This window comes from Enterovibrio paralichthyis, from assembly GCF_019209835.1.
Taxonomy (GTDB): domain Bacteria; phylum Pseudomonadota; class Gammaproteobacteria; order Enterobacterales; family Vibrionaceae; genus Enterovibrio; species Enterovibrio paralichthyis.
Genome location: NZ_JAHUTS010000002.1, coordinates 1 through 57,671, shown reverse-complemented (window position 1 = coordinate 57,671; position 57,671 = coordinate 1). Strand labels below are relative to the sequence as shown.

54 protein-coding genes (1 of these 54 running past the window's edge) are annotated in these 57,671 nt (G+C 47.9%); 31 read left to right on the top strand and 23 right to left on the bottom strand.

Features of this window, described 5'->3' with window-relative positions; all coding sequences use genetic code 11:
- The 3 genes in view from KU854_RS02580 to KU854_RS02570 are tightly spaced (at most 48 nt apart) and all read left to right on the top strand, a layout consistent with a single transcriptional unit that may run on beyond the window.
- Positions 1 to 145: the final stretch of a CbbQ/NirQ/NorQ/GpvN family protein gene (locus KU854_RS02580; RefSeq protein WP_218356928.1), read on the top strand. The gene continues 677 nt to the left of window position 1, outside the view; 145 of the gene's 822 nt are visible here — the last part of the coding sequence; its start codon lies off the left edge, out of view; it ends in the stop codon at positions 143 to 145.
- Positions 146 to 161: 16 nt separating this feature from the next.
- Positions 162 to 2,510 carry a nitric oxide reductase activation protein NorD gene (locus KU854_RS02575; RefSeq protein WP_255555367.1) on the top strand — a complete coding sequence of 783 codons (2,349 nt, stop codon included), beginning with the start codon at positions 162 to 164 and terminating at the stop codon, positions 2,508 to 2,510.
- Between the two features lie 48 nt (positions 2,511 to 2,558).
- Positions 2,559 to 3,479 carry a LysR family transcriptional regulator gene (locus KU854_RS02570; protein ID WP_218356927.1) on the top strand — a complete coding sequence of 307 codons (921 nt, stop codon included), beginning with the start codon at positions 2,559 to 2,561 and terminating at the stop codon, positions 3,477 to 3,479.
- 177 nt (positions 3,480 to 3,656) lie between these two features.
- Here the strand turns inward: KU854_RS02570 and KU854_RS02565 are convergent, their stop codons facing one another.
- Both KU854_RS02565 and KU854_RS02560 read right to left on the bottom strand, forming a co-directional pair.
- Complete coding sequence (locus tag KU854_RS02565) at positions 3,657 to 5,738, bottom strand: PAS domain-containing hybrid sensor histidine kinase/response regulator (protein ID WP_218356926.1); 2,082 nt, start codon at positions 5,736 to 5,738, stop codon at positions 3,657 to 3,659.
- Positions 5,735 to 6,928: an FIST signal transduction protein gene (locus KU854_RS02560; protein ID WP_218356925.1), complete on the bottom strand. Its 1,194-nt coding sequence runs from the start codon at positions 6,926 to 6,928 to the stop codon at positions 5,735 to 5,737. The genes KU854_RS02565 and KU854_RS02560 overlap by 4 nt, the downstream gene beginning before the upstream one ends.
- 159 nt (positions 6,929 to 7,087) lie before the next feature.
- On the opposite strand from KU854_RS02560, the gene KU854_RS02555 reads away from it, so the two are divergent.
- Positions 7,088 to 7,705 carry a hypothetical protein gene (locus tag KU854_RS02555; RefSeq protein WP_218356924.1) on the top strand — a complete coding sequence of 206 codons (618 nt, stop codon included), beginning with the start codon at positions 7,088 to 7,090 and terminating at the stop codon, positions 7,703 to 7,705.
- A 118-nt stretch (positions 7,706 to 7,823) separates the two neighbouring features.
- Here the strand turns inward: KU854_RS02555 and KU854_RS02550 are convergent, their stop codons facing one another.
- Positions 7,824 to 8,234, bottom strand: coding sequence for a hypothetical protein (locus KU854_RS02550; RefSeq protein ID WP_218357267.1), 411 nt, complete (start codon positions 8,232 to 8,234; stop codon positions 7,824 to 7,826).
- A gap of 275 nt (positions 8,235 to 8,509) precedes the next feature.
- Here KU854_RS02550 and ccoN point away from each other — a divergent pair, with 275 nt between their 5' ends.
- The 10 genes from ccoN (at position 8,510) to uspE (ending at position 17,442) form a co-directional block, all read left to right on the top strand.
- Entirely contained in the window at positions 8,510 to 9,937 is a 1,428-nt protein-coding gene (ccoN, locus tag KU854_RS02545; protein ID WP_218356923.1) for a cytochrome-c oxidase, cbb3-type subunit I, read from the top strand.
- 12 nt (positions 9,938 to 9,949) lie between these two features.
- Entirely contained in the window at positions 9,950 to 10,561 is a 612-nt protein-coding gene (gene ccoO, locus KU854_RS02540) for a cytochrome-c oxidase, cbb3-type subunit II (RefSeq protein ID WP_218356922.1), read from the top strand.
- An 11-nt stretch (positions 10,562 to 10,572) separates the two neighbouring features.
- Positions 10,573 to 10,749 carry a cbb3-type cytochrome oxidase subunit 3 gene (locus tag KU854_RS02535; protein ID WP_218356921.1) on the top strand — a complete coding sequence of 59 codons (177 nt, stop codon included), beginning with the start codon at positions 10,573 to 10,575 and terminating at the stop codon, positions 10,747 to 10,749.
- Complete coding sequence (ccoP, locus tag KU854_RS02530) at positions 10,746 to 11,717, top strand: cytochrome-c oxidase, cbb3-type subunit III (protein ID WP_218356920.1); 972 nt, start codon at positions 10,746 to 10,748, stop codon at positions 11,715 to 11,717. The genes KU854_RS02535 and ccoP overlap by 4 nt, the downstream gene beginning before the upstream one ends.
- Before the next feature lie 71 nt (positions 11,718 to 11,788).
- On the top strand, positions 11,789 to 12,280 hold the full coding sequence (locus tag KU854_RS02525) for a FixH family protein (RefSeq protein ID WP_218356919.1): 492 nt from the start codon (positions 11,789 to 11,791) through the stop codon (positions 12,278 to 12,280).
- Positions 12,277 to 14,670: a heavy metal translocating P-type ATPase gene (locus KU854_RS02520; RefSeq protein ID WP_218356918.1), complete on the top strand. Its 2,394-nt coding sequence runs from the start codon at positions 12,277 to 12,279 to the stop codon at positions 14,668 to 14,670. Before KU854_RS02525 ends, KU854_RS02520 begins: the two co-directional genes overlap by 4 nt.
- A 1-nt stretch (position 14,671) precedes the next feature.
- Complete coding sequence (gene ccoS, locus KU854_RS02515; RefSeq protein ID WP_218356917.1) at positions 14,672 to 14,866, top strand: cbb3-type cytochrome oxidase assembly protein CcoS; 195 nt, start codon at positions 14,672 to 14,674, stop codon at positions 14,864 to 14,866.
- Positions 14,866 to 15,537 (top strand): sulfite exporter TauE/SafE family protein, encoded by a 672-nt coding sequence (locus KU854_RS02510; protein WP_218356916.1) that lies wholly within the window; start codon positions 14,866 to 14,868, stop codon positions 15,535 to 15,537. Before ccoS ends, KU854_RS02510 begins: the two co-directional genes overlap by 1 nt.
- Positions 15,538 to 15,603: 66 nt before the next feature.
- On the top strand, positions 15,604 to 16,347 hold the full coding sequence (locus tag KU854_RS02505; protein ID WP_054778358.1) for an FNR family transcription factor: 744 nt from the start codon (positions 15,604 to 15,606) through the stop codon (positions 16,345 to 16,347).
- A 141-nt stretch (positions 16,348 to 16,488) separates the two neighbouring features.
- A complete protein-coding gene (gene uspE, locus KU854_RS02500; protein WP_218356915.1) occupies positions 16,489 to 17,442 on the top strand; it encodes a universal stress protein UspE in 954 nt (317 codons plus the stop codon).
- Positions 17,443 to 17,614: 172 nt separating this feature from the next.
- Here uspE and KU854_RS02495 read toward each other — a convergent pair whose 3' ends face one another.
- The 6 genes from KU854_RS02495 to KU854_RS02470 all read right to left on the bottom strand — a co-directional run bounded on the left by KU854_RS02495 (position 17,615) and on the right by KU854_RS02470 (position 22,943).
- Positions 17,615 to 18,847, bottom strand: coding sequence for a hypothetical protein (locus KU854_RS02495; RefSeq protein ID WP_218356914.1), 1,233 nt, complete (start codon positions 18,845 to 18,847; stop codon positions 17,615 to 17,617).
- A gap of 2 nt (positions 18,848 to 18,849) precedes the next feature.
- Complete coding sequence (locus KU854_RS02490; RefSeq protein WP_218356913.1) at positions 18,850 to 19,068, bottom strand: hypothetical protein; 219 nt, start codon at positions 19,066 to 19,068, stop codon at positions 18,850 to 18,852.
- 552 nt (positions 19,069 to 19,620) lie between these two features.
- Positions 19,621 to 20,514 (bottom strand): tRNA 2-thiocytidine(32) synthetase TtcA, encoded by an 894-nt coding sequence (gene ttcA / locus KU854_RS02485; protein WP_218356912.1) that lies wholly within the window; start codon positions 20,512 to 20,514, stop codon positions 19,621 to 19,623.
- Positions 20,515 to 20,716: 202 nt separating this feature from the next.
- Positions 20,717 to 21,361 carry a DUF2987 domain-containing protein gene (locus KU854_RS02480; protein WP_054778357.1) on the bottom strand — a complete coding sequence of 215 codons (645 nt, stop codon included), beginning with the start codon at positions 21,359 to 21,361 and terminating at the stop codon, positions 20,717 to 20,719.
- Complete coding sequence (locus KU854_RS02475; RefSeq protein WP_218356911.1) at positions 21,358 to 22,134, bottom strand: glucosaminidase domain-containing protein; 777 nt, start codon at positions 22,132 to 22,134, stop codon at positions 21,358 to 21,360. The genes KU854_RS02480 and KU854_RS02475 overlap by 4 nt, the downstream gene beginning before the upstream one ends.
- Positions 22,134 to 22,943 (bottom strand): DUF2189 domain-containing protein, encoded by an 810-nt coding sequence (locus tag KU854_RS02470; RefSeq protein WP_218356910.1) that lies wholly within the window; start codon positions 22,941 to 22,943, stop codon positions 22,134 to 22,136. Before KU854_RS02470 ends, KU854_RS02475 begins: the two co-directional genes overlap by 1 nt.
- Positions 22,944 to 23,284: 341 nt before the next feature.
- On the opposite strand from KU854_RS02470, the gene potA reads away from it, so the two are divergent.
- The 4 genes from potA to KU854_RS02450 all read left to right on the top strand — a co-directional run bounded on the left by potA (position 23,285) and on the right by KU854_RS02450 (position 27,177).
- Positions 23,285 to 24,400 carry a spermidine/putrescine ABC transporter ATP-binding protein PotA gene (gene potA, locus KU854_RS02465; RefSeq protein WP_218356909.1) on the top strand — a complete coding sequence of 372 codons (1,116 nt, stop codon included), beginning with the start codon at positions 23,285 to 23,287 and terminating at the stop codon, positions 24,398 to 24,400.
- On the top strand, positions 24,387 to 25,241 hold the full coding sequence (gene potB / locus KU854_RS02460; protein WP_054778355.1) for a spermidine/putrescine ABC transporter permease PotB: 855 nt from the start codon (positions 24,387 to 24,389) through the stop codon (positions 25,239 to 25,241). Before potA ends, potB begins: the two co-directional genes overlap by 14 nt.
- On the top strand, positions 25,238 to 26,008 hold the full coding sequence (gene potC / locus KU854_RS02455) for a spermidine/putrescine ABC transporter permease PotC (protein ID WP_054778354.1): 771 nt from the start codon (positions 25,238 to 25,240) through the stop codon (positions 26,006 to 26,008). The genes potB and potC overlap by 4 nt, the downstream gene beginning before the upstream one ends.
- Positions 26,009 to 26,133: 125 nt before the next feature.
- The gene (locus KU854_RS02450; RefSeq protein WP_218356908.1) at positions 26,134 to 27,177 is read left to right on the top strand and encodes an extracellular solute-binding protein; all 1,044 of its coding nucleotides are present in this window, start codon (positions 26,134 to 26,136) and stop codon (positions 27,175 to 27,177) included.
- Between the two features lie 54 nt (positions 27,178 to 27,231).
- Here the strand turns inward: KU854_RS02450 and cobB are convergent, their stop codons facing one another.
- Positions 27,232 to 27,951: a Sir2 family NAD+-dependent deacetylase gene (gene cobB / locus KU854_RS02445; protein ID WP_218356907.1), complete on the bottom strand. Its 720-nt coding sequence runs from the start codon at positions 27,949 to 27,951 to the stop codon at positions 27,232 to 27,234.
- Between the two features lie 170 nt (positions 27,952 to 28,121).
- On the opposite strand from cobB, the gene KU854_RS02440 reads away from it, so the two are divergent.
- The 10 genes from KU854_RS02440 to KU854_RS02395 all read left to right on the top strand — a co-directional run bounded on the left by KU854_RS02440 (position 28,122) and on the right by KU854_RS02395 (position 39,771).
- Positions 28,122 to 29,381: a porin gene (locus KU854_RS02440; RefSeq protein WP_218356906.1), complete on the top strand. Its 1,260-nt coding sequence runs from the start codon at positions 28,122 to 28,124 to the stop codon at positions 29,379 to 29,381.
- 76 nt (positions 29,382 to 29,457) lie between these two features.
- Positions 29,458 to 29,817, top strand: a complete 360-nt coding sequence (locus KU854_RS02435) for a type 2 periplasmic-binding domain-containing protein (protein ID WP_218356905.1) — start codon at positions 29,458 to 29,460, stop codon at positions 29,815 to 29,817.
- Entirely contained in the window at positions 29,801 to 31,426 is a 1,626-nt protein-coding gene (locus tag KU854_RS02430; protein ID WP_218356904.1) for a diguanylate cyclase domain-containing protein, read from the top strand. The genes KU854_RS02435 and KU854_RS02430 overlap by 17 nt, the downstream gene beginning before the upstream one ends.
- A gap of 69 nt (positions 31,427 to 31,495) precedes the next feature.
- Complete coding sequence (locus KU854_RS02425) at positions 31,496 to 31,945, top strand: NUDIX domain-containing protein (RefSeq protein WP_218356903.1); 450 nt, start codon at positions 31,496 to 31,498, stop codon at positions 31,943 to 31,945.
- Positions 31,946 to 32,060: 115 nt separating this feature from the next.
- Positions 32,061 to 32,780 carry a DUF3581 family protein gene (locus KU854_RS02420; protein WP_218356902.1) on the top strand — a complete coding sequence of 240 codons (720 nt, stop codon included), beginning with the start codon at positions 32,061 to 32,063 and terminating at the stop codon, positions 32,778 to 32,780.
- A gap of 226 nt (positions 32,781 to 33,006) precedes the next feature.
- On the top strand, positions 33,007 to 33,831 hold the full coding sequence (locus tag KU854_RS02415; RefSeq protein ID WP_218356901.1) for an HDOD domain-containing protein: 825 nt from the start codon (positions 33,007 to 33,009) through the stop codon (positions 33,829 to 33,831).
- Between the two features lie 243 nt (positions 33,832 to 34,074).
- Entirely contained in the window at positions 34,075 to 34,848 is a 774-nt protein-coding gene (locus KU854_RS02410; protein ID WP_218356900.1) for a (Fe-S)-binding protein, read from the top strand.
- A complete protein-coding gene (locus KU854_RS02405) occupies positions 34,845 to 36,272 on the top strand; it encodes a LutB/LldF family L-lactate oxidation iron-sulfur protein (protein WP_218356899.1) in 1,428 nt (475 codons plus the stop codon). Before KU854_RS02410 ends, KU854_RS02405 begins: the two co-directional genes overlap by 4 nt.
- The gene (locus KU854_RS02400; RefSeq protein ID WP_218356898.1) at positions 36,272 to 36,946 is read left to right on the top strand and encodes a LutC/YkgG family protein; all 675 of its coding nucleotides are present in this window, start codon (positions 36,272 to 36,274) and stop codon (positions 36,944 to 36,946) included. Before KU854_RS02405 ends, KU854_RS02400 begins: the two co-directional genes overlap by 1 nt.
- A 2-nt stretch (positions 36,947 to 36,948) precedes the next feature.
- The gene (locus KU854_RS02395; RefSeq protein ID WP_218356897.1) at positions 36,949 to 39,771 is read left to right on the top strand and encodes an FAD-binding and (Fe-S)-binding domain-containing protein; all 2,823 of its coding nucleotides are present in this window, start codon (positions 36,949 to 36,951) and stop codon (positions 39,769 to 39,771) included.
- Positions 39,772 to 39,850: 79 nt separating this feature from the next.
- On the opposite strand, the gene KU854_RS02390 is transcribed toward KU854_RS02395, so the two are convergent.
- The 5 genes from KU854_RS02390 to hrpA form a co-directional block, all read right to left on the bottom strand.
- On the bottom strand, positions 39,851 to 40,858 hold the full coding sequence (locus tag KU854_RS02390; protein ID WP_218356896.1) for a substrate-binding domain-containing protein: 1,008 nt from the start codon (positions 40,856 to 40,858) through the stop codon (positions 39,851 to 39,853).
- 95 nt (positions 40,859 to 40,953) lie between these two features.
- Entirely contained in the window at positions 40,954 to 41,811 is an 858-nt protein-coding gene (locus KU854_RS02385) for a DNA ligase (RefSeq protein ID WP_218356895.1), read from the bottom strand.
- 177 nt (positions 41,812 to 41,988) lie between these two features.
- Positions 41,989 to 42,600 carry a murein L,D-transpeptidase catalytic domain family protein gene (locus KU854_RS02380; RefSeq protein ID WP_218356894.1) on the bottom strand — a complete coding sequence of 204 codons (612 nt, stop codon included), beginning with the start codon at positions 42,598 to 42,600 and terminating at the stop codon, positions 41,989 to 41,991.
- Between the two features lie 68 nt (positions 42,601 to 42,668).
- Complete coding sequence (locus KU854_RS02375; protein ID WP_218356893.1) at positions 42,669 to 42,878, bottom strand: hypothetical protein; 210 nt, start codon at positions 42,876 to 42,878, stop codon at positions 42,669 to 42,671.
- A gap of 66 nt (positions 42,879 to 42,944) precedes the next feature.
- The gene (gene hrpA, locus KU854_RS02370; RefSeq protein WP_218356892.1) at positions 42,945 to 46,847 is read right to left on the bottom strand and encodes an ATP-dependent RNA helicase HrpA; all 3,903 of its coding nucleotides are present in this window, start codon (positions 46,845 to 46,847) and stop codon (positions 42,945 to 42,947) included.
- Between the two features lie 232 nt (positions 46,848 to 47,079).
- Here hrpA and KU854_RS02365 point away from each other — a divergent pair, with 232 nt between their 5' ends.
- Positions 47,080 to 47,436, top strand: coding sequence for a YibL family ribosome-associated protein (locus KU854_RS02365; RefSeq protein WP_054778347.1), 357 nt, complete (start codon positions 47,080 to 47,082; stop codon positions 47,434 to 47,436).
- 288 nt (positions 47,437 to 47,724) lie between these two features.
- On the opposite strand, the gene KU854_RS02360 is transcribed toward KU854_RS02365, so the two are convergent.
- Positions 47,725 to 49,065, bottom strand: a complete 1,341-nt coding sequence (locus tag KU854_RS02360; protein WP_218356891.1) for an endonuclease/exonuclease/phosphatase family protein — start codon at positions 49,063 to 49,065, stop codon at positions 47,725 to 47,727.
- Positions 49,066 to 49,339: 274 nt separating this feature from the next.
- Between KU854_RS02360 and KU854_RS02355 the strand changes: the two genes are divergently transcribed.
- Together KU854_RS02355 and KU854_RS02350 are read left to right on the top strand one after the other, a co-directional pair.
- Entirely contained in the window at positions 49,340 to 50,176 is an 837-nt protein-coding gene (locus KU854_RS02355; RefSeq protein ID WP_218356890.1) for a calcium-binding protein, read from the top strand.
- Between the two features lie 365 nt (positions 50,177 to 50,541).
- Positions 50,542 to 50,991 carry a tellurite resistance TerB family protein gene (locus KU854_RS02350; RefSeq protein WP_218356889.1) on the top strand — a complete coding sequence of 150 codons (450 nt, stop codon included), beginning with the start codon at positions 50,542 to 50,544 and terminating at the stop codon, positions 50,989 to 50,991.
- Positions 50,992 to 51,104: 113 nt separating this feature from the next.
- Here the strand turns inward: KU854_RS02350 and KU854_RS02345 are convergent, their stop codons facing one another.
- The 7 genes from KU854_RS02345 to ihfA all read right to left on the bottom strand — a co-directional run bounded on the left by KU854_RS02345 (position 51,105) and on the right by ihfA (position 57,161).
- Positions 51,105 to 51,974, bottom strand: a complete 870-nt coding sequence (locus tag KU854_RS02345; protein ID WP_218356888.1) for an Ig-like domain-containing protein — start codon at positions 51,972 to 51,974, stop codon at positions 51,105 to 51,107.
- 39 nt (positions 51,975 to 52,013) lie between these two features.
- Positions 52,014 to 52,880, bottom strand: a complete 867-nt coding sequence (locus tag KU854_RS02340; protein ID WP_218356887.1) for an Ig-like domain-containing protein — start codon at positions 52,878 to 52,880, stop codon at positions 52,014 to 52,016.
- Positions 52,881 to 52,898: 18 nt separating this feature from the next.
- Positions 52,899 to 53,762 (bottom strand): Ig-like domain-containing protein, encoded by an 864-nt coding sequence (locus KU854_RS02335; protein WP_218356886.1) that lies wholly within the window; start codon positions 53,760 to 53,762, stop codon positions 52,899 to 52,901.
- Between the two features lie 88 nt (positions 53,763 to 53,850).
- Positions 53,851 to 54,606, bottom strand: a complete 756-nt coding sequence (btuD, locus tag KU854_RS02330; RefSeq protein ID WP_218356885.1) for a vitamin B12 ABC transporter ATP-binding protein BtuD — start codon at positions 54,604 to 54,606, stop codon at positions 53,851 to 53,853.
- A complete protein-coding gene (btuC, locus tag KU854_RS02325) occupies positions 54,603 to 55,589 on the bottom strand; it encodes a vitamin B12 ABC transporter permease BtuC (protein ID WP_218356884.1) in 987 nt (328 codons plus the stop codon). The genes btuD and btuC overlap by 4 nt, the downstream gene beginning before the upstream one ends.
- A 62-nt stretch (positions 55,590 to 55,651) precedes the next feature.
- Entirely contained in the window at positions 55,652 to 56,701 is a 1,050-nt protein-coding gene (locus tag KU854_RS02320; protein WP_218356883.1) for a succinylglutamate desuccinylase, read from the bottom strand.
- Between the two features lie 163 nt (positions 56,702 to 56,864).
- Positions 56,865 to 57,161, bottom strand: coding sequence for an integration host factor subunit alpha (ihfA, locus tag KU854_RS02315; RefSeq protein ID WP_054778342.1), 297 nt, complete (start codon positions 57,159 to 57,161; stop codon positions 56,865 to 56,867).
- Between the last annotated feature and the right edge of the window lie 510 nt (positions 57,162 to 57,671).

Below are 57,671 nucleotides of genomic sequence, written 5' to 3'. Positions count from 1 at the left end.
TACCCGACTTCTTGTTTACACCGCACAACTTATCGTTCAGGGAATCGCCCCTATTGCAGCCTGCCAAATGGCGTTGGTAAGGCCACTCAGTGATGACGCCGACATACGCGAAACGCTGGATGCCACCATTCAGGCCTGCTTCTAGACAAGGGACAACCGCGATGATTGCCAGATTAGAACCACTGTTAAGAGATATTGAAGCCCAACTTCATTCAGAATCGGAACTCGCTCTGTTTCGGGAGTTGTCGACGTTAACGCGGGAGACTGTTCCCCATCTTGGCGAAAGCGAGGCGGCGGATTACCTAGAAATGGTGGAAAATGCGTTTCAGGACACGCGCCGGTTTGATGTAAATATCGTCTTGCTCCGCATCATTCCAGAGCTTTATCGCGTTTTAGGTGACAACGTCACTAAGCAGACCTTCAATTCTGTGGTGAACCTCAAAAGCTGGCTTTCAAATCAGAGGCTTATACAATTTTTGGAAGTGCTGCCCTTGACCGCTCAGAAGCTTCAAAGCCTCAGTGCATTTCAACGCTATCTGTCGTTGAGTGAAGATCTTGCGGCTTTGTCTCCCCGTTGTATTCAGCCTTTTCTTTCTGTTTCCAGTACCATGTTGAACAAGGTCAATATCAGCGGGTTGCGTCATTGGGCAATGGTGGGGGCAAAATCCCACACCCATAATGAAGAAGCGCTGGTGGCGTATTTTTCGCTTCAATCAGCGGATAGCCAGGCGATGTTCCAACAACAACGGCGCGGTTGTTTGTTTATCGATATCCAGCGCCAACTCGGATTTTTGCTCCGCGCTGTCTGGGAGCAGACCTTCTTTCTCCGCCCTCAAATAGCAGAGCTGGAAGATGATTCACGCGCCACTTTTATACCGCCCAACATTCAACAAGGCGTGATTCATCTTCCCGATGCGTTGGAAACGATTTACTTCAACGGCAAATCGATAGCGCCCAAATCGCTATACCGCGCGATGGCGACACATTGCGGTGCGCACCTGATCTATGGATGCGCAAGAAATGCGCAGCGCTACAACCCATTGCAACAACAGTGTATTGGCTTGTTTGAAGATGCCTATGTTGAAGCTCTGGCAATGGAAGACCATCCGCTGCTTCGTGCGATTTGGCAACCGTTCCATCAACCGGGTAGTCACCAAAATCCGCTATTGGAATTGGTTCACGCGATCTTCTTGAATCAAAGCACTTCTCTCACTGAACCATTCGACAAACTCGCTGCAATATTTAAAGAAATAGTGAATTTTAACGGCACAATTCAGGCAAAAGCCGACATGATTTCAGCATTAGGCATAAGGCTCGCTGAGCTACTGGAGAAAGAATCCAACGCAGAGCGTTGGCTAAAAGAAGCCGCCTTACCCTACCGGGATGATAACCACAACCTCTGGCGCGAACAGGATGAAACCTACATTTTCATAGAACCCGAGCAGATCAGCCGCACCGTAAATGTCATGGAAATGGTGAACGAGATCGACTGTGAGCTGGCTGACGATGATGCGCAGGAAATCTGGCATCTGGAAACGCCGTTTTATCGCGATGGTGATCCTGAAAATGTCAGCCTGAATGAACTGGAAGGCAAACAACAAAAGTCTGAGCCCTTTCTTTATCCCGAATGGGACTACACCTCCCGGACTTTGCGTCCTGATTGGGTGACGCTGACAGAATACTCACCGGTAAAAGGCGACCCCGATTTCATCGATCAGTTGCTTAGTGAACGGAAACAACTGGTGGGCAAAATAAAATGGCTGGTTGAAGCAATGCAGCCTAAAGGGTTGCTTCGCATGCGCAAACAACGCGAAGGTGACGATCTCGATTTGGATGCCGCGATTGAAGCAATGAAAGAAATCCGCCGCGGCGCCCTGCCGGACATGAACATTGACATCCGGCTCAAACGACAAGAGCGTGATCTTGCCGTATTGGTGCTGGTCGATCTATCACATTCTGTTACGGAACCGCTCCCGGATTCTGATGTAACCATTCTGGATATAGAAAAAGAAGCGACGGTTATGCTTGCCAGTGCCATTGAAGGCATTGGCGATCCCTTTGCGATTCATGCCTTTTCTTCTGATGGACGCAGCGATGTGCAATATCAAAAAGTGAAAGACTTCGATGAATCGTTTGATGAGAAAGCCAAAGCACGCTTAGCAGGCATGAAGGCTGGGTTATCAACCCGCATGGGCGCTGCGTTGCGCCACGCCAAAACATTTTTGTCTCAACAACCTGCGCGCAAAAAACTACTGTTAATGATCAGTGATGGCATGCCATCCGATATTGATGTGCGCGACCCTGTCTATCTTCAGGCCGATACCAAGCAGGCAATTGATGAAATCAGCCTGCAAGGGATCACACCATTTTGCCTGACCATAGATCCGAATGCAGACAACTATATCGAGCAAATATTCGGTTTTGGCCGTTTTTCTGTGTTGGATGACGCAAAACGCCTGCCCGATATTTTGCCCACATTATTTGCTTCGATCACGCGCCACGCTACATAAACCCTCCGTCAAGAGAGGTGTATTTCAGACAGCACAGAGGACGTGATGATGCACCTGACTTTACGCCAGCTAAACATTTTCCAGGCGGTAGCAAACCATGCCAGCTTTACGCGGGCGGCAGAAGAATTGCACCTCACTCAACCTGCAGTTTCCATGCAAATCAAACAGTTGGAAGACAATGTCGGCTTGCCACTTTTCGAGCACTTGGGGAAATCACTGTTTTTAACCGATGCCGGTGAGGAGTTGCTGGGGTATTGCCAGCGAATTTCGCAACAAATCCGTGAAGCGGAAGATGCCTTCGCCAGCATGAAATCACTTTCCACCGGCAAACTGAAAATTACGGTTGCCAGCACGGCCAACTATTTTGCAGCGACCCTTCTTGCCGCCTTTTCACGGGAACACCCGGATATCGGCATCAGTTTGAAAGTCACCAACCGGGAACAGCTTTTAAAAGACCTTAAATGCAATGACTGTGATTTAGTGATCATGGGAAAACCGCCAGCAGAACTCGACGTAACGTCCACCGTGTTTATGGAAAACCCTCTTGTGGTGATAGCCCCAATTAACCATCCTTTCTGCAGCCAGAAAAAAATCCCACTTAATGCCATCGCCAAAGAACCCATGGTCGTTCGCGAAAAGGGCTCGGGAACCCGTTTTGCTATCGAACGTTTCTTTGACAGCCATAAACTCACATTGAATGTCGCTGCCGAAATGAGCGCCAGCGAAGCCATTAAGCAAGCGGTCTCAGCGGGGTTAAGCCTCGGAATTGTCTCCAAACACACAATTGAGTTGGAACTTGAAGCAAAAAGATTGTGCGTATTGGACGTGGAAAACATGCCAATTATCCGCAATTGGTATTTAGTTCACCGAAATGACAAGCGGCTCTCTCCCATTGCATTAGCATTTCAGGAATACCTGCTCAATTATGGCCAATCTGCTGAAAATAACACCAAATACGTTACCGCGTAACACTTTAAAAGTTACGGTAAATCAGGGTGATATGTGTGATTGGAAATGAAAAAGCCCGCAGAAATTTCCGCGGGCTTTCTGTTTTAATTGTCGAAGTAATTGTGCGTTAGGTGCTATACATAAACGACCTGAATATTCTCGCTGAATCCTGCATCTTCAGGTTGTTTGGGTACAAGTTTACTCTTGCCCACCTGAGTGACGATGCAGTGTCTTCTTCAACACAACGGCTCGAATCGGTTTAGTCACAAAGTCATCCATTCCCGACGCAAGGCACGTTTCCTTATCTTCGTTCATCGCGTTTGCCGTCAGCGCAATGATTGGCAAGGTGTAACCGAGTTGACGAAGGTGTTTTGTCGCTTCAATACCACAAAGCACCGGCATCGACATATCCATTAAGATGATGTCGAAAGGTGTCGTCGTTGTTTTCACTGCATCGATAGCTTCAAGGCCATTGTTTGCAACAACCACATGGTGCCCTGCTTTCTCCAGCATCAGCTTAACCACCATTTGGTTAGCTTTGCTGTCTTCGGCGACCAAGACATTAAGTTGACGGATCTCTTCGAAATCCAGTTTCTCCGTCGTTGAATTGTCTATTTCAGACGCTTCCGCTAGCGGGATGTTGATGAAAAAGGTTGAGCCCTCTTCAGGTTGACTGACAAAGTCGATACTGCCGTTCATTGTCGATACCAATCTTTTACAAATGGAGAGACCGAGCCCGGTTCCGCCATATTTACGGGTGATACTACCATCCGCTTGGGTAAACGGCTGGAAGATATTTTTTCTGTTTTCTTGGCTGATCCCTATGCCTGTATCTTCCACTGCAATTTTCAGTACGTTGTCTTCACAATTCATGGAGACGTGCACACGCCCCTGCTCTGTGAACTTGATAGCGTTGCCAACCAAGTTAAGCAGGATTTGGGTAAAACGGTTTTCATCCTGATAGATCGAACTCGGCACGTTATCTGCGATGTTCACGGCCAGATCGAGCTGTTTCCGTGCAGCTTCATCCTTGAGCTGGTTTATTACAATTGTGACACTGTCACGTGGATTAATAAAATCGGGTGACAAGGAAAAACGCTCGGACTCAATCCGTGAAAGATCAAGGACATCATTGATGATGATAAGCAACAATTGCGCTGACTTATCCATCTGCGAAATCCAGGTTTGCTGCTCTTCGTTCAGTGATGATTGTTGCAACATGTCGAGCAATCCCATCACCGCATTCAACGGTGTGCGGATCTCATGGCTCATCATTGCCAAAAACTGCGACTTGGCGGCATTGGCGGATTCTGCCTGTTGTCTTGCCTGTTGAAGTTCCTGCAAACGCTTTTTGCGCGCGGTAATGTCTTTCGCTGTTCCGCGAAAACCCATGCAGTTTCCGCGCTTGTCATAATAAGGGCGGCCGGAAAGGCTAACCCACTCTTCCTCTCCGTTCAGAATGACATTCCATTCTACATCCGAGAACGGTTGTTCAACCTGAATCAAATCCAGCAGTTTGTTTTTTACTTCTGGCTGGCGGTTGAGTTGATTCATGATCGCCTGGGGGTCTGCAGCCAAGGTTTCGTTCGAGGGTGCGGATAAATAGGTAAATTGAAGTTGGTTATTCAATTCCCAAAACCAGTCACCTGCCGTTTTCGCAAAATCTCGGAAGCGTTGACGACTTGCAGTCAGCTCCTGTGTTTTAACAGACACCAGACACTGCAATCGCTCACGGTAGTCGATATCGATAATAGTACGTTCAATCAAGGGCCTGAAACGCTGGATTACCTGCTGAGCTTTGACATCGAATCCACCAAACTTAGAAGAAAAAAGGATGAGGATGGATTCGCTGGCATTCACAGACACGCCGGTGATCAATGCAGAGCGGCAGGTGTCGAAATCTTCCGGATAAAGCAGGGAGAATTCATGCACCCTTTCCGGCGCATAAAGGATAACGGTTTGTCCATTCACGCAGCGTGAGAATGTGTCGCCATCACACCACTGGAAATTCTCGACATGTGCAGAGGTAGAAACTAAGCAGGAATAGACGTCTTCCGTTTCCTTGTTGCGAGTAAGTACCAAGGCATTATCAAAAGAGACGTACCGTTCAATGACTTTCAATAGTGTGTTGAATACTTCTATCTTGTTACTTGCGCCAGACATAGCAGAAATCGCGGAGAGAATAGCACTGTTCTCTTCCTTAAATTTTTGCTCGCGCTCTTCAACGCGGTTCAGTTCGAACAGCGTTTCCTGCAGTTTTTCAGAAATTGCGCTGGTCATAGCTCGTCCTTATGGAACAAAACTGTGGAGATCATTAGATTGCCATGGGCAATTTCGCCGCCGAGGAACTGCCCCTGTTCGCCGAAGGTGAAAGGGCAGATAAAAGGTGCATGATGCATAGCAACACTCATGTTTGCGGCCACATCGTGCAGGGCCTCCCTTACGTGCAGCATGCAACCGGCACAATAGATCGCAATCCCTCCTATTGGGTCGTAAGTATTCCGATCATGCTCGTTGGCAGAGTCGACAACACGACCCGCCCGGGATACCAACATCTCTGTTGTGCCGGACATAAAATAGACCCGTTCCCCTTCCTGAATATTGCAGAACATCTCGATGCCGCGCGCGGAAGAGACTGTTGCCGGATGTGACAAGGTGTAATAAGGCATGCCGTGTATTTCACCGGTTTGGCGCCCCAATGGGTTGAGGGTTGATTGCGCGAACAGATCTTCGCTGTCAATGATCCGCTCTGTTGCTTCGCGGTACCAATCACTGTATACGTCAGCGGCAGGCTTGCCATCCAACTCAAGCAATGTGCGCCCTTCCACTCGTGTAGCAACAGCGCTTTCACCGGTCGCAGCATATCCGCTGTGGAATGAGTAGCTGACCCGGGCTGTTGGAAAGAACACAGCCATGGCAATACCTTGTGAGATTACCCGGGTGCCATCCAGTAACGTCCAGTTACCACAGATCTCTTCGTCAGCCGCTGTGCCGCCAATAATGGGAATATTGACGCCAAGCTCATCTCGGATAGCTCGTAAGATGGTTTCTTCATATCCGGTGGTTGCGTGTAAAGCAATAAGTGATGGCAGCTCGCCTGGACGTCCACTTTGGGCAATGGCCTGTCGAAGAACGTGTTTAGCTTTTGTGTGCACATCGCTGCCTGGCTCCACTTCGCTCATCGCTGCGCCATAGGCACCCTGTTCATCTTCTACCGCCCATACTGAAAGCGCATGGCCACCAATGTAGCCCTTTTCAGTCATGGTGCCTTTGCACGATGAGCAACCGATTATCGATGAATGGGGAAACTGCTGTTTCAGCGCCGTGTTCAGAGCATTCTCATCCTGACTTTCTGTGTAATAGGCCAGGATCAGGGAAGGCGACTGAATCGTTCGCTTGATTTCTTCGCTTGTTTCACACACTGCGTCGTGCGAATTGGGATGAATTGACGAGGACGTCGCGATTCTCATGGGCTTAGCTGTGGTCTTGATTAGCGGCAATTCTGTCAATAATAGCGTTCACCCTTCAGGAAACTCCAGCTTTAACATCGATTCTTTTTGTTTAATCACTGAATTCTCTGTAGATAGACGCTAATATTGGCGCAAATTTCCGCATATGACCTGCGAGCCATGGATAGCCAGTTATATATTGTGATAAATCCTCACCTGCCGCTTGGCCAAATCATAAGCAAACGTTTGGCTCAGAAAGGCAACACGGTTGTTTACCTTACGGAAAATGAACAGGAAGGTTACGCCATTGCAGCTGAGGAACCTCGGGTTCGTTACCGTAGTTGTAACCCTAAAAACCTCTCCATGCTCGAAGAGGAAATGGCGTGGGTTTCTCAATGTATTTCGACTATCAGCGGTGTCGTGGTGATCACTTCTGAAAAGGAGTTCAACGCGAATTATATGCCGTTGAATGAAGGATTTTTTCGCCGAACCGCAGCCCAGATTGGCATGCACAATACCACGCTTAACCTGACATACGTGATCGTCCCCGAGGAAGCGGATACATCAAGGGAAGCTTTGCGTGCCCTTCACCTTAAACTCTGCCAGCTCGCACATGAGCCAAAAACAGACAGTGATTGCGTTAACGTAAACCATGTATTGGTGTCGTCAATAACTTATGATGATGAAAGTTGCTGCGTTGATGTTGCAGCAGATACTACGGACTTGATCCACTATCTCACCTCGACCACATTCAAAACCGTCAGCCAACAGGCCTTCTATTTTGGAAATAACGCCTGATAGCAATCAATAAAAAAGCAGCTTACAGCTGCTTTTTTGTTAAATTCAGGCCATTAGCCTTCATTTGCATATCAAATGGTGAAATGTTAATTAAAATCGCATAAATATTAATTTGCGGTTAAAAGTTAATTTCAATTTGATCCTGATCAATGACCAGCAAAAGTTTTTGCGTTTGGCTAATCTCAACATCGTCCGGCAACGTATAAACGTAAGCGTTTAACACTCCATTTTCGTTATCCATTGACTCAGTTATATCGATATTAGTTTTTGGAAATATGGATGTCAGAGACACGGGTTTTTCTGGTGAATTAACCCGCAACACCACACCTCCATCCTCTTGATTAAAAAGCTTTATTTCGACCGTGCCGCCAGAGATACCGACGCTGCAAGCCCCTGAATTCAAACTGCATTGATCTTTATTTTGTGTATTGGAGTAATTGAAAGTACGCCAAGTAAATGCAGCGATTAAAAGTATCAATACGACTAATATTTGAACTAGACGTGCTGTGGTGAGTTTTTCTGCAGCCATGTGTTCTATGCGATTCCCGTGTTACAGAGCTCAAAGTTTTAGTAGAAATGTTACCTGAGGGTAAACCGACTGTGGATTGAGTCCTATATTTAACTGATTAACTGGAGTATTATCTCCGGTGAAAATGCCACTTTTACAACGAAATAGCAATGGAATGCACCAAGTGGACATAATTCGAACACTATTCGCATTGCATTGCTTCTGGGTGGCATTGTGGCCAGTTGGCCACATTGGGTATACGTGAGTGTAGTAATCAAAAAGTGGAAGCATGCAATATGAGCCAAGAAAAGCAGCTTGAACTGGAATACAACTACCGCGTTGTCCGTCAATTCACCGTAGTAACCATCCTATGGGGTATTGTCGGCATGGCAGTTGGTGTTCTAATCGCCGCTCAGCTGGTATGGCCTGCGCTAAACTTCGATATTCCTTATTTGACATACAGCCGTTTGCGCCCACTGCATACCAATGCAGTGATTTTTGCATTTGGTACCAGTGCACTGTTTGCGACGTCCTATTACGTTGTGCAACGCACCTGTCAGACAAGACTGTTCGGAGGTTGGCTGGCTGGGTTTACCTTCTGGGGATGGCAAGCAATCATCCTCGCAGCAGCAATTACGTTGCCGCTGGGTTATACCACCAGTAAAGAATACGCTGAACTGGAATGGCCAATCGATATCGCTATCGCCGTTGTGTGGGTGGCTTATGCGGTGGTGTTCTTCGGTACAATGATCAAACGGAAAACATCGCACATTTATGTTGCGAATTGGTTCTTCGGGGCATTCATTATTACCGTTGCCGTTCTTCACATTGTAAACAGCATGGCAGTTCCGGTAGCACCTATGAAGTCCTACTCCATTTATTCCGGCGCTATCGATGCAATGGTTCAATGGTGGTACGGGCATAACGCTGTAGGTTTCCTGTTAACAGCGGGCTTCCTGGGTATGATGTACTACTTCGTACCTAAGCAGGCTGGTCGTCCAGTTTATTCATACCGCCTATCCATCGTTCACTTTTGGGCGCTGGTTTCTCTCTACATCTGGGCAGGTCCTCACCACTTGCACTACACTGCGCTGCCAGACTGGACGCAGTCTCTGGGTATGGTGATGTCGCTTATTCTGTTTGCTCCATCCTGGGGCGGTATGATCAACGGTATCATGACGCTGTCCGGTGCTTGGCACAAACTGCGTTATGACCCTATCCTTCGATTCCTCATCGTTTCCCTTTCGTTCTACGGCATGTCGACGTTCGAAGGCCCAATGATGGCCATTAAGACGGTCAACGCCCTTTCGCACTACACCGACTGGACCATTGGTCACGTTCACTCTGGTGCACTGGGTTGGGTTGCGATGGTATCAATTGGTGCGGTTTATCACCTGATTCCGAAACTGTTTGATCAAGAACGTATGTACTCAATCAAACTGATCAACGTGCACTTCTGGCTCGCGACAGTCGGGACTGTTCTTTACATCGTTGCGATGTGGATATCCGGTGTAATGCAAGGCCTGATGTGGCGTGCAGTTAACACTGACGGTACGTTGACCTACAGCTTCGTAGAATCTTTGGAAGCATCGTACCCGTTCTACTTCGTTCGTTTCGTTGGTGGTGCTATCTACCTCACAGGCATGCTGCTGATGGCTTATAACGCATATAAGACCATTTCAGCACCAAAAGAAAGCCTGAAAGCGATTGAGCAACCAGCATAAGGAGACCAGCGAATGAGTTCTAGTCGTCACGAAATTGTAGAAAGGAACGTTGGACTTTTTGCAATCCTTACGGTTATTGCAATCAGCTTTGGTGCGCTTGTAGAAATCACACCTCTGTTGTTCCAGAAGCAAACCACTGAACCCGTGGACAACCTTCGTCCCTACACTGCATTAGAAATGGAAGGCCGAGACATCTATATCCGTGAAGGATGTAACGTTTGCCATAGCCAAATGATTCGACCTTTCCGTGCTGAAACCGAGCGTTATGGTCACTACTCTGTTGCAGGTGAAAGTGTTTGGGAACACCCATTCCTATGGGGTTCAAAACGAACTGGTCCTGATCTGGCGCGTGTTGGTGGTCGTTATTCTGATGAATGGCACCGAGTCCACCTGATTGATCCACGCGCAGTGGTTCCCGAATCGAACATGCCTGGCTTCCCATGGCTTGCCGAAAATGTTCTAACCGGTGATCTTACAGCCCAAAAACTGACTGTGTTCCGCGACATGTTTGGTGTGCCTTACACCGACGAACAAATCGCGACTGCACAGCAAGATGTTCAGGGCAAAACAGAGATGGACGCACTGATTGCTTACCTGCAATCACTTGGTCATGCAATGAAGTAAGAGGGTAAGTTATGGACATAGTTTCGTTCCATAGTATCTGGACACTCGCGATTTTCGTGTGCTTCATTGTGATCGTGCTTTGGGCATACAGCGGTCGTCGTAAAAAGGAATTCGACGAAGCTGCAAACCTCGTCTTCGCTGACGAGGAAAATGCCGCACAAAAAAAGACAGGAGACGATAACAAATGACGACATTTTGGAGTCTATTTATCACTGTCATTACCCTCGGGACTATCGCCGGATGCGCAGCACTTCTTATCTGGTGTGGTAAAGACATCAAAGAAATTCCCGATGGTGAAGATATGGGCCACGAATATGACGGTATTCGCGAGCTCAACAACCCACTGCCAAAGTGGTGGTCCTACATGTTTTGGGCAACCATTGTTTTCTCACTGGTTTATCTCGCCCTTTACCCTGGTCTGGGTAACTGGCAAGGCTTCTTTAACTGGAACAGCTCCGCTCAAACAGTTAAAAACCTGGATGAATCCCGTTTGGCACTGGAAAACTCAACCGGCATTGACCAATACGCCCGTGAACTGGATAGTGCGAATGCTGTGTTCGGTGAAACATACCGCCAGCTAGCCTATAAGCCAGGCAGCGATGAACTGTTGGAGATTACCGAGATTGCTAAGAATCCAGAAGCGATCAAAGTAGGCCAGCGTCTGTTTATCCAAAACTGTGCTCAGTGCCACGCATCTGATGCGCGCGGTCAAGCGGGCTTCCCTAACCTGACTGATAACGATTGGCTGTACGGTGGTGAACCAATGACCATCAAAGCAACCATCCTGGAAGGTCGCGTTGGTAACATGCCAGCATGGTTGGATGCGCTGGGTGAAGATGGTGTGAAAGAAGTTGCCGCCTATACACTTAGCCTTTCAGGCCGTAAGGTTGATGCGCAAGAAGCAGCCGCCGGTAAAGCGCGTTTTGTTGTCTGTGCAGCATGTCACGGCACAGATGGTAAAGGTAACCCGGCATTTGGTGCACCTGACCTGACGGACAATGTCTGGCTGTTCGGTGGTTCACGTAAAGCGGTTGAAGACACAATCCGTTATGGTCGCCAAGGGGTGATGCCTGCTTGGAAAGACATTCTGGATGAAGACAAAATCCAACTGCTGTCTGCCTATGTATGGCAACTGAGCAACCCACAAAACCAATAATAAAATTTCAGTTTAAGCCCCTGACTTCAGGGGCTTTTTTACCCAAGATTTTCTTGTTACAGGAAAGCAATATGAACAAGCCATGGTATAAGCAGTTTTGGCCTTGGTTTTTGATAGCACTACCTGCGAGTGTGGTCGTAGCCAGTCTTTTTACTGTTACCCTTTTCACTAAAAACAAAGTTTCGCTTGTCGCAGAGGATTACTACAAAGAAGGTAAAGGCATCAACATTGACCTTTCCCGCCTGCGCAAAGCTGACGAGCTCGAAATATCAGCGGAACTGGCAGCCGATGACGAATCTGCCATATTCACGTTATATAAAGGTCAGCTTGACCAATTTCCTACCCTGAAAGTGACTTTCCAGCACCGAACGCTGGCAGATCGTGATATGGAATTGATGGTCAACGCGGATGCTACCGGTCGTTATCGTCTCACCCTCAACGAGCCTCTTAATGGTCCTTGGTATGTCGAAGTTAATTCTTTTGATGGTGCATGGGCACTGAATGCCCGCGCAAACTTCCCTTCATCAGTCCCAGTTAAGTTGTATGGTCAGAGCAAGGAATGACAAAAGAATGTTATCACTGTGGAGAACCGGTTCTTACCGGTGACTCCTACCAAGTTGATATCTTGGGCGACAACCGCACTATGTGCTGCCCGGGATGCCAAGCCGTCGCCTCAACCATCGTAGCCAACGGCCTCACTTCCTACTACGAATACCGCACTGCTCCGGCTGAAAAAGCCAATCTCGTCCCTGATGAACTTCAGTCGCTTAGTCTTTATGACAACGAAGATGTTCAACAAGAATTTGTGCGTCACGAAAACGGCACTGATGAAGTCGTTCTCTCAGTGGATGGCGTCTCCTGCGCCGCCTGCGCATGGCTGATTGAAAAACAACTGGGTAAACAGGAAGGTGTATCCCGCATCAGTGTGAATACCACCACCAACCGAGCGACTCTGCGCTGGGATCCGGAAAAAACCAAACTCAGTACCCTTCTGAACAAAATCCATACGTTAGGATACAAAGCTGCGCCTTTTGAGGCAGACAATCAGGAAGCCCAATACCATAAGGCGATGAAGCACTACCTCTATAAACTGGGGATTGCAGGGCTCGCCACCATGCAGGTTATGATGCTTGCAGTTGCCATGTATTTCGAAGTATTCGGTGACATGGACGAAGCCTTCCGAAACTATTTCCGTTGGGTTAGCTTGATCTTTGCCACACCGGTTCTCCTCTATTCGGCAACGCCTTTTTATCTCAATGCCTGGCGAAACCTAAAAGCACGAACGCTGGGTATGGATGTTCCCGTATCCATCGCCCTGCTGTTTGCATATTTTGCCAGCCTGTATGCAACAGTGACTGAAAAAGGCGAGGTGTTCTTTGAATCCATCGCCATGTTCACCTTCTTTCTGCTGGTTGGTCGCTTTCTCGAAATGCGTGCACGACGAACTGCAGCCGCGGCCAGCGCTAACCTTTTAAAATTGATCCCACGACTGGCGACGTTGGCTTCTGGGGAGCAAATTCCGGCGAAATCTCTGAAACTCGATAATGTAGTAAGGGTTTTGCCCGGAGAACCCTTCCCTGCTGATGGCCTCGTTGTTGAAGGCGTGACCACGGTCGACGAGTCCATGCTGACGGGTGAATCACTGCCAGAAACTCGCCAATGTGGTGATGCTGTCTATGCGGGCACCATGAATATCGACGGCAACGTCAATGTTAAAGTAACGGCTGAGAAAAAAGATTCTCTTATTGCCCACATAGTCCAGTTACAAGATGCCGCGCAATTGGCCAAGCCCCGTGTCGCAGAAATTGCCGATATCGTGGCTCGCTACTTTGTTGCAGCCATTCTGATAATCTCCGCATTTACCTGGCTATACTGGCATAGCCACAAACCGGACGACGCATTCTGGATCATGCTGTCGGTACTGGTCGCTACTTGTCCTTGCGCACTCTCGCTGGCGACACCAACCGCACTCACCTGCTCAACCTCCACCTTTGGCAAGTTGGGCATCTTGCTTCGAAGCGGACACGTGTTCGAAACGCTGACAAAGGTGAATCACCTTGTCGTGGATAAAACCGGCACGCTGACCGAAGGCAACGTTACCATTGCCGACATCCATTGCTTTGGCGACACCAGTAAAGATGAGGCATTGGCAATTGCTGCAGCACTCGAAGCCTATGCAAACCACCCTATTGCCCAAGCCTTCAATGATTACCCAACGAATGTAACGTTCTCAAAGGTAGAAAACGTCATTGGTCAGGGCTTACAGGGTTATTATCAAGACAAGTTTTGGAAGATTGGTAAACCGCAGTTTGCATTGAATGACCCAGGTACCGCTGAAAACAGCGCACATCAGGTTTGGCTTTCCTGTGCGGGGGAACCCGTAGCATCGTTCCAGCTTGTCGACCCAATCAGAAGCACAAGCCAAGCACTGATCGACAAGTTCCACGAGTCCGGGCTCAAGGTCACCATGCTTACCGGCGACAACTCGGCAACTGCACGCGCTGTCGCTGACAAACTTGGGATTGACGAGTTAGTCGCCGGCGTCACACCGGAAGGTAAACTCGCGTATCTAAACAGTCTGCCAAAAGACCAAATCACGATGATGATTGGTGACGGTGTGAACGACGCGCCGGTGCTCGCCGGAGCCCACCTTTCTGTTGCGATGGGCGGCGGCACAGACGTTGCGAAAGCATCAGCGGACATGGTGCTTTTGGGCGACGATCTGACAAAATTGCTGGATGCTCGCAGGCTCGCTTCGTTTACCCAAAAAATCATTCGCCAGAACCTTGCATGGGCACTAGGATACAACCTCGTGATTTTGCCTCTTGCTGTCATGGGTTATGTTGCGCCATATATCGCGGTTGCTGGAATGTCCGGCAGTTCGGTTATCGTTGTTACAAACTCACTGAGACTGTTTAAGAGCGACATTCTGGATAAAATTAAGGCCGCATAAAATGGAAAGCCTGTACATTCTCATCCCTATCGCGATTGTGCTTGTCTGCGTGGCTGTGGCTGTCTTTATTTGGGCTGTAAAGTCAGAGCAGTTCGAAGATCTGGAACGTCAAGGGATGAGTATTCTTCTCGACGACGAAAAAAAGCCCAAATCACCAGAGCCAGAAAACAGTGAAGACGAGGCGAAAAAGCAGTAATGCCTTTAACCGATCTAGTCGCTGCGTTTGGTGTTGGCCTGCTGGGAGCAGGCCATTGCCTTGGTATGTGCGGCGGTATCGCGGCTGCAGTTTCCTTTGGCACACCACAACAGAAAAACAAGTTTCCTTATATTGCTCTCTATAATTTCGGCAGATTGCTATCCTATGGCCTGTTTGGCGCCATTGCCGGTGGTATTGTCTCTGGCGTTATAGAAGTTACGCAGATTTCCCAAGAGTTGCTTTGGCTTCGCCTCGCTGCCGCTATCATGATGATATTACTGGCACTATACATTGGGCGATTCTGGAACGGACTGACCTACATTGAAAATGCAGGTCATGTCATTTGGAAGCATGTATCCCCCCTCACGAAGAAATTTTTACCATTGCGAACCCCGATTGCCGCCTTACCTTTTGGCTTTCTCTGGGGATGGCTACCATGCGGGTTGGTTTATTCCGCCCTGAGTTGGGCCGCTGTAGCTGGAAACGCATTGCATGGATTATTGATAATGCTCGCATTTGGGCTAGGAACCCTACCTGCAATGCTATTTGTTGGCTCGGCAGCAGAAACAGCCAAAAAGTTACTTAACAATATGATATTTCGAAGAATCTCATCATTGATACTGCTAATGTACGGAATAGTTACCGCTTATTCTGTATACAATCAGTTGTAGGAAGTCTCGATTTCTTGTCTGGAAATGGTAAAATATTGACTCAAATCAATTTGGCTAAGCAGGCTCATGATTCAAGACAAAATACCCACTAAACGTGTCCAGTCCGGCGGATGCGCTATCCATTGTCAAGACTGCAGTATCAGTCAGCTTTGTATCCCTTTTACACTGAGCGATAGTGAGCTTAATCAGCTTGACCAAATTATCGAGCGTAAAAAACCTATTCAAAAGGGACAACCGCTATTTCAGGCGGGTGATCAACTTCGCTCTCTCTATGCCATTCGCTCAGGGACCATCAAAAGCTACACCATCACCGAACAAGGTGACGAGCAAATTACAGCATTCCACCTTGCTGGTGATTTAGTCGGTTTCGATGCCATTAACCATATGATGCACCCGAGCTTTGCTCAGGCGCTGGAAACATCGATGGTTTGTGAAATTCCTTTCGAAATTCTGGATGACCTGTCAGGTAAAATGCCGAAGCTTCGCCAGCAAATCATGCGTTTGATGAGCAGCGAAATTAAGGGCGACCAGGAAATGATTCTGTTACTTTCCAAGAAAAATGCGGAAGAACGCCTGGCTGCTTTCCTACATAGTCTCTCTACCCGTTTCTCGCAGCGCGGCTTCTCTCCAAAAGAATTCCGTCTCACAATGACGCGCGGCGATATTGGTAACTATCTGGGTTTAACGGTTGAAACCATCAGCCGTCTGCTGGGTCGTTTCCAGAAAAGCGGGATGCTGAGCGTGAAAGGCAAATACATCACGATTCTTGATCATGATGAACTAAGCCGATTGGCAGGTATCTGCAAGTAAGACTGCACTGGTCTATCCCCTTCGAAATGGCGCTTTATGCGCCATTTCTCTTTTTTTATCACTTATTTGACTGAATTGATCGCAAACCTCCCGCACTATGCGTTACATTAAAGTATCGGCACTACAAAGCTGGAGGTTGTTATGAACAGATACACAAACTTGCTCGTGGCTATTGACCCTGACCACGACGAACAACCCGCCTTCTCCCGCGCGTTAGACATCGGAACCAAATCGTCTTCCTCTGTCAAAATCACCGTCATCCTCGCTATTTATGATTTCTCTTATGAAATGACCTCAATGCTTTCTTCAGAAGAGCGTCAGGCCATGAGAGCGGGTGTATTACAGCAACGAGAAGACTGGATTGACTCCGTTATTGCCAAGTACGACACAAGCCATGTAGAAGTGGTTAAACACGTTGTTTGGCATAACCGCCCTTATGAATGCATGATTGCCAAGGTGTTCGACGGCAACCATGACCTGTTGATCAAAGCGACACATCAGCACGACAAACTAGGTTCAGTAATATTCACCCCAACCGACTGGCACTTGCTGCGTAAATGTCCCTGCCCTGTACTTCTCGTTAAAGAGCGTGGATGGCCAGAAAACGGCAAAATACTCACTGCCGTTAACGTTTCTTCTGAAAACGAAACCCATATACCGCTCAACGATAAGCTGATTGAAGAAGCGCAGGCCATGAGTAAGCTTTTGTCTGCGGAAGTGAACTTGGTCAATGCCTACCCTGCTACGCCAGTCAACGTCACTATCGAACTGCCTGAGTTTGACCCAGCGTCTTATACCGATGCTGTGCGCGGTCACCACCTCCTGCAGATGAAAGCGCTGAGACAAAAACACGGCATCGATGAAGAGCAGACATTCTGTCAGGAAGGATTACCTGAGGATGTGATTCCTGCGGTTGCCAAAGAATTGGATGCTGAACTTGTTATCCTTGGCACCACGGGACGTGTGGGACTTTCTGCCATATTCATCGGGAATACTGCTGAGCACACCATCGACCAACTCAATTGCGATGTGCTGGCTATCAAACCAGATGGCTATATTAGCCCTTTAGCGCCCAACATAAATGCAGATGAATAGCGGTCTTTATACCGCTCTATTTGCACAAAAAAGGGAAGGACATATCGTCCTTCCTTTTTTTGTATAAAGACTAATCAAGATAAGAAGCAGCGAATTCTCTACCCTTACTTAACAATAAAAAGACGACCACGGGGGGATCATGACCGCCTAATATTGATTAGCCCTTTATGTATTACATAAAGCTAATCTTATTCCACTCACCACCTGAGTAGTAGAGAGTAACGTTATCGTAATCAAGCGCTTCTGTCTTACCTGAATACTGAATAGTTACTGGTTTAGTTGTTGTTTTACCAAATTCAACAAACTCACCATTTTGTACATTGTCTGGCAGTGTAACAGTTGATAGATAGCCATTATCACTTATCGTGATACCTAAGTTTCCGTATTGGTCCAGCAATGCTTTGATCTTCTCTGGACTATCTACAGTGGAAATGTCTTGAGGTTTATAAACAGAATGTTGAGGAATCAGAGACCATCCATCAATAGACCCGGAGAAAAACGCTGTTTTAGTGTTTCTTCTAGGTGTAAGTGTCAAGCCATTAGGAAATACAATATCGGTATTGTATGTGGAATTCCGATCCAAGGTAAACGTTCGGTTTTCACCTAACTCATTCGCTGCGGGCATGGTGAATGTGCGGGTCCAGTTACTGTCTGATTCCTTAATCACCAGGTTGCCGTAAATATCAATGTTTCGTTTCAAATCTGCTGGGTCACCACCCAGTTGACGAATCGTGCTGTTATCTGAAATGGTTTTGCTGCTGTAAACCCACCAAGGACCAGAACTGGTGAAAACAGTGGTTGAACCGCGTGGAGGATTAATCTCGGCAGAACCATACTTAACTTTGACCGCATAAGTTGATTGACGCTCGACAAATAGCATCGAGCCAAACAACTTGTTCAATTTCTCTACTGATAGAGTCTTTGCCCAACGACCATCCTGGAGCAGGATTTTTACGGATGTGTGTTCATCCAGTAAGTCCGCAAGCTTGGATGGGTTTGTAGCAATTTCGCTAATCTCCGCCTGAGAACTAACCACGTACTTAGGCTCGATGATCCATTTTTCACCGTCAAACACGAAATCAAGTTGGTCTTGTCGCTTAATCGGCGTGTAGCCTCTTAGCGTACCATGCTTGTAATCTACGGTCGTACCAAAGGTAGCCAGTCGCTCCACGATCAAACGCTGACCTTTCGATGCGTTCGCCGGCAGAGACAGTGTAGGAATCCAGTTGCCATCTGAAGTGATCAACTTCACCGCTTTAAATTTGCTTAGTAGGCCCTCAAGAAACGCACTATCCTGCGAAATCTTGGTAAGCGTAGTTTGGTCGTCAACTACATATGTTTCAGATACACAGAAAGCACCACCTGCCTGTCCGCGTTTAACCTCGTAGTTATGTCCCGCACCCATGATCACATTGCCGTCAGAGATATTAGTAATTTGCCATCTACCCAAATACCCAAATTGTTTCTAAAAAAGTCCATGTTATCTGCGACGTCTTCAGCAGGAAACAGCATACGACCTTTACTGCAGTTTGCTGTCCCTTCAAACGTTATATCATCATATACAGTGGCTCCGGCAGAAAAGCTTGCCATGATCAAGACCGGTAAACTCAGCTTTTTATAAAACATTAATATTTCCTTAATAAACACAAAGCTAATATTCATTTTGTATTTATCGACGCCTATCAGATTAATGACGTTTTAAACAAAGCGCCTCAAGTGCAATGAAAGCATGCTTTACAAATAAATTAATGTCTTTATATTGAGACATAAAAACATAAAACCTTTACATCGCTGAGCTTCGCCACCTAACCCTCTGTTATTAAATGACTTTAAATGTAAAATGCAAAAACTAAAACCAGTAAGAAAAAGTTATTATAATTTAACTACGTTCACATTTTTACGTTGAGAATATCAATGTCAATTTATTAGAGAAGAATGATGATAGTAAATTCAAATACAAGAAACATAATGAAAATTATATTAGAAATCGTTAACAAAATATTTAACTCTTCTCTAATAAACTCAATTATTAAATATATGCAGTATCGTGCGATGACTTTTACATTAGAAAATCAAAGCATTCGAATGTGATGATATGTATATAACGCAAGAAAGTATGTGGAAAATAACTGGAAACTATAGCCAAAAAAAAGAGCTCAAATGAGCTCTTTCTTGAATTTAGATATTCGTGACGTCAATAAACATTGACTCGTCAATGTTGGTGGACGAAACCGTTGCTTCGCTGAATTCATATTCTTCGCGGTTACCTTCACGGTCCAATGGCAGGTTCACGAAGTCGAATAGCTCGCGGTCAGCCAATTGGCTTGGGCTCACATTCTGAATCGACTTGAAGATGTTTTCTACGCGGCCTGGGGTTTTCTTGTCCCACTCAACCAGCATGGCTTTGATAGCCTGGCGCTGAAGATTTTCCTGAGAGCCACACAGGTTACACGGAATAATAGGGAACTCTCTGTGTTCCGCATATTTGATCAGGTCTTTCTCGCGGCAATAAGTCAGCGGGCGAATGACCACGTTACGGCCGTCGTCTGAACGCAGCTTCGGTGGCATAGCTTTCATGCGTGAACCGTAGAACATGTTCAGGAACATGGTTTCAACGATGTCGTCCATGTGATGGCCCAATGCCAGTTTGGTTGCACCAATCTTTTCAGCAAAAGAGTACAGAGTACCGCGACGAAGGCGCGAGCAAAGACCACAGGTAGTTTTACCCTCTGGCACTTTCTCTTTTACTACCGAATAGGTGTCTTTATCCACGATGTAGTATGGAATATCCAGGCTCTTAAAATAATCAGGCAGGATATGCTCTGGGAAGCCTGGCTGTTTCTGATCCAGGTTAACCGCTACAACATCAAATTTAATCGGTGCCGCTTTTTGAAGATTCAATAAGATATCGAGCATCGCAAATGAATCTTTGCCCCCGCTGATACATGCCATGACGACATCGTTCTCTTCAATCATGTTGTAGTCAGCAATTGCACTGCCAACATTTCTCCGGAGACGTTTCTGGAGTTTGTTGAATTCAAGTGTCTCTTTTCGCGTATCTTTCTGATTCATTACGACTTCTCAAACTGTCAGCCTCAGCCAACGGTAGATTTTGTAGGTGGATTTTAACAGGCGGTGGATTATACGGATCTTTTGATGCGGTTGGAACGTTTGTCACATAAATTAGCGTCAATTGGGTTTCATCTAAACGACTAAAAAACCAATATAACAAAGCCCGGACGAGGCCGGGCTTTGTTGGGCAACACAAAATGGATCAGCTTTGTGGTATCCAGGGTGTCACTTTCAACGGCGTTTCAGGGAAGTAGATCTGCTCGCCTTTTTCCAGTTCACTGGCTCGAATAACGGCGACTTTACCATCCACAGAAATATTGCGTCCGGCAGATGTTTTCAGCAGGGATTGTGGCTCATCGAAATGAACCATCACGCCCTGCACTTCCGGCATAAACCAAGAAGAAAACATACCGCCAAGGTCCTGCATCATTGCCGACATTTGAGGGAGCAGGTTTGCGATCTCCGATTGAGAGATTTCAGACTCAAACTGCGCTTTTGCCATCACCTGGAAAGAGATATCACATACATCATCGCCGGCCGTCTCGATAAAAACGTCCGGATTGACTTTGCGTAAGTGGTTATCAATGGGCAGTGGCAATTCCTGTGATGCTGGAATTGCCAGCTCTTCGTAGTTCTTTTTCTTGGTCATCCAAGCCTTGGTGATTTTGCACACTTCACCAGATGTGGGCGAAATCATGAAGTAACCAACTTTTACATCCGGGTGATTTTCACCGTAGTTGTGTTTTAGTTGGGTAAACAGCTTGCTGTAACTGAATTCCACCTGTGCTGCTGCAGAGGGAAATGAAATTACAGCTGCCACAATGGCAGCCGTAAGTCCTTTGATCATCCTTGGCTCCAATAGTTCTCGTTATAGCGAATCATGCCTTGTACTTCGTCGACATAAGCTTGACCGCGTTCAGAGTAACTAATTAGACCATTCGCCAACGCTTCGCCGGAAAGAGGTTGATTCGACTTTCTCAGCTTTGATCGAATATCACGCAACCCTGCGTAGGCACGGTTACGGTTTACGTTGAGGAAATAAGCGCGAATGGACTGATAAGCGTCATCGAACACGGCCACTTCGTGAGTCATACCTTCTGTGCGGGCACCGGGAACCAGGCCGCAACCCGCAGTGTAACACCACTGTCCGAAGTAGTTATTTCCTTCGCGGGCAAAGCGTGATGTGCCCCACCCTGATTCTTTTGCAGCTTGGGTAAGCACCAAATCTGCCGGGATCACATCAACACGTTTCAGCGCTTCTTTATACCAAGTTTTGTCTGGACCGTTTTCTGGAAGAGGATGATTAAAAAGTTCAGAAACACGGGATAGGAATTGCTTGTCGTCTTCGTTCATTGAACCCGACTTTTCCAAAGCGATAAGACGGTTATGTGCACTTACCAACAAGCCATTAATGTAATCCACGCCTGGTTTCATGAAACTGACGAACGCCTTTTTCTTTTCGTCTACCAACTGGAACTCACGAAAATCAGGCTTCACATCCATTGAAGGCGGAGGTGAAGCCGGTTGGAGTTGAGATACAGTCAGTGTTTCATTTGGAGCGTCGCTACACGCAGAAAGAAATAGAGCAGCCGAAGCCAATACAGCACGAGAAAGCTTCATTAAGCGTTGAAAACCTCTTTATTACCATCGCCGGAAGATGAATCATCATCGCCTTCCTGAGTGACGGTGACTTCAATACCTACACCGAACATTTCGCGATAGAGGACGCCTTTTACGTTAAACATAAACGGCAGCGCCCACACCAAAGCGAGGCCAGCTGTCGCATAAGAAAATACAAACAACACAGCGATTACGATGTAAACCAGTGTTAATGGTATCATTTTTTTTGTGATCGCTCTAAAAGAAACAATCATAGCTTGAACCGGTCGCAGGCGTTTTTCACAGATAAGCAGAATCGTCATTGAAAATGTGACACCCAGGAAAATTCCTAACAGCGGCAGTAACTGGCTACCAACGCTCTGCAACGCTGAAATAAAACTCATCGCCAACGTCACGGCGATTGCATATGCCAGTCCTTTTACGATGTGTCTGGGTTTGGTTCTGAATCCTATTGCATGACTCAGTCCCATCAGGCTTGCGCCAGCATAAAGCGGTGCACTGAATACAGTGGATAAAAAGATGGCGATTCTGGCTGACGCCAAAATATCCGGTGTCATCTCTTCGCGCCCCACGACGGCGTCAAACAGCACGTTAGGGTGGCCTTGCAAAACCGTTAACACCACGAGGAATATGGCCAGATTCGCCCCAGTCAGGATCAATGTCGCGGGCAAAAAAGGCCAAAAATTCTTCTGTGTCAGTTTCATCGCTTCCTGCACCACGCTGGAAGCGCTTAATTTGTAGTTCCCGGTCAACGCATTTTCCAGCGAGCCGCCGACATGAAGTGCATTGCTCAACTCTTGTTTGTTCATAGCTAAGTAACTTTTGTCTTCTGCCTAAGAAATCTTCCTTCTTATAAAGTTATAGGTGAAATTTTTAGAGCTCGTCTCAATCTGGTGTATTTTTAGCCACTCACTTTAAGCGCTATAATGCTCAGCTACTTGTTTTAGGTTTTCATGATGCAGTTCACAGTTTGACCGGTATCGCCGCAATTTGGTGAAATACTGAGTTTTGTCAATTGCGGGCAGATTTTTTGCCGAAAGATCACAAAAAAACGCTTTAACTTCATGGTTCGCACGTCTATCATGCGCCGTCTATTTTTAGGGGAATTTTTACTTAGCTAATCGCCCGCGGTTAAGGAGTGAGAGTAGAATTGAACGCAACACAACCAATTAAAAAACCCGTTGTCCAGCTGAAAGGACTTTGTAAGAGCTTTGATGGCAAAGAGATCATCTCTAAATTTGATCTCGAAATTAACAACGGTGAGTTTTTAACAATTCTAGGTCCGTCAGGTTGTGGCAAGACCACAGTACTTCGTTTGATTGCTGGTCTTGAAGATGCAGACGATGGCCACATCATCATCGACGAACAGGACGTAACTGCAATCCCCGCAGAACATCGTCATGTTAATACCGTCTTCCAGAGCTATGCGCTGTTCCCTCACATGACAGTGTTCGATAACGTTGCTTTTGGCCTGCGTATGCAGAAAGTGGCTGAAAGCGAAATCGAACCGCGTGTTATGGAAGCCCTGCGCATGGTTCAGCTCGATCAATTCGCGCCTCGTAAACCGCATCAGCTTTCCGGTGGTCAGCAACAACGTGTCGCTATTGCACGTGCAGTTGTTAACAAGCCTAAAGTTCTGCTGCTGGATGAGTCGCTGTCAGCGCTGGACTATAAGCTGCGTAAACAAATGCAGATCGAACTGAAACAGCTTCAACGTAAGCTGGGTATCACGTTCATCTTCGTTACGCACGATCAGGAAGAAGCCCTGTCCATGTCTGACCGCATCATCGTTATGCAATCAGGCAAAGTAGTTCAGGACGGTACACCACGCGAAATCTATGAAGAGCCCGCGAACCTGTTTGTTGCCCGCTTTATCGGTGAGATCAACGTATTCGATGCAGACGTTATTGCCCGCATCGATGAAGATCGTATCACTGCAACCATTGAAGGCCGTGAATGTCAGGTTTACTGCAAACTGGACGTTAATGCTGGCGACCGAGTGAAAGTTCTGCTTCGCCCAGAAGACCTGCGCATCGAAGAAATCGAAGCGGCAGATTCAGGCAATGGCATTATCGGTTATGTTCGTGAACGTAACTATAAAGGAATGACCCTTGATTCCGTGCTTGAGCTGGAATCTGGTATGTCTGTCATGGTCAGCGAATTCTTCAATGAAGATGATCCGGATGTAGACCACTCTCTGGACCAGAAAGTTGCGATTACCTGGGTTGAAAGCTGGGAAGTGGTACTGCCTGATGAAGAAGATTAATCTCCAGAACGCCATCATTGGCGTGATTGTAGGTTGGTTACTGCTGTTTGTGTTCATCCCTAACCTGATGATCATTATCACCAGTTTCCTGACACGCGATGACGCAAACCTGATCGAGATGACCTTCACCTTGAGCAACTATGCCAAGCTGATGGATCCTCTCTATGCGAAGGTGGTCTGGCATTCGTTCTACATGGCAGCCATTGCAACCATGCTCTGTTTGGCTATCGGTTACCCGTTTGCATACTTTATTGCACGTATGCCTGCCAAGCTGCGCCCGTTCATGCTGTTTATGGTGATTGTTCCTTTCTGGACAAACTCACTGATCCGAACCTATGGTCTGAAAATTTTCCTGGGTACACGCGGATTGTTGAACGAAGGTTTGCTGACGCTGGGGCTTATCGATAAGCCACTGCGCATTATGTACACCGAATATGCGGTAATGATTGGTCTGGTTTATATCCTGTTGCCTTTCATGATCCTGCCGCTTTATTCAAGCATTGAAAAGCTGGACAACAGCTACCTTGAAGCTGCAAAAGACCTGGGTGCAAGCAAGCTGCAAGCATTCATTAAGGTGATTTTGCCGTTGACTATGCCTGGCATTATCGCAGGCTGTGTTCTGGTACTGCTGCCTGCGCTGGGTATGTTCTACGTTTCTGATCTTCTGGGCGGTGCGAAGAACTTGCTTATCGGTAACGTTATCAAGAGTCAGATCCTGAATGTCCGTGACTGGCCATTTGGTTCGGCGGCGAGTATTTCACTCACCGTATTGATGGGTCTGATGCTGTTTGCGTACTGGCGCGTCGGTAAACTGATGAACAAGAAGGTAGAGCTGGAATGAGTAAGTTTTTCAAAACCAGCTTTATGTCGCTGGTCTATGCGTTCCTCTACATCCCTATCGTTATTCTTATCGTTAACTCGTTTAACGAAAGCAAATTCGGGATTGAGTGGAAAGGTTTTACCACCAAGTGGTATTCCCTGCTGCTAAACAACGACAGCCTGGTTCAAGCTGCGGGTAACTCCCTGACGATTGCCGTGTTTTCTGCAACTGCAGCGGCGATCATCGGTAGCCTGACCGCGGTAGCTCTGTATCGCTACCGTTTCCGTGGCAAAGGTTTCGTAAACGGTATGCTGTTTGTTGTTATGATGTCACCTGACATCGTGATGGCGATTTCACTGCTGGCACTGTTTGTATTGTTAGGCGCGCAATTGGGTTTCCTTACCCTGCTGCTGTCCCACATTACATTCTGTCTGCCGTTTGTTGTGGTAACCGTATACAGCCGCCTGAATGGCTTTGATTCACGTATGCTGGAAGCGGCGAAAGACCTTGCTGCCAGCGAGTGGGTAATCCTGACAAAAATCATCCTGCCTCTGGCGGCACCAGCCGTTGCAGCAGGTTGGCTGCTGAGCTTCACCCTGTCACTTGATGACGTGATTGTAAGCTCCTTTGTGACGGGCCCAAGCTACGAAATCTTACCGCTGAAAATCTATTCAATGGTTAAGGTTGGCGTTTCTCCAGAGGTAAATGCCCTGGCAACGCTGATGCTTATCGTCTCTCTCGTACTGGTGGTTTGCTCTCAACTGCTGGCACGCGACAAAGTGCGTTAATACCCTAAGGGGAGGTCTGTTCATACACCTCCCCTTTCGTGTTTTCGCATTTTTCAGTCATGGCTGGTTCATTCCAGCCATTATTCTAACTAACCAATACCAACGAAAAACTACAGGAGTTGTCGATGAAACCCTGGTCTAAGTTTGTGCTGGGAAGCGCATTATCCTTCTCTCTCCTTTCCAACGCTGCTGTTGCTGCTGAAGATGAACTCTACTTCTACAACTGGTCTGAATATATTCCAACTGAAGTACTTGAAGAGTTCACCGAAGAAACCGGTATCAAGGTCATTTACTCAACCTATGAGTCAAATGAAAGCATGTATGCCAAGCTGAAAACCCACCCAGAAGGTTACGATCTGGTGGTGCCGTCAACTTACTATGTGAAGAAGATGCGCGATGAAGGCATGCTGCAAAGAATCGACAAGAGCAAACTGCCACACTTCGATGGTTTGGATCCAAACAACCTGAACAAGCCTTTCGATCCAAACAACGAATACTCAGTGCCATACATCTGGGGTGCGACCGGTATTGGTGTGAACACAGATTTCATTGAGAAAGACAGTGTTCACTCGTGGGCGGATCTGTGGAGCCCTGATTACAAAGGCCAACTGCTGATGATGGATGACGCACGTGAGTTCTTCCACATAGCACTGACCAAGCTGGGCTATTCTGCAAACACCACAAATCCAGAAGAAATCAAGGCCGCGTACGAAGAGCTGAAGAAAATCATGCCTAACGTACTGGTGTTCAACTCAGACTTCCCAGCTAACCCTTACATGGCTGGTGAAGTGGCACTGGGCATGCTGTGGAACGGTTCTGCATACATCGCACGCAGTGAAGGCGCGCCAGTTGATATCGTTTGGCCTGAAGAAGGCGCGATCTTCTGGATGGACAGCCTGGCAATCCCTTCTAGCGCGAAGAACGTCGATGCAGCGCACAAGATGATCGACTTCCTGCTGCGCCCTGAAGTTGCCGCGCGCCTGGCGATTGAAATCGGTTACCCAACACCGGTTAAAGCAGCCTACCCACTTCTGCCAAAAGCATTTAAAGATGATCCAAGCATCTACCCACCACAAGACGTGATGGAAAAAGGTGAATGGCAAAGCTCTGTTGGCGAAGCAAACACGCTTTACGAAGAGTACTTCCAGAAGCTGAAAGCTGGTCAGTAACCTGACAAAAACGAGAAAAGCGGCCGAGGCCGCTTTTCTTTATTCCTTTCAGCACTAATCCTGCAACGCTAAAATCTCATCAACCAATTCCGGCACCAGAACACTCGCCCTGCCATAGCGCTTCTCGTCGAACTCGCTTTCTACAGCACTCGGTTCCAAATTCACTTCAATGGTTCTTGCGCCATGAATTGCAGCCTCATGCACAAACCCTGCTGCCGGGTAAACCGCGCCGGAGGTACCTATTGAAATAAACAGATCAGCCTCCAGCAATGCCGTATGGATTTTGTCCATTTCCAATGGCATTTCTCCGAACCAGACAACATGTGGCCTAAGTGGTGAAGGCATTTGGCAGCAGTGGCAAAGGTCACTTTCGTTAATATCTTCTTTCCATTCAATGGCCTGTTTGGACTGCCCACAACATGCTTTCAACAATTCGCCATGCATGTGAAGAATATTTTGGCTCCCCGCACGCTCATGCAGGTTATCAATATTTTGCGTCACCACAGTCACGTTGCCTTCCAACTCCGCTTCTAACCGTGCCAGCGCCAAATGCGCGGCGTTTGGTTCAATAGCTTCAGACTGGAGCTGTTTGCGACGCTCATTGTAAAACTTTTGGACAAGCGCGGGATTGCGTGCAAAACCCTCCGGCGTTGCAACATCTTCAATATGGTGTTCTTCCCAAAGACCATCCTGAGCGCGGAAAGTACGAATACCAGATTCAGCAGAAATCCCGGCTCCAGTAAGTATCACGATGTTTTTATAAGGGAAATGCATGACACGGTCCTTTGCTGTCTTGTTTAAAAACCTTTATATCATTGTTGGAAAATGCAAAACAGGGATCTGAGACTAGACCATGGTCGAAAATGATATGAATTGATGAATTTACGGGAGAAATTCGAAATATGTCTTATAGTTTAAATATGTCTTAAATATGATTCCGGACTATGTTGCCAACCCCTTTCAAATACGCACTGATTGCAACGACAATAATTGGATGCGCTCCTGCTATTGCAGCAGCGCACGATGGCGTGCATCTCAGCGGTTTTGGTAACGTCAGCGTAATCCATTCTGGTACGAAGGATTTCGGCTATATCTATGATTTGACAAAAGAGGGCGTGTTCGACACCTGGAGCTTGAAAACGGGCTCGTCTATAGGTTTGCAAATGAACACCAGCCTAACGGATAACCTCGATGCGGTGATTCAAGGTGTTGTACAGGATCGTATCAATAACGACTTGAACAAATCGATTACCTGGGCATTCCTTCGCTACAAAGCATCGCCTGACCTGACAATACGTGTTGGACGGATTGCAACGCCGCTCTACATGCTCTCAGAATACCGCGATGTCGGTTTCGCGTATCTCTGGACAAAACCTATCACAGATTTTTACTCCAACATCCCGGTCACAACACTGGATGGTGGTGATATCGCATATACCATACCATTCATGGATGGCATGCTGGAAACCCGCTTCTATGCTGGTCAGTCCGAAGTAGCAATTGACAACGTAACCAACACGACAGATGTGACATTGTCACCCCTGTTTGGTACCCGCCTGACTTATTACGTCGACCGCTGGACATTTTCTGGTTCCGCAGCGACAGTGAAAAATAAGAAAGGCGAGCCAGCAGCACAACTCTCTGCTTTATTTAGCCAAGATCCGAGCATTTTTACTGCATGGCCTTCTTTGCAGTCCACGCTGAATGATTTCCAGTTTGTTGACACCCGTTTATACTACTACTCTCTCGGCGCTCACTACGAAACTGGTGACTGGAACGTACAGTCTGAACTCAGTTATTCCGATGCAGAATGGCCCTTCTTCCCTGACCTGGCAGCAGGCTATATCAGTGTCGGTAGAACCTTTGATTCATCAACAGTCTACGGTTTTGCTTCTAAAGCCAAATCTGTTGGTGACTTGTATACCGTCGAAGCACCTCCCGCTATCTCATTGCTTGCTCCTCAAATTGCTTCCGCCTACCAGACTCTTAAAGGTGTCGTAAGTGCGCGGGCAATAAATCAGGAAACGTTGGGGTTCGGTGTACGCTACGACATAAACACACAGCTATCTCTTAAAGGACAAATTGAACGTACCTGGTTGCTGGACAGCAAATTTGGCGCGTGGTCTTACTCGCTGGAGGGGATAAATGCCCCAGTGCCCGACCACATTGATACTATCTCGATTAGCCTGAGTTTTGTGTTCTGATATGAAAAGACTTGTATTAGCACTACTCACCGTATCCTGGCTAGCATGGGGTTCACCATCCCATGCCGAGTTAGTCGTGGTTGTCAGCAAGGACAACCCTATCAGCCAACTCTCTTCACGCCAGCTGATTGATCTCTATATGGGTCGCTATAATGCCTACCCAGACGGCCGTGCTGCCTCAACAACAGACCTTCCAGAGGACAGTCCCCTTCGTGAAGCCTTTTACAAAAAACTCGTTGGCAAGTCGGTCGCTCAGGTAAACGCCTATTGGGCAAGACTGCTGTTTGCGGGTAAATCTGAGCCACCAATGACGAATGAGTCTTCACAAGACGTCATTAAATACATCATGAACAATACAAACGGTATTGGATACTTAAACGAATCGGAATTGGTCGACGGTTTAAAAGTGGTATATCGTTTTGAAGATACTCAGTAAGCGCATTCATATTCGGGTTGCCGCCGGTGTGGCCGATGGTGCGATCTTATTCTCCATACTCGCGTCCCTGGCATGGTTCTATATCTCTTACCACGAAGAGGTTGACCGCTCACGAAGCCAGATCAAGCAGATCATTACCACTGTTGAGCAAACCGCTTCTATCGCCATGTATCTGGGCAATAAAGAACTGGCAGAAGAGGTGTTACGTGGCCTCGAAGCTAATGACATTATCTCAGCGGCGCGGTTAACCAGTCAGGATGGGCTTTCAGCCTCTTTTTCGGGTTCAGAGAATCTCGCCCAATCCGAAACCGCCATCATCTTTCCCATTCCATCGCCCTTCGCCTCCAATGAAGTCGTCGGCGATCTGCTGATTTATCCGAATCAGCAATACATTGAAGACAATGCGATCTCCCTGGCGAAAATACAGGTTATCGTGCTGCTCTTTTACCTTGTTATCATCACCTTGTTGACCCTTATCATCGTCAACCGGATTCTGACCGAGCCGATGAAAAACATCGCCAACCGTTTTCACTTGATCACGCCCGGAGACACCACGCGGATTGAAGTACCTGCCGCCCACCAGCAAAACGAGATTGGCGCTTTGGTTGACGATATAAACGGCCTTCTCGACGCAGTAAACACACAAATAGACAATGAACGTGAACTACGCGCTGAAACAGAAAACCTTTCGAAGAAATTCCGTTTTATCTTCGAGCGCGCAAGTGCCGGGATCGGGCTCATCGACAGCAACAATGAACTGATTGTTGCCAACCCCGCACTGCTCAGGTTGCTCGGCCAAACATTTATTGTCGACACAGACCGCTACGACAAAACAGATTTCATCGCGTATTTTAACGACCCGGCTGAAATGAAAGAGTTCATCGATGAATTCTGGGCAAAACCCGGCAACCAGTTCAGCGCCATGGACGTGCAGTTAAAGCACAAAGTAAGGGCGGCAGACCGTTGGGTCCATTGTCTGTTTTCAAAAGTTGAGGATATCAACAATCCCGATGACAGCTTGATGGAAGTGGTGGTTTATGACATCACAGAGCGTGCTGAACGTGAACAAAATATCATCTACGAAGCCGAGCACGACCCTATTACGCAACTGCTAAACCGCCGAGCAGGGATGGCGAAACTAGAAAGCTCACTGGTTGAGTCAGAGAAGAAACAGCGCAACTTTGCCATTCTCATGATTGACCTGGATGGATTCAAACACGTCAATGATACATACGGTCACGACGCCGGGGACAAGGTGATTATCGAAGTCGCAGCCCGGATCAAACAGTTTTTCAGGGGTTCGGATGTGGTGGCGCGTTGGGGCGGTGATGAATTCCTGATTGGTTTTTCCTATAACCCCAACTATGAAACTGCCGTCTCTGATATAGCTTCAGACCTTCAGTTTCAGATTGCCCTTCCCGTAGAAATTGGACACGAACAGACAGCGACTGTGGGTTCAAGTATTGGTATCAGCTTATTCCCAGACAATGAAATCGCCGTTGCTGGCTTGATAGAGCAAGCTGACGAAGCGATGTATTTTGTCAAAAACAACGGCAAAAACTTCTTCAAGTTCTATCAACACCTTGAAAAAGAAGCGGTGCAGAAATAGCCTGTAATGGATTCCACCCTACATATTGGTTAACCTCGTAACCACCCTACTTTCAACCAGGACGTTGATATGCACCCTCTTCGCGTGTCCGTACGCGCCGTCTGCTACCGGGATGATACCCTGCTACTTGCCGAGCATAGGGACGACCGCGGGCTTTGGTATATTCTTCCCGGCGGTGGTATCCAACACAATGAAACACTGGATCAAGCCTTTAAGCGTGAAATGCTTGAAGAGACCGGTGGCGACGCACAAATGGGAGACGTGCTGTTTGTCCGTGAAGTGATCGCCGACAAATTAGATACCACATACTTACCCAAGCACCTGCACCAAATAGAGTTGTTTGTTGAAGCAAAAGACTTCCGCCAAATATCCCAGCCAAGTGACATGGATAAAGACCAGATTGGTATTGTCTGGATGCCATTGGAAAAACTGCCTGATTTGCTCTTTTTCCCAAGCACCATGATCAGCGCCTTACAAACACGCCGTTTCGACAAAATCTATCAGGGGCATATTCTCTAACGTTCCAGCTGGCGCGAATTTCAACACCCGCGTCCAACTGGCTAGACCATTATCTATTGCCCACTCAGTTACAATGCGGGCAATGTTAACAGTGGAAGTCCACCAATTAGATATCATGCAGTTAGAAAACTATTTCTCTCATAAACACGGCCAGTATGTTTTTACCCGTCAACAAGCCAGTCATTTTGCCAAAATCATCGCGGGTGATTTCAATCCAATTCACGATGAGGACGCCAAAAGATTCTGCGTACCCGGCGATTTGCTGTTTGCTGTTTTACTGGCTAAAGCGGGGATCAGCCAGAAAATGCGCGTCACCTTCGCGGGCATGATATCTGACAATCTGGGTTTGCTTTTTCGTGAAGACAGTGAAGGCAACCTGGAAGTGATCGACGCCAACGATAAGCTTTACCTCACCATGGAACGCGGCGGCGATTCTAAGCTGGATGAAACCTTGGCGGCTCAGGTGGCAGAAAACTATGTGAAATTTTCCGGCATGAACTTCCCGCACATCATGGTTCCACTGATGGAAGAGTGCGGCATGATGATCAACCCAGAGCGTCCCCTCGTGATGTATGAAAGTATGGAGCTTAACTTCAACCATCTCGACTTTACTTCCCCTAGCGTGGAATTGACCGATTCTGTCATGGAAGTATCAGGCAAGCGTGGCACTGTGACTCTGGCATTTTGCTTTAAAGAAAATGGCGAAGTTATCGGTGAAGGTAAAAAGAAAATGGTTTGTAGCGGTTTGCGTGAATTCGAACCTCAAGCTGTTGAAGCACTGGTAGATAAATTTAACCAACGCAAGTCCTCATTTTTATCCAGCATGACTGCATAGTCTGCGCATTCCATTAATGGAATGTAAACGCAAAACTCCCCAAGAGCCCAGTTATAACGGGCTCTTTTGATTTCCCCAACGCCATTTGATTTTGCTTTCCGTCATGCCGGAACATAAATCGATTTGGTGGATCCTCATTAAGGTCAATGTCTTAGTTACAATTTCGCCCCCCACTTTTGAGACCTTGTTCTATATTTAGAGAAAGGCAAAAGCAGCGGAGCGAACTATGTCTACAGAACAACTGCTAAAACACATCGACAAACTTCCAAAAGTGCCAAAAGTCGTTCAAGAACTGATGGAGCTTGTTAATAGTGAAGGCTCCGACATGAGCCAAATCTCCAACAAAATTGCGCTGGACCAAGTAATTAGCGCCCGAGTTTTAAGACTCTCCAATTCTGCCCACTTTGGCCGCAGTCGCTCTGTCGCCTCGGTTGACGAAGCGGTTATTCGATTGGGTCTTAGCCCAATCAGAACCTTGGTGACCGCGTCTGCTTTGATGAGCGCCTTCCCAGAAATTGAAGGCTTTGACCTCAACGAATTCTGGGCAACAACATTTGAAGTCGCGACGCTGTGTAAAGTGGTCGCCAAGGAAGTGAAAGCTGACCAGAACGAAGCGTTCACGGCCGGTATGCTTCACAACATTGGGGATCTTCTGATTTACAGCGCCTACCCGGATAAAGCGTCAAAAGTGGAACTGCATATGGAAACCGGCAAAACCAAGCCGGAGGCGCAACAAATCGTATTGAACACGGACAATGCAGAGCTGGGCGGTGCATTAGCACGGAGCTGGAAATTCGCAGATTCACTGGTCGATGCCATCGCCCATCAGTACCGTGCAGTCCAGGGCGACTCATTCTCACAACTGGCCGCAATCATTAACTTTTCCTCTAAAGTAGATACCCATTGGGATAATCTGGTTGACGGTGAAGCCAAACTCACCTGGCTTAACCATCAACTTGAATACAGCATGTTGGGGCTAAGTGAGAATGTTATCGATGTAATTGATGAAGCCCGTGGAACCGGACGTGACATGGCCAATTCTTTGCTCTAAGGACAAGCCAAAATCGTTCAAAGCGCCTGACACAAGGCGCTTTTTTACGTTTAGCGTGGTCAAAAAGCTTTGATCAACCCAGCATTTACATTGTTTCAATTGCGTTAAATTAGGAAACAATTAATTCATTAATTTCCATTTATCCTAATATCACATCTCTTTAAGCTGGCTATCTAACAAATAATAGAACGGTGAAAATGCCGTCATCTACCCTAAATGGATGCCATGTTGCGAGGACGAGCAATGCAACACACGCGAATTTACCCTGCGAAACCGCAAAAAGTTTACCTCTACGCTACCTGCCTTGTTGATGCTTTTGACCCAGATACAGGTATCGATGCGATTGCCCTGATTGAACAGCAAGGGATTGATGTTGAGTTTGTCCCCAAGCAAACCTGTTGTGGGCAACCGGCATACAGCTCAGGTTATACCGAAGAAGCCAGAACTGTTGCTGCGCATCAAATGTCGCTTTTCTCCGAACGCATTCCAGTTGTGATTCTTTCTGGCTCCTGTGGCGGCATGATGGTTCACCACTACCCCCGGATTTTTGATAACCACCCGCTCGAAAACGAAGCGCGAGAATTTGCTTCCCGTGTATTTGAGTTCACCGAGTTCCTGACCAATGTTTGCCGTGTTGACCTGAAGGACAATGGCGAGCCTACAACGGTTTCGGTGCACACCTCCTGCGCTGCCAGACGCGAAATGAATGTTCACGTCTACACCGAACACCTGCTCGGCCAACTTGATAACGTAGACGTAAAGCATGCCGCGTATGAAGAAGAATGCTGCGGGTTTGGCGGTACTTTTTCAGTCCGTCACCCGAACATCAGCGAAGCCATGGTAGGTGATAAATCCCACAATCTGATCAGCACTGGCGCGGCTGAATTCGTCAGTGCTGATTGGGGCTGCATGCTGAACATCAACGGTGCTCTTGAGTATCAGGGGCAAACCTTCAAGGGTAAACACATCGCCAGTTTTCTTGCCGAGCGCACAGGCATGAAAGGAAGCAACCAATGAGCCATAACACGCCAGAACATTTCCACCAGCAAGCGAAAGAAGCGCTGGCAGACAAGGAACTTCGCCAAAACTTTCGCGGTGCCATGGATTACTTGCGAGGAAAACGCCGTGATGCCTTTCCCGACCCCGCGGAAGAAAAAGCCGTCAGGGATCGCGCTGAAGCTATCCGCCAACGTTGTTTGAGCAAGTTGCCTGAATTGCTTGAAAAGCTGGAGCAAAACCTGCAACGAAATGGCATTGCGGTGCATTGGGCGCAAAACGCGGATGAAGCGAATGAGATTTTCAGCGCACTCGCCAAGCAGCATCAGGCAAAACTGATGGTGAAAGGCAAATCCATGGTGAGCGAGGAGATCGGCCTCAATCATTTCATGGAAAAGCACGGCGTACGCTGTCTGGAAAGTGATATGGGGGAATATATCGTCCAGTTGGACGGTGATACGCCATCGCACATCATCATGCCCGCCATCCACAAGAACAAGCAGCAGGTGTCAGATACCTTCGAACACAACCTTTCTGACTTCCAGCCCACAACCGACGTAGATCGACTGATCCAAACTGGCAGGAATGCACTTCGGAAAGCATATCAGGAAGCAGAAATTGGCGTGTCCGGTGTCAACTTTGCTGTGGCTGAAACCGGTACTCTCTGTCTTGTGGAAAATGAAGGCAATGGCCGCATGTGCACCACCATCCCCAAAGTGCATGTTGCCATTACCGGCATTGAAAAAGTGGTGGAATTCCTGTCAGATGTCCCACCCCTGTACAGTGCCCTAACCCGCTCTGCCACAGGTCAGAACATCACGACCTATTTCAATATGATCAGCAGCCCCCGCAAAGACGGCGAGCTTGATGGCCCTGAGGAAGTGCACCTTATCCTGCTCGATAACGGACGCACACAGGCGTATCACGACAACGAGCTGAGAAAGACACTCCAGTGCATCCGCTGTGGTGCCTGTATGAACCACTGCCCTGTTTACACCCGCATTGGCGGTCACGCTTATGGCACCGTTTACCCGGGTCCGATCGGAAAGATCATTTCACCGCATTTGATGGGCATCGACAGCACCCAAAACCTCATCACCGCATCCAGTATGTGCGGTGCCTGTGAGGAGGTCTGTCCGGTACGCATTCCCATCCCATCATTACTGCAACGGCTCAGACAGGAGTCAAAACACAATGCCGAGCCCAAGCACGACCCACTGAATGGTCAAAACGCCGCGCACAATACATTAGAAAGCGCTGCAATGAAGGGCTTTGCATTCGCTGCAACTCACCCTACCTTCTATCACGCAGGTTTAAATGCCGCCCGTAAAATGAATGGCATGATCCCCGAACATCTCGGCAGTTGGACCCAATGCAGGGTGAAACCTAAGTTAGCGAAAACATCTTTGAAAGCGAAGTTGGCAAAGCGCCAGGGAGGCAAATAATGAATTCGAAAAGCCAACAGGCGCGTGAAGCCATCTTTGCCAAATTAAAAGCAGCACCCGTGCAAACCAAACAGGAAGAATTGCCACATTGGCAAGCCTGGTCGTCCGACAAGGCTGATGAACGTGTGGCAAGGCTACTAGGATGCATGGAAGCGAGCCATACTGAAATCTTCCGCACAGACAGCAATAACCTTGAACGCGACTTGATAAATTGCATTGAGAGCAATCAATTTGGTTCTGTGTTGTTTGGGAAAATGAACCCCTACCTGGAGGCAATTCAGGCCTCGTGCCCGAATGTAGAAGCCAAGGCTTATGACCAGCCCATTGAGGGGTTTAAAACAGCACTGTTTGAAAACATCGATGCCAGTGTCAATGTGATTCAAGCCGCTATCGCGGATACGGGAACTCTGGCGGTTTTGACAGGAGAGAATGAACCGCGAGCTTTGTCACTGGTTCCACCTACGCACATTGCCATTTTGCGTGAATCTGACATTGTTCCAAATTTCAGCGAGTTAATGCAGTCGCCATTCTGGCAGCAGGGAAATTGGGGTGAACGCCCTCCAACCAATATGCTGCTGATTTCTGGACCGTCTAAAACGGCTGATATCCAGCAAACTCTGGCTTACGGCGCGCACGGCCCCAAACGGCTGATCCTGTTTCTGGTTAAGGAGTAACCATGGCAACAACACCTTCTGAAGCGACATATCAACGGTTGCTGTCGGCGCTCGAATCCCGCATTCCCAAATCGAGGTTGATAACAGATGATGTCAGGCGATTAGCCTATGGTACGGATGCCAGTTTTTACCGATTGATACCAAAGCTTGTCGTTCAGGCGGAAAGCCTTGATGAAGTCATTTATATCATCACTACATGTGGTGAATTGCTGGTGCCGTTTACCTTCCGCGCAGCGGGTACCAGCCTTTCCGGCCAGGCAGTCTCAGATTCTGTGTTGATCACTCTGACCGATGACTGGCGCAACCATGACATTCTGGATGATGGGAAGAAAATCCGTCTGCAACCTGGCGTCATTGGCGCAGATGCAAACCGCTACCTTGCCCCTTTTCAGCGCAAAATAGGCCCGGATCCCGCTTCAATCAACAGCTGTAAGATTGGCGGTATTGCAGCAAACAACGCCAGTGGTATGTGTTGTGGCACGGCACAGAACACCTACAAAACTGTCAATGCCATGAAGGTGGTATTCCACGATGGAACGTTACTCAATACAGCAGATCCTGACTCTGTCGATGCATTCCGCAAAAGCCATCAAGTGCTGCTTAACGGTATTCAATCCCTGTGTGCCGATGTTCAGAAAAATGAAGCCTTAAAACAACGAATCCAGCACAAATACCGCCTGAAAAACACTACGGGCTATGCACTCAACGCCTTGGTTGATTTCACCGATCCCATCGATATATTGATGCATCTGATGGTAGGCTCGGAAGGTACCTTGGGTTTTATTGCCGAGATTACCTATAACACCGTTATCGAACACCCTTTTAAAGCTTCAGCACTGCTGGTTTTCAACGATATTGAAACGGCCTCCAACGCCGTCACCGCCCTGTCCAAAACACCTGTGTCAGCCGTTGAAATGATGGATGGACGTGCGCTTCGCTCAGTTGCTGACAAGCCTGGCATGCCCGCCTTTTTACCAGCGCTCACCTTGGAGCACTGTGCACTGTTAGTGGAATCCCGTGCCAGTGAGGAACACACGCTAAACAGCCAGTGTGACACCATCATGTCTGCGCTCTCAGCGTTTGAGATTCCTGAGCAGGTGGCATTTACCACAGACTCAGGCACTGTCGCCACTTTGTGGGGGATCCGCAAAGGCATGTTCCCGGCAGTTGGCGCGGTGCGTGAAGCAGGAACCACGGTCATAATTGAAGACGTGGCATTTCCTGTCGAGCGCCTCGCCGCCGGTGTCCGCGAACTTCAGGCTCTCTTTACCGAATTCCAATACAACGAAGCTATCATTTTCGGCCATGCCCTCGAAGGCAATCTTCACTTTGTGTTTACACAGGGTTTTGAAAGTCAGGAAGAAGTAACCCGCTACGGCAAATTTATGGATGCAGTGGCTCAGTTAGTTGCAGTGAAATATGAAGGCTCACTGAAAGCTGAGCACGGTACCGGTCGCAACATGGCGCCCTATGTCGAGCTTGAATGGGGTGCGGATGCCTATCAATTAATGCAGCGTATTAAATCGCTGTTCGATCCCAAAGGCCTGCTCAACCCCGGCGTCATTATCAATGACAATCCAGACGCCCACATAACCCACTTAAAACCCATGCCCAAAGCGGATGACCTGGTCGATCGCTGTATCGAATGTGGCTTCTGTGAAGCGGTCTGCCCTGCGCGCACGCTGTCCCTTTCCCCAAGGCAGCGTATTGTGCTTTATCGCGAACTAAGCCGTCTGGAGCGCGAAGGCAGCACAGACAAACACGCAGAATTGCAAAAGGCATTTGATTACCTGGGTGTTGATACCTGCGCGGCAACCGGGCTTTGCGCTGAACGTTGTCCCGTGGGCATTAATACCGGCGATCTCATCAAAAAAGTGCGCACCGCCAAATACCAGCGCTTTGTGCCTATTGCCCGCTGGACAGCCAATCACTTTGATACAGTCACCGCACTGACTCGCGTTGGGTTGTCCACCAACAGCGCGATGCAATCTGTTCTCGGTGAAAAAGCCATGGGCAGCATGCTCAATGGCATCCGTAAACTCACCAAGGGCAAAACACCGGCATGGAATGAAAGCTTCCCCCGCGCCAACCCTTACAAAGTCGCACCTACTGAAACGGGCGGAACCAAACAGGTGGTTTACTTCCCTTCCTGTGCCAGTCGCAATATGGGCAACGAAGTGGGCAGCGAAGAAAAGCGCTCGCTGACTGAAGTCACGATATCGCTACTGAAACGTGCAGGATACAGCGTGATACTGCCGCAAAAACTGCCGTCACTTTGCTGCGGTATGCCTTACGACAGTAAAGGCATGAATGACATTGCCGACCAAAAGAGCCAGGAATTGCAGGCGGCACTTTGGCAGGCGAGTCAGGAAGGAAAGATCCCGGTACTGATGGACACCAGCCCCTGTTCGAAGCTGAGCAAAGAAAAGTTTGAACAATCGATGGAAATCCATGAGCCGGCCGGATTTATCCTGAAATACCTAATGGACGACTTAACCATTAAACCTGTCGACGAGACGGTTATGCTGCACATCACCTGCAGTGCGCGCCGGATGGGTCTGGCGGATACATTACTTAACGTTGCCAAAGCCTGTGCCAAAGACGTCATCGTGCCAGAACATATCGAGTGCTGTGGCTTTGCCGGGGATAAAGGCTTCTTCACGCCTGAACTGAATGAAGCGGCATTGCATCCATTGAAAGCGCAAATCCCTGCCGATTGTAAACGCGGGTTCAGTAACAGCCGCACCTGTGAAATTGGATTAACCCATCACAGCGGTATTCCTTACCATTCCATCCTTTACCTGCTGGAAGAAGTGACGGCGTAACATAGACTGCCGAGTTTTAGCCAAAAACAAAAAGCCTGATGGTTTCTCATCAGGCTTTCTTTTTGCTTTATTTGTCTGATTACTCCTGGGTTTCTGCCAGAAGGCTCGCCCCTGCATCCAGCGTAAAATCAAGCGGTTCAGCGCTGAATGCCACACCTTGCAGCTCACTGATGAGTGATCGCGCTGCATTTTCGCCGGTTTCCCTGTCTGGAGTAACCACACTGGCTAACCTCGGCATCATTGATTGCCCAATATCCAGCGCATGAATGCCAGCAATGCCTATCTCCTGCGGCACGTCCAACCCTTTATGCTGGCACTCTAACAACACCCCAGCCGCCAGTTCATCATCCGTGCAGAAAAACGCGTCTGTTTCTGGATATCGTTCCAGTACTTTCCGGGTCATCTTACGCGCCAATGAAACGGAAGATTCCGCTTTTGCCGTAAGGCTGCGTGGCGTGAATGCATTTTCTTCCATGGCATCGAGGTAACCCTGAAGTTTGTCTGGCGTCCCAATTCCCTTCTTAACGCTCAGGCACACAAGGTTACGGTATCCGCGCTCTATCATCAGCGACACCATAGAAAACGCCGCCAAGCGATTGTCGATACCGACACTGAAACTTTCCCCGTTGGTATGTTTCATGATTTCCACGAATGGAACGCCTGCCACCTTGAGCATTTTTAGCGTGCGCTCTGTGTGCCCATGCTCGGATAAGATCAGGCCATCGACGTTGAATGAGAGTAATGATTCAATACGCTGCTCTTCCAGTTTTTCGTCGTAACCGCAATGCGCCACCATGACCTGATACCCGCATTCGTCTGTCACCGCTTCAATGCCGGCGATGACTTGCTGAAATACAGGATGGTTGAAGGAAGGTAGAACAACACCGATCGTTCGGCTGGCTCGGTTGGAAAGAATGTCCGGCACACGGTTGGGAATATAACCGATGTCATCCAAAGCAATCTGGATTTGTTCCCCGGTTTTTTTAGCGACTTTTTGAGGGTTGTTGAGGTAGCGGCTGACGGTCATTTTGGTGACCCCGACCTGTTCAGCCACATCAGAAAGAGTGGGACGACGATTCTTCCCCATTGCGCAATCCTTACTAAATGCTCCTTCTTTAGTTTTTAAGCAGATACGCAATATCGCCAGTGCGGATATGCAAATTGTGACTTAGATAGGAAGCACTATTGTTTGGTTACATCCACATGCATGTAGCGGGCAAATTTCGGGATGCCATTTTTGGTGAAGCCGTTGTAGCGGTATGTCACTTTCGCGCCAATTGCGGGTGGATTTTCTCGCTGGTTGTCTGAAAATCCGGTACCGATTTTAAACTCTTTACCATCCGGCATTTTCACCAATAATGCGCCCAGTCTGCCAACATGCTTTCCTTTTCCATCAATATGGCCGATGACTTCCGCTTCGGCATCTTCAGCGACTTTCATTTTAATCACATTGTTTGAACGGCCGCCCATATAAATACCATCGCGCTTTCTCAGCATCAGCCCTTCTCCGCCTTTGCGGTTGATCGACGCCAACACCTCCCGCAACGCCATTTCACTCTCAACAGGGTAATGTGTGACATACCCAAGGTGGGGCAATTTCATGGCCTCTGTCAGCCCCTTCATTTTTTGGTAGCGCTCGTCAAAACTATCCAGGCTGGCCGGTAAATCAAACACCATAAAACGGACTTGTCGCCAGGCTTTTTCATCAGGCTTGCTGTCCATCACCGTCGCCATGGTCTCCTCAAACTGGCCGCGCCCAATCCAAAGCTCCCCTTCCAGCGCAATAGGCGGCAGGCTATCAGTAAACCAGGACGGAGCGTAAATCAGGTTACCCTGGCGGGTGAACAGGAACTTTCCGCTCCAGTAGGCGCGGATACCGTCCAGCTTTTCGCTATAGACGTAATCTTGCCAATCAATGACCATTTCATTTTCATACGGCACAGCCAATTGGGGTTTGTGGTGAAGGCAGCTGGTGGCCAGTGCGTGTTGCGATGTTGCAACACTGACACTGGCGATTAGTGCGATTTGAGTCGGTTTCATCCTGTCTCCCGGTTCGATGAGTACAGAAGTCATTTTCCTTGTGTAAATTGCCGTTGCTACTCGGGATAGTTTTTATGGGATTGGGCAAGAAATTCGGAAGATGGGATTACATCAGCAGGCAAAAAAACGGCGCATTGATCAGAATGCGCCGTTTCATCGATTCTTGGAGTTCGCATATCAACCGTATGCGTAAATGTAAGTGCCGTTCTTAATGGTGTCGATAACCTTTTTCGACAGGTAACTCGGCAATGCCGGACAGCCCCAACTGCGTCCTAACTGACCGGTTTTCGAGATCACTTTCGGGTTGGCATAGGATGCACCATGAATGACGATCGCGCGTCTGCGGGCGTTGTCATTTAATCCTTTAGAAAGCCCGTCAAGCCTCAGTGAGTACCCGTGCTTGCCATAGTAGGTTTCTGCCGCCCTGAAGATACCAATCGACGTTTTCCGTGAATTGACCACGTTGGAGAACTTTTTGGCGTATAGCGATCCACTGTTTTTTCCGTGGGAAACATAGGACGAAAACAACACCTTGCGTTTAGCAATATCAAAGACCCAAAACCGTTTTTGGGATGATGGCTTACTGTAGTCAATCAAGGTAAAGATTGGCTTGCCGGATCTGTGTGTTTTGAAGTGGTCATAGGCTTGCTCAAACTTGTCAAACGCCACCTCATGAGAGAGGTGTAGCTGACGATACATGGTTTGAGCATCAGGAAGCGTTGTTGCAAACACATTCGCTGAAAACACTAATAAAAGAAGCGCAAGTGCTGCTCTTACAGCCTTATACATAGCATTCCCCAATCGGTATTGATTAAGACATCGTGTTTCATCCGGCATTGTGCGAATCAGAATCTGTCTTAACCAAACCAAGATTTGTGCCAGCTCATAGCAGGCATAATGTTGTTATTAAAATTCAATATGTTGTGACTATCTTTGGCTTCGTACACCTTATAAATGGCGCTATTGCTGAAAGATAGCGGAGGAAAATCTGGCAGCATTTTGCCGCCTGTTGTGACCTCTTGGCGGATGTTGCCACAGGGATAAAAAAGGAAAAAGCCAGCAATCATGCTGGCTTTCTTTTTTTAGGGAATTTTGACTCCCTGCTGACACAGGGTGTAAAACATACCGATTCGCTAAACGGCGTCGATAGCGTTCTTAATCCGTTTGTCCGATATCGGATATGGCGTCCCAAGCTGCTGGGCGAAGTAGCTCACGCGAAGCTCCTCTACCATCCAACGGATTTCTTTTACCGACTCTGGCACGCGCTGTCCTTTCGGGATCTTATTCAGCAACTCTTTGTAGTCCTTTGTCACCGCTTCAATCTTCAGCATGTGCAGGCGGTCTTTATTAGGATCTATCGGCAGTTTTTCCAGACGGCGCTCTACGGCGTTGAGGTAACGCTGAATATCCGGCAGACGCTTCCAGCCACACTCGGTCGCAAAGCCTTTGAAGATCAGCCCTTCGATCTGCGCCTTGATGTCAGACAGCGCAAACGCCATGGTGAAGTCAATTTTGCCCTTGAGCTTCTTGTTGATGTTGAACGCCGTTGTCAGGATTTGTTCTACCTGCTTGGCGATGTCCACCACGGTATCGCCCAGTTCAGCACGTACATACTCTTTCAGTGCTTCAAACTCTTCCGGTTGCCATTTCAGGCCGCCTTGGGATTCAACCAGCTTATCGACGCCACAGGCGATACAGTCATCAATCAAATCCAGCACGCGACCATAAGGGTTGAAGTACAGACCCAGTTTGGATTTATTCGGCAAATTATCGTGAAGATACTTAATCGGTGACGGCACATTCAGAAGGATCAAACGGCGTTGACCTTGCTTCATCGCTTGATGTTGCTCTTCTTCTGTTTCGTACAGCTTGATACCGACGGAATCTTTGTTATCCACGATCGCCGGGAAGGCTTTTACTTCAAAGCCACCGCGTTTTTGCTGGTACATCTTCGGCAGTGTGCCAAAGCTCCAGGTCGTCAACCCCTGCTGTTCGATATCGTCGTCGGCAACCTGAGACAGCGTCTCCTGTACCTTCTCTTTCAAGCCGTCTTTCAGCTCATACAAATCGTAGCTTTCATTGAGCTTGCGGTTTTTATGGTCTACCGCGCGAAAAGTGATTTTCAGGTGCTCAGGCAACTGATCCAACTGCCAGCTTTCACGCAGCACCGTAACGCCTGTCATGCGCTTCAGCTCTTTTTCCAGTGCATCCAGTAGTGGCGCTTCCATCGGCGTTACACGCTGCAGGAAAGCCGTGGCATAGTTTGGCGCGGGCACAAAGTTACGTCGTAACGTCTTAGGTAGCGATTTGATCAATGCAACAACCAGTTCATGACGCAGACCCGGAATTTGCCAATCGAAACCTTCCGGTTCAACCTGGTTCAATACCGGCAACGGGATATGTACTGTCACTCCATCATGGTCTTCGCCCGGCTCAAACTGGTAGCTGAGTTTCAGCTTCAGGTTGCCCTGATGCCAGAAGTTAGGGTAATCCAGCTCGGTAACATGGCTCGCGTCACCCGCCAGCAGCATGGCCTTCTCGAAGTTCAGCTTTTCAGGTTCATCACGGCTGACCTTTTTCCACCAACTGTCGAAGTGACGACCGGAAACCACAGTATGGTCGATACGTTGGTCATAGAATTCATACAGGGTATCGTCGTCCACCAGAATATCGCGGCGGCGTGATTTCTTCTCAAGCTCTTCCACTTCCGCCAGCATTTTGCGGTTTTGGTGGAAGAATTTGTGTTTGGTTTCCCAATCCCCTTCCACCAGCGCGGAGCGGATAAAGATCTCACGGCTTACCACGCCATCGATGTTGCCGTAGTTCACCTTACGCTTCGGCACGATTGGAATGCCGTACAACATCACTTTTTCAAATGCGAACACCGCCGCCTGTTTTTTCTCCCAGTGCGGTTCAGAGTAGCTGCGTTTGATGAGATGTTTGGCTAAAGGCTCAACCCATTCTGGCTGGATCTTGGCGGCAACACGTCCCCAAAGTTTGGAGGTTTCCACTAGCTCAGCCACCATCACCCACTTCGGTTGCTTCTTGAAGATGCCGGATGCCGGGAAGATATTGAACCGGGCATTGCGCGCACCCTGATATTCATTCTTCTCCTGATCTTTCAGGCCGATATGGGAAAGCAGACCCGCCAGCAGAGCCATGTGTACGGATTGATAATCTGCAGGCTCTTGATTGATCTTAAAGCCCAATTCGTTGACGACCTGACGGATTTGGTAATGCACATCCTGCCATTCGCGCACACGCAGGTAGTTGAGGTAATCCTTCTTACACTGTTTGCGGAACTGGTTGCCGGAAAGTTCCTTCTGCTGCTCTTTGATGTATTCCCAAAGGTTTACATAAGCGAGGAAATCCGACTCTTTGTCGTTAAAACGGCGGTGTTTCTCATCAGACTGCTGCTGTTTGTCTGAAGGGCGTTCACGCGGATCCTGAATCGACAGTGCTGAAGCAATCACCATCACTTCATGCAAGGCGCCGAGGCGCGCAGCTTCCAGTACCATACGTGCCAGACGCGGGTCGATTGGCAGACGCGCCAATGCACGGCCAGTGTCGGTTAAGCGCTTTGGATCGTCGCGATCTTTACCCTCTTTCAGTGCACCCAACTCTTCCAGAAGACGGACACCATCAGAGATGTTGCGGCTGTCAGGTGGCTGTACAAACGGGAACGCGGAAATGTCGCCCAGACCAATCGCCGTCATTTGCAGGATAACGGACGCCAGGTTGGTACGCAGGATTTCTGGATCGGTAAATTCCGGACGCGACAGGAAATCCTCTTCCGAGTACAGGCGGATACAGATACCGTCAGAGACACGACCACAACGGCCTTTACGCTGGTTGGCACTCGCCTGAGAGACAGGCTCAATTGGCAGGCGCTGCACCTTGGTGCGGTAGCTGTAACGGGAAATACGCGCCGTACCTGGGTCAATCACGTATTTGATGCCAGGTACTGTCAGCGAGGTTTCTGCCACGTTGGTCGCCAGTACAATGCGGCGGCCACCGTGGGATTGGAATACACGGTTTTGTTCGGCAGACGACAAGCGCGCGTATAGCGGCAAGATTTCGCAATCACGCAGATTGCGTTTATTCAACGCATCTGCGGTATCACGAATTTCACGCTCACCGTTCATGAAGATCAGGATATCGCCCGGCCCTTCATCATGCAGTTCATCGACAGCATCGAAAATCGCCTGAAGCTGATCGCGGTCGGTATCTTCGCTGTCTTCCACCAACGGACGGTAACGCACTTCCACCGGGTAAGTTCGGCCAGACACTTCAATGATTGGCGCGCCACGGAAGTGGTTAGAAAAACGCTCAGGGTCGATGGTTGCTGAGGTGATGATCAACTTCAGATCAGGACGCTTCGGCAATAATTGCTTGAGGTAACCCAGAATAAAGTCGATGTTCAGGCTGCGCTCGTGCGCCTCATCGATGATGATACAGTCATATTGGTTCAGGTAGCGGTCGTGCTGGATTTCAGCCAGCAGGATACCGTCGGTCATCAGCTTGACGCGGGATTCTTCCGACACCTGATCGTTGAAACGAACTTTGTAACCGACAGTTTTACCCAGTTCAGTTTCGAGTTCTTCAGCAATGCGGGTTGCAACAGAACGTGCTGCCAGTCGGCGTGGTTGGGTATGGCCGATAACACCGGCGACGCCCAAGCCCAGTTCCATACAGATTTTTGGCAGCTGAGTGGTTTTACCTGAACCGGTTTCACCGGCAACAATGACCACTTGATTGTTGGCAATGGCCTCTGCGATGTCGTCTTTTTTCTGGCTGACAGGCAGTTGTTCCGGGAAGGTAATGGTTGGCGTACTCGCCTGACGCTGCATACGCACCTGCATCGACTTGGCGATGTCGAGTGCGATTTCATCGAAGACAGCCTGACGGGCATCGTCTTTCTTGATGCGTTGTGCGCCCTTAATGCGCTTGCTGAGACGGAATTTGTCTTTCAGCATGCAGTCATCAAGCGCCTTGAATAGCGTTTTAGCGTTATTTTGATGGATTGAAGCGGTCAAATCGTTATCCAGAGAAATGCTATTTGTGAAGAAAATCCATTCACGGTACGTTGGTCGGCGTTTTATCGCTCAGTACCGTCAGAAAAATTGCGACGATTCTACCATTCATTGGCGGTTGCCGTAATAAGAACCCGTTAAATCCCAAGTATCAGCCAGATAGAACAATGTGATTATCATCACATTGGGCTTATGCTATACTCCGCGCCCAAGTCAATCACAGTGGTCGATTACCATGAGCATGAAACAAGAACTACAACAATTGAAAAACCGTCTGAACAAAAGCCAAGTAAAACTGGATGCCGCTAAGACGCGTGGTGACGACGTGATGGTGACTAAGTTCACCGACGACATCGAAGATTTGAACAAGAAAATCAGCCAACTCAGCCACAAGCAAAACTTTGAGCTGAACAAAGAGCGCAAGAGCTTGCTTGATATGCCTTTTTCCCGCGAAATCACCAAGCAAGAACAAGCGGACATGGGTAAGCTGAAAAAATCCGTTCGTGGCCTTGTTGTTGTTCACCCACTGACCAAACTGGGTAAAGAACTGAAACTGGAAGTGGTTACCGGTTTCGCGCCAAAAGCATTCTGATCGACCGCTTTGCCCTTGCGCCATTCGCACGAATGGCGCCCGGCTTCAACCGTTAGTCCGATTCAGTCTATCTTGAATCAAACTGCCCCTCCGAGGCTGCACCTCTGTAATTTCCGTATAACACCTCTTTGCTACACGGTAACTGCTGAACCCCACTCGCTATTTTCTTCGAACGCTCTCGCCTAAACCCCGCAGACAACGCACAAGAAAGGCTATGTTGCGCCTGCTCTGCCACAGGTGATTTCAGCGCTTTCAATCTCGTCCAGCGTAAAACCGTGCAGAATTGGCTCAATACATATCTATCGTGTACCAAACGAGACGGTGATCTGAGGAAATATCTTTACCATCGCCATAGTTGCCTACCCTGTCATCGTTCATCAACAAGCGTCCCGGCTCCCCGGTTGCGGGCCAAAAAACGCCTGAAGATTCCACCTCCAGGGAAACTGAAGGAAAGGCATAGTCAACACGCAAGCCAAACGTACTGGTTACCCGCTCTGGGTATAGAACATTGTTTGCCGCTTCCAATGCGCCGTTACTGGTTGGTGTGAAGCCTCCTGTTGTTGCTGACTGGTTTACGCGGGGATTTTCCAGCAGCATTGCTATGGTTTCTCTAAACCCGTCACCCGCTTCCGGATCGGCGTTGAGATCACCCATAACGATAAAGTGCGCTTTTTTCTTCAGGCCACCCTTTTTGCCTTTATCGTCGTACAGGAATTTTCCGCCGTTAATGTAATCAATCCAGAACTGGATTTCGTCGCGATTTCTTAGCTTGTTGTTCTGGGTGACAGTGTCAAACACCGGTGGCGTAGGATGTGAAAGTAAAAGATGAACCACTTCTTTACCAAACGGCGTAGGCACAACCACAGGAACATCAACATGGTTTTTCGATGACAGACGCATTGCTTCCCATTCCACGTCTGTGTACCAGTTATCGCCGCAGTTTAAACCTGCAGGGATCGGATTATTCGCATCGTCACAGTTAGTGATTGTTGGATTGGTCGCTGTTGGCAGGTCTTTCCATTTGAAGTTTTGGAAGGTACGAACCTTGCGCGTTTTAATATCAAACCTGGACATCAGGCCAAAGGCATATTGTCCGTGATAAAAGCCAAAGCCCCACGCATCGCCCGGCAGCTGCCCAGCTATGCCGTTGTTGTCCAAATCCAATCCGCTGTTTAAGCCAGTATTAGTGGAGAAAGTTTCCATCACGGGGTAAACAATCGGTTTTTGCCAGTCACCGCCATCAATGCTGTTCAAGCTTTGTCTGTGCGACAGGTAATTGCGTTGGAACCCTCGCATTGCGGATAGATCGTCGCCATTGCCGTCATTATTGAACTCCGCCATCATCAGAATATCCGGTCTGACATGCTGAATAATCGCAGCCACGTTGCGGATTTGAATCACCTTCTCCGCTTTTTCTCTGTCTTCTGCGTCCATTGCATCCTTGTTGCCGACATAAGCTGCAACCAATGCATCCTGCTCACTGCGAGACGTCGCCATTTCATCCTGCAATTGCTCAAAACTCGGCCTGTCAAAAGAGAGATTGAATGAAGCAACGGTAATTTTTTCGTTTTGACATCCCATCAAGCCCACAGCGATAAGTAACATCAACACCCACTTGAAGCCTTTCATATATCCACCTTTTCAGACAAAAAGAGATTTCGATAATAACCGATGCGCTTGACGAACGGGTTAACCACATATTAAAGGAATAAGAACCGCCAACAATTTAGACATGTCGCCGACATGCGACTGAATTTCTTAATTTAAGAGCAACTGCTTTAGTTTCAAAGTTACATATAAAAATAAACTGATTGACACAATGTACTTCTGGCTAACTTTTACACTTATTTACCGTCATGCTCATTAAATTCTGAGCAAGGTGAAATAACATTAGGAGTTTATGATGAATACAGTAAATGGAATTCAGTTCGACAGCATCAAGTACGGCTCAGATTTGGATGAAAATCTGGCAGGAACAAACGGCGATGATTTTATTAATGGAATGGACGGTAAAGACACCATCGTTGCATTTGGTGGCGACGACCTGATCTTGGGAGATGACATTCCCCTTTCCGATTATCTGGACGTCAGCAATGAAGTTTTCCTGGACACTGCCAGCACACTTTATGAATCATTGAAAGCGCGCGATCTTACTTGGTTAACATCTGAAGATATCCAATTGGCGGCATTTAATATCCAACAATTCGTGATTAATAACCCTTCTTTCTTTAATGAAATAGCCACCATTGGTGACAATGATTTTATTGTTGGCGGCTCGGGTGCTGACACAATAATGGGTGGTGCCGGAGATGACTTTCTTGGTGGCGGTCAAGGTGACGATGTGCTGGTAGGCGTTGCTGGAAACAACGATTTGCTTGGCGGAACAGGCAGTGACATATTGATTGGTGGCATTGGCAATGACCGCTTGTTTGGCGGCGATGATAGTGACTACCTTGTCGGGACAAGTGGTGACGACTTTTATATTGGTGGTGCCGGCCAAGACTACTTTGTTTTTACTTCTCTCTTTGAAGGTGTGAGCAGTAATGATCGCATTGTCGATTTTGTACAAGAATTAGACAAAATAGTACTTTTCAATGTTGCAGACAATTTTGAACAACTGGATATACAACAAGTTGGGATCACCGTTGTGCTTACCGTATCAGAAACTCACACTATTACTTTCAACAACTCTAATATTAATGATTTTTCAGAACAGGACTTCATATTCAACAACTTCTAATTAAGAACAATCTTATTTATCTGGCGATATATTAGTAAGGAAGATTACCCTTACAATAATCGTTAAATAGTAATTTTCGCGTTAGACTTTTGGATAATGTCTTTAGTCTGGTACAGAAATTAATTTTAAATAAGGTTTAATTACCCTTGTCATTTAGACAAGTTTGACATCATCCTTTCGGTTTCTTTAACGCGGTCGTCAAAGAAACTGGTTAGCGCGCACTTGTGGCGCGCATTTCTTTTTACTGAAATCATCGAACATACGCTAACCATTTGATCTAACACTGTTCTCATTTTTAAATGTTTCATCTCTCGCCTGTTTCGCTCATACTTCAGTGCAATGAATACTGATGTGAGAACGTGTCTATGCTGTCAAAACTGGCATCCATCCTAAAAGAAGCTTTTACTGATGAAGGGGGAAGCGTTGCCGCCAACGAATTGCTCTATCACCGTGCGATGGCAGGTTTGTTGTGTGAAGTAGCAGGTGCAGATCATCAAGTTGATGCGCGGGAAGAATCAGCGAAAGTAAACATGCTGATGTCACTGCTGGAGATCGACGAGACTGAAGCTACTCAACTGGTTGATTCAGCCAAAGCCGATGCCAAGAAATCAGTGTCACTTTATGACTACACCGATAAGCTTCGCCAGCTCGATCAACCGCAACGCTATGCGCTGATTAAAGCCATGTGGCAAGTTGCCTATGCTGATGGTGTGCTAGATCCGCTTGAAGACTCCGTAATCCGGAAAACGGCAGAGCTCCTTTACCTCGACCATGCTTTGTTTATTAAAGCCAAACTGGCCGCGCAAAACGACTGAATTTTACCGGCGGAATGACTCAAAACGTGGGGAAGTGAGACTTGCATTGTTGAGTCGTTACGTCTGCTTCGGAACCGTTCCGGTAGCAACTAGTAAACTGAATTTGCTGATTTTTATCCCGACGTTGAGACGCAAGAACCATACGTTTCATAGGACGGATAAATGTCATCCGTTGCACTCCCGTTCAGGGAAACATAATCGAACTCCCCTGGTGTATTTGGCGAGGAAGTAAAATAGCGTTGGTATGTTGGCCAGCCATAACCTGTAAACATGTTCCCCAAATCGGAAAACAGCCCTGAAATCTGGGTTAGGTCTGGCATTGTCCAGTCGCTGCGACCTGCAAATTCAATGTCACGTAAGGTTTTGCACAGGCTCTCTATCTGAAACCAGTTAAGGCGCACAAAAACCCCCGTCGGCCCATTTGTCCCTGACTCGTAGTAAATAGCCAGGATGGGTTTTACATTCAGTGCCTCCGCTGCGGCCTTACTCGGCGCACTGGTATACCAATTCCCAAACGAGTCCTGTGCTACCTTCAGGCACGCTCCCGTAGCATTTGTGGCGTCGACATCATTGACTGCTGTCGAGTAAGCATCGCCATAGGCGTGCCCACAAACAACGGAAGATACAACGGTCATTGCGGCAGTATTGCTCTCTACGCCATTCAATATTGCGCTAACGGCGACGCTACCAGCACCGTTTAATGTCGCTAACCCTGAACTATTGATATCTGCTACCGCGACATCAGAGCTTTGCCACTCAACTTCATCCGTCACATCATCTTCAGAGCCATCACTAAAACGCGCCACCGCAGTAAACGGCTGGTTTTTATAGGCAGTCACGGTTTGTGGTGACACCTGCACACTTATCAGTGAAACTGGAGCGCTGTTGTCAACTGCTGGTGCGGTTGTGAAGGTAGTTTTGTCGAAGTGGCACCCACCCAAACTCACTAAAAGCAAGATTAACGTTGGGATTCTGTACTGCATGCTTCACACTCCACTACTCTGTTTTTGTATGTTTAAGCGCTAACTTGATGTCGAAGTCGAAACGCATGAACCATAGGCTGGGAAGTTTGGGTAAGGTGTATTGGTTGAACCGTCCCTCAATGACACATCCACAAACGTTCCGGCACCACCTGATGTAGACGAAAAATAGTAGGCATAAACAGGCCAGCCATACCCAGTGAACAAATTACCCAATTCGCTGAAAAGGCCAGACAACTGTGTTTGCGATGGCATTGTCCAATCCGAACGTCCTGCAAACCCAAGGGTGTTTAAGCGTTGACACCAGAGATCAATCTCCCCCCAAGTGAACCGCATAAAAAAACCTGTTGGGCCGGAAACACCAGACTCGTAGTGGTTTGAAGTCAGTGGTTGGAACCCCAGGTAAGCTGCGGCATCGGCACTGGGTGCACTGGTAAACCAATTGCCACTACTATCCTTTATCAGCTTTATACAGGCTCCAGCAGCATTTGATGGGTCTGCATCACCCACAGCTGTCGAGAACGCATTACCAATAATGTGTCCACAAACAGCGGAATCCACAACGGTCAACGTCACAGCACGGCTTTGTACCCCGTCTTTGGAAGCAACTACGCTAATGTTCCCGGTTGTGTAAGGCTCCACCGTTCCTGATGCATTTACATCTGCAACCGTGTTGTCAGAAACACGCCAATTGACGCTATCGGTTAAATCCGCTTCAGAACTGTCATCAAATCGACCAGTGGCTTTCAGTTGTACAGGGGCGTATATCGTAGAATCAGAAGGCGTGATTTCCAAAAATGTCAGCACTTTTGCCGGTGCTTTTGCTGGACTCACAATGATGGTTTCGTCGCGGCAGGCATTGACCAAAAAGATGACTAGGCAGACCACAAGACGTTTCGCGTTTATCATCACATTCCCTCCTAAACGCTAAGCCGGCGGTGAAATACAGGAAATGTAATTGTCTTGATTGAGAGTAAAGTCAAAACTGGTGCCATCGTACAGCGCAACGCCTTTGATATTGCCGCCTGTCACCGAGTTTGAATTGTAGTAATAAAAGCTTGGCCATCCATAGTTGGTATAGAGATCTCCTAAGTCTGAGTAGAGTCCTGTTAACTCAGCCGATGTGGGAATTGCCCAGTCATCGCGACCGGCAAATTCAATTTCCTGAAGGCGTGAACACCAATCTTTGGATTCAAACCAATTGAACCTGAAAAAAAAGCCTGGTGGCCCCCATGAACCGTTTTCGTAGCCGCCTCCGTCCGGATAGTAATAGCTGAGTGCATGCATAACAGAAAAGCTGGGAGAGCTGGTAAACCAGTTGCCATTGGCGTCTTGCGCCAATTTGATACAGGCACCACCGGCGACAGTCATATCATTGTTGTTTAGAGCCGTGGTATAAGCTGAACCAAAAGTGTGGCCACACACAATGGATCCAACAACACTCAGGGTTGCCCCTTCGCTCGTCACGCCGCCCAATGAAGCTTGAATGGAAACTTCACCGGCACTTTTTAACTGGGCGTTTCCGGTATTGTCCACAGTCACAATAGTGTCGTCTGACGATACCCAGGCAACTAGCGACGTAATATCACTTTCAGAGCCGTCACTATAACGACCAGTTGCCTTAAAGGTTTGTCCTGTGTATGTCGTTGATACACTTGGAGAGATGCTGATGAAAGTGAGTTGGGGGGTGTTTTGTGCAGGATCGGCTGATAAATATTGGGTTGTTGTTTCATTACAACCTGACATAACAACGGCTGATGTGAGAGGTATCCAGGAGAGGTACCACTGCATAAAGACTTATCCCTATGTCATTCTTCTAATAATTCATACCTTTATTAATTATTAGGATATAAGGATATAAAATGCGAATTAGAACTCGTTACTGTGTCAATATCAGCGTATGACCTTCGATCTCAACCTTGCGCAGTTGTGCGCCGTACACTTTTTCAAGCGTAACGACATCCATAATATCTTTTGGCTTACCTTGGGATACACAATGACCGTTTTTGAGCAAAATAACCTTGTCGGCATCTGACAACGTGCGGTTGAGGTCGTGATTAGACATGACCACGGCAATTCCTCTATCAGCCAGCATCCGAACCATCTTGTACATCGCGCTTTGCTGAGCAATATCCAGGGCTGTTGCAGGTTCATCGAGGATAAGTAACCGTCCATCTGGATTGATATCTGGCCAAATCTGCAAACACACGCCCGCAAGACGGACACGTTGCCACTCTCCACCGGACAACTGATCAGTATTACGGTTCAGCTTGTCAGCGATCGCCAACGTGTCACAGACTGTAGCGACCGCATTCTCAACGGCAGCAAGGTCTGCACCTTTCAGCGCAGAGAGACTCAATGAAAGATATTGATATACGCCAATAGCAAATGCCGGTTTTTGCTGCTGACTGAGATACGCGCGTTGGCGAGCCAAAGACTGGCTATCGATATTTTGGATATCTTCCCCATCGATACACACCCTTCCCTGCCCTTCCACTAGCCCTGAAAGCAATTCCAGCAATGTGCTCTTTCCGCTGCCATTCGGCCCAAGCAGGTGCACAATTTCGCCAGCGCTTACTTCAAAGCTCATTGGCAACAGGCGCGTCCCCAACGCAATATTTTTCGCCGTGATCATACGCGCCTCATCAACATCCAGATAAACAAAGGTGCGCCGATAGTTGTCGTCACTGCACCAACAGGAAGCTCGGCGGCATCAATAGCCAGGCGGCCAATCGTATCAGCAAGTAGCAAAAGTACTGCGCCGGCGATAGCTGAAAGCGGGATCAGGTATCGGTTATCAGTCCCAAGCCACAACCTCAGGAAGTGAGGTACAACCAGGCCAACAAACCCAATCACGCCAGACATAGCAACAGATGCACCAACAAGCACACTGATCATTAAGATGAGTTGCCAACGCAGTGCCTGTGTATCCAACCCCAGTTGTCTGGCCTGCGTTTCTCCCAACATCATCAGATCCAGCTTTTTCCCCTGAAAGCAGAGCCAAATCAGAGCCGGAGTGACAATAAATGCCAGTGAGAGTTGAGGCCAGTGAACGCCGGATAAACTTCCCATCAACCAATACATAAGCTGGCGGAGATTTAAATCAGAGCTGAAATAAAACGCCCAGGTCACCATAGCACCGGACAAAATGCCAAGGGCGACACCTATCAACAACAGACGCGCCGTGGACATGGTTCGCTTGCGGGCGAGAAAAACCAAAATAGCGGTAAATGCCAGAGCGCCAATGAGTGCTGCCGCCATCAGTCCATAAGGGCTGGCCAGCGCAGGGAAAAGAAACATGACGATAACCAAGGCCAAGCTGGCTCCGCCTGAAATCCCCAGCACACCGGGCTCTGCCAGAGGGTTACCCAACAACACCTGGAGCACACCACCTGAGACAGCCAATGAGGCGCCTATAAGGATGGCGGCAATCATGCGGGGCAAACGCAATTCGACAAGCAATTGTTGCTGCAGCGGTGAATCACCGAAGAAAGGAAAAAACCAAATTTCACCGGCTGATAAGGAGAGCAATGCACTCAGCACAAGAAACGCTAACGCGATGATATTGGCAATATGCCAGCGCCGCTCACGGCGCTGTACGAGAAGATTTAACTGCATGGATTCAGGGTGTAATTCGCAATAGCCGCAACCATACAGATAACCTTAGGAAATGAAAAGTGTTAGCACGGCACAAAAGGCCCAGGATCCTTGTCTTTATTGGCGCAAAGGGGCTGATTCATGTCGGGTTCAAATGGCTGCACTAACAACGCGGCTCTTTGTCCAATCGCGACTTTAGAGTTGGGAAAAACCACCGCTTCGCCGCCAGGCAATGCTCGATAAACCACGCTATTTTCTACCGCCAGCTCTTCACCTTCAGCAAAGTAAGTGAAATTGGCTGCATTGTCAGGAAATGCCAATTTAAACGCGGTATCGGTCTTGGTGATCGTTCTGGTAACCCGATAGATGGAAAACGGCTTGTTGAGTGAAGGTGCAGGCAACACGGCTCCGGTAACCAGCGATACCAGTGCGTCTCTGAGCGGGGAAAACTCCGCCATGTTGTTTTGGTACAGCGGCGCTACCCTGCCCATTTCAAAGGTTGCAGCCTGTGCACCAAAATTCTCTGCGCTGAACCAACTAAAGGTTGATGATGGCGTTCTGCTTATCAACATCGCGTCCATGTGCGACGCCTTCAGAAAAGCGACTAAGGGTCGGATATCCGTTCCTTTGGTCGAAACCGGGATTACCCCAAACATATAACGCTTTGAGTCACGTATGGCACTGTGAAGGTCGAAGTGCCAACGCTGACCTTTTGCAGCCTGGAAAAAGGTTTCCACATAAGCTTGCAAGCGGTTGGCGAGCCCACATTCTGTGTTTCTTTCCGGATTTTTTTGTGCAAACAGACGGTTTAGGTTTTCTTCAATAAAGCGTGTGTGGGCATGAATCGCGGCTGGGTGCGCAATAATAAATAGCACGCGCTGCGTTGGAACCAATTCTTCATTTATTACCGCATTGACCAGATCATCAACCAGTTCAATTGGTGCCGTTTCATCACCGTGGATCCCCGATGATATAACCACTGAGTCTTTGGCCGCGTGTGGAACAATTTCAACGACACCGATATCGCGATGATACAGTTCAATACCGTTTTGCAATTTCACACTGTATGGAGAAAAATCGGCAGGAGGATATAGTGTGTGCTTCAGAAACCCGCAGGAGAGTTGACTATCCATTTCCAGCATTCCTTATTATTCTTTCGTATCTCGGGCTTCACTATACAAAGCCAACAAGTCGATAACAATTGATTTGCTGGGAAATTTGGCGTTGAAACGTGGATAACAGGCAATAAAAAACCGTGACACTTGGTCACGGTTTCTTGGAAGACTCGTCAGACGATTAGTTGTCGACTTTGGCTTTTTCAACGCGAGCTTTCAGCTTTTGTCCCGGACGGAACGTAACTACGCGACGCGCCGTGATTGGAATATCTTCACCCGTTTTTGGGTTACGGCCAGGACGTTCATTCTTGTCGCGAAGGTCAAAGTTTCCAAAACCAGACAACTTAACTTGTTCGCCACTTTCCAGCGCTTTACGAACTTCTTCGAAAAACGCTTCGACAGTGTCCTTGGCGTCCCGCTTGCTCATCCCGACATTTTCAAACAGGTTCTCAGCCAAATCGGCCTTGGTGAGCGCCATAGGTCTTTCCCTCAAGAAATGTTGAACACAAATGTGATACACCGTATCTACACCATGGATTGCATACTAGGGAAAACGTTACTTGCTCCATCGTCGGGCAACCTATTCCCCTAGCGGCAACTTACCAACAGTGTAAGCCAACTGGCTGATTTGCGCCAACTTTTTTCCATATCATTATTTAGAACAATGCTCTGTTTATGAGCTTTCCATGCGGCGTTCATGCATAAAAAGTGAGACAGTAATTTTATGGTTTTCTCATTAGATGATGTTTTTACTCAATTTTTAACCGATGAATTGCTGCAACTTGTTAACACTTTGATAAAACGCCGATTTATCAAAACGATACGTGTTAGAACTTTTAGACATAAAAAAAGCAGCCAAAAGGCTAATGCCGATCAGTTAAGAGATAAATGATCGGTTGAACGATCCAACAGATGGCTTATAAAGGCTCTAAGTCCCCATACTTAGAGCCTTTTATTTTGCAATTGACCACAGCCCTTACCCTCGCGA

Coding starts and splice junctions, on each gene's coding strand:
- KU854_RS02575 (WP_255555367.1), top strand. CDS start 162: ATGATTGCCAGATTAGAACCACTGTTAAGAGATATTGAAGCCCAACTT.
- KU854_RS02570 (WP_218356927.1), top strand. CDS start 2,559: ATGCACCTGACTTTACGCCAGCTAAACATTTTCCAGGCGGTAGCAAAC.
- KU854_RS02565 (WP_218356926.1), bottom strand. CDS start 5,738: ATGACCAGCGCAATTTCTGAAAAACTGCAGGAAACGCTGTTCGAACTG.
- KU854_RS02560 (WP_218356925.1), bottom strand. CDS start 6,928: ATGAGAATCGCGACGTCCTCGTCAATTCATCCCAATTCGCACGACGCA.
- KU854_RS02555 (WP_218356924.1), top strand. CDS start 7,088: ATGGATAGCCAGTTATATATTGTGATAAATCCTCACCTGCCGCTTGGC.
- KU854_RS02550 (WP_218357267.1), bottom strand. CDS start 8,234: ATGGCTGCAGAAAAACTCACCACAGCACGTCTAGTTCAAATATTAGTC.
- ccoN (WP_218356923.1), top strand. CDS start 8,510: ATGAGCCAAGAAAAGCAGCTTGAACTGGAATACAACTACCGCGTTGTC.
- ccoO (WP_218356922.1), top strand. CDS start 9,950: ATGAGTTCTAGTCGTCACGAAATTGTAGAAAGGAACGTTGGACTTTTT.
- KU854_RS02535 (WP_218356921.1), top strand. CDS start 10,573: ATGGACATAGTTTCGTTCCATAGTATCTGGACACTCGCGATTTTCGTG.
- ccoP (WP_218356920.1), top strand. CDS start 10,746: ATGACGACATTTTGGAGTCTATTTATCACTGTCATTACCCTCGGGACT.
- KU854_RS02525 (WP_218356919.1), top strand. CDS start 11,789: ATGAACAAGCCATGGTATAAGCAGTTTTGGCCTTGGTTTTTGATAGCA.
- KU854_RS02520 (WP_218356918.1), top strand. CDS start 12,277: ATGACAAAAGAATGTTATCACTGTGGAGAACCGGTTCTTACCGGTGAC.
- ccoS (WP_218356917.1), top strand. CDS start 14,672: ATGGAAAGCCTGTACATTCTCATCCCTATCGCGATTGTGCTTGTCTGC.
- KU854_RS02510 (WP_218356916.1), top strand. CDS start 14,866: ATGCCTTTAACCGATCTAGTCGCTGCGTTTGGTGTTGGCCTGCTGGGA.
- KU854_RS02505 (WP_054778358.1), top strand. CDS start 15,604: ATGATTCAAGACAAAATACCCACTAAACGTGTCCAGTCCGGCGGATGC.
- uspE (WP_218356915.1), top strand. CDS start 16,489: ATGAACAGATACACAAACTTGCTCGTGGCTATTGACCCTGACCACGAC.
- KU854_RS02495 (WP_218356914.1), bottom strand. CDS start 18,847: ATGGGTGCGGGACATAACTACGAGGTTAAACGCGGACAGGCAGGTGGT.
- KU854_RS02490 (WP_218356913.1), bottom strand. CDS start 19,068: ATGTTTTATAAAAAGCTGAGTTTACCGGTCTTGATCATGGCAAGCTTT.
- ttcA (WP_218356912.1), bottom strand. CDS start 20,514: ATGAATCAGAAAGATACGCGAAAAGAGACACTTGAATTCAACAAACTC.
- KU854_RS02480 (WP_054778357.1), bottom strand. CDS start 21,361: ATGATCAAAGGACTTACGGCTGCCATTGTGGCAGCTGTAATTTCATTT.
- KU854_RS02475 (WP_218356911.1), bottom strand. CDS start 22,134: ATGAAGCTTTCTCGTGCTGTATTGGCTTCGGCTGCTCTATTTCTTTCT.
- KU854_RS02470 (WP_218356910.1), bottom strand. CDS start 22,943: ATGAACAAACAAGAGTTGAGCAATGCACTTCATGTCGGCGGCTCGCTG.
- potB (WP_054778355.1), top strand. CDS start 24,387: ATGAAGAAGATTAATCTCCAGAACGCCATCATTGGCGTGATTGTAGGT.
- potC (WP_054778354.1), top strand. CDS start 25,238: ATGAGTAAGTTTTTCAAAACCAGCTTTATGTCGCTGGTCTATGCGTTC.
- KU854_RS02450 (WP_218356908.1), top strand. CDS start 26,134: ATGAAACCCTGGTCTAAGTTTGTGCTGGGAAGCGCATTATCCTTCTCT.
- cobB (WP_218356907.1), bottom strand. CDS start 27,951: ATGCATTTCCCTTATAAAAACATCGTGATACTTACTGGAGCCGGGATT.
- KU854_RS02440 (WP_218356906.1), top strand. CDS start 28,122: ATGTTGCCAACCCCTTTCAAATACGCACTGATTGCAACGACAATAATT.
- KU854_RS02425 (WP_218356903.1), top strand. CDS start 31,496: ATGCACCCTCTTCGCGTGTCCGTACGCGCCGTCTGCTACCGGGATGAT.
- KU854_RS02420 (WP_218356902.1), top strand. CDS start 32,061: ATGCAGTTAGAAAACTATTTCTCTCATAAACACGGCCAGTATGTTTTT.
- KU854_RS02415 (WP_218356901.1), top strand. CDS start 33,007: ATGTCTACAGAACAACTGCTAAAACACATCGACAAACTTCCAAAAGTG.
- KU854_RS02410 (WP_218356900.1), top strand. CDS start 34,075: ATGCAACACACGCGAATTTACCCTGCGAAACCGCAAAAAGTTTACCTC.
- KU854_RS02405 (WP_218356899.1), top strand. CDS start 34,845: ATGAGCCATAACACGCCAGAACATTTCCACCAGCAAGCGAAAGAAGCG.
- KU854_RS02400 (WP_218356898.1), top strand. CDS start 36,272: ATGAATTCGAAAAGCCAACAGGCGCGTGAAGCCATCTTTGCCAAATTA.
- KU854_RS02395 (WP_218356897.1), top strand. CDS start 36,949: ATGGCAACAACACCTTCTGAAGCGACATATCAACGGTTGCTGTCGGCG.
- KU854_RS02390 (WP_218356896.1), bottom strand. CDS start 40,858: ATGGGGAAGAATCGTCGTCCCACTCTTTCTGATGTGGCTGAACAGGTC.
- KU854_RS02385 (WP_218356895.1), bottom strand. CDS start 41,811: ATGAAACCGACTCAAATCGCACTAATCGCCAGTGTCAGTGTTGCAACA.
- KU854_RS02380 (WP_218356894.1), bottom strand. CDS start 42,600: ATGTATAAGGCTGTAAGAGCAGCACTTGCGCTTCTTTTATTAGTGTTT.
- KU854_RS02375 (WP_218356893.1), bottom strand. CDS start 42,878: ATGATTGCTGGCTTTTTCCTTTTTTATCCCTGTGGCAACATCCGCCAA.
- KU854_RS02365 (WP_054778347.1), top strand. CDS start 47,080: ATGAGCATGAAACAAGAACTACAACAATTGAAAAACCGTCTGAACAAA.
- KU854_RS02360 (WP_218356891.1), bottom strand. CDS start 49,065: ATGAAAGGCTTCAAGTGGGTGTTGATGTTACTTATCGCTGTGGGCTTG.
- KU854_RS02355 (WP_218356890.1), top strand. CDS start 49,340: ATGAATACAGTAAATGGAATTCAGTTCGACAGCATCAAGTACGGCTCA.
- KU854_RS02350 (WP_218356889.1), top strand. CDS start 50,542: ATGCTGTCAAAACTGGCATCCATCCTAAAAGAAGCTTTTACTGATGAA.
- KU854_RS02345 (WP_218356888.1), bottom strand. CDS start 51,974: ATGCAGTACAGAATCCCAACGTTAATCTTGCTTTTAGTGAGTTTGGGT.
- KU854_RS02340 (WP_218356887.1), bottom strand. CDS start 52,880: ATGATAAACGCGAAACGTCTTGTGGTCTGCCTAGTCATCTTTTTGGTC.
- KU854_RS02335 (WP_218356886.1), bottom strand. CDS start 53,762: ATGCAGTGGTACCTCTCCTGGATACCTCTCACATCAGCCGTTGTTATG.
- btuD (WP_218356885.1), bottom strand. CDS start 54,606: ATGATCACGGCGAAAAATATTGCGTTGGGGACGCGCCTGTTGCCAATG.
- btuC (WP_218356884.1), bottom strand. CDS start 55,589: ATGCAGTTAAATCTTCTCGTACAGCGCCGTGAGCGGCGCTGGCATATT.
- KU854_RS02320 (WP_218356883.1), bottom strand. CDS start 56,701: ATGGATAGTCAACTCTCCTGCGGGTTTCTGAAGCACACACTATATCCT.
- ihfA (WP_054778342.1), bottom strand. CDS start 57,161: ATGGCGCTCACCAAGGCCGATTTGGCTGAGAACCTGTTTGAAAATGTC.